Origin of the sequence: Paraburkholderia sp. BR14312, from assembly GCF_040948675.1 — a bacterium.
In the GTDB taxonomy this organism is placed as follows: Bacteria; Pseudomonadota; Gammaproteobacteria; order Burkholderiales; family Burkholderiaceae; genus Paraburkholderia; species Paraburkholderia nodosa_A.
This window is the reverse complement of the sequence record NZ_JBFPKI010000012.1, coordinates 285,188-342,858: the sequence shown is the minus strand read 5'-3', so window position 1 is coordinate 342,858 and position 57,671 is coordinate 285,188. Positions and strand designations below refer to the sequence as shown.

Sequence of the window (57,671 nt, the reverse complement as noted above, 5' to 3'; positions counted from 1 at the left end):
AGATCGGCTCCTTCGCGATCTTCATGATCTTGCGGATCTTGTCCTCCGGCATTTCCATCTTCTCGGCGAGCGTTGCCGGATCCGGCTCGAGACCGGTTTCCTGCAGGATCTGCCGCGAAATGCGGTTCATCTTGTTGATCGTTTCGATCATGTGAACCGGAATGCGGATCGTGCGCGCCTGGTCCGCGATCGAGCGCGTGATGGCCTGACGGATCCACCACGTCGCGTAGGTCGAGAACTTGTAGCCGCGCCGATATTCGAACTTGTCCACCGCCTTCATCAGGCCGATGTTGCCTTCCTGGATCAGGTCGAGGAACTGCAGGCCACGGTTCGTGTACTTCTTCGCAATCGAGATCACGAGACGCAGGTTCGCCTCGGTCATTTCGCGCTTCGCCTGGCGCGCCTTGAGTTCGCCGGCCGCCATCTGGCGGTTGGTTTCCTTCAGGTCCTTGAGCGGCAGCACCACGCGCGCCTGCAGATCGAGCAGGCGCTGCTGCTGTTCGCGGATGGCCGGAATGTTGCGCGAAAGGATGCCGCTATACGCATGGCTCTCGCCGACGATCTTCTCCGACCACTCGAGGTCGGTTTCATTGCCCGGGAAACGCGCGATGAACTCCGAGCGCGGCATGCCGCACTTGTCCACGACCGTGTGAAGAATCTGGCGTTCGACCTGGCGCACTTCGTCCACCTGCGCACGCAGCGTGTCGCACAGACGCTCGACGGTACGCGCCGTGAAGCGGATCGACATCAGCTCGTTCTGGATGGTTTCCTGCGCCTTGAGGTAGGACTTCGACTTGTAGCCTTCCTTCTCGAACGCACGGCGCATCTTGTCGAACCATTCGCTGATGAGGGCGAACTTTTCGAGCGAGGCACGCTTGAGGGCTTCGAGCTGCGCCGCGTTGGCCGTCGCCTGCGCCGCGCCGTCGTCCTCTTCCTCCTCCTCTTCTTCTTCCTCTTCGGCCTCTTCCTCTTCGTCCTCGTTTTCGATCTCTTCCGCTTCCTTCGCGTTGAAGCCGTCGGTGTCTTCGGCGTTCGGATCGATCAGGCCGTCGACGAGCTCGTCCACGCGAATCTCGTCGTTCGCCACGCGCTCGGCCATGGCGAGGATGTCGGCAATGGTGGTCGGGCAGGCGGAGATCGCCATGACCATGTGCTTGAGGCCGTCTTCAATGCGCTTGGCGATCTCGATTTCGCCCTCGCGCGTGAGGAGCTCGACCGTGCCCATTTCGCGCATGTACATACGCACCGGGTCGGTCGTGCGGCCAAATTCGGAGTCGACGGTGGAAAGCGCGACTTCCGCTTCCTCTTCCACTTCGTCGTCCGAAGAAGCGTTGGGCGCGTTGTCGTTGAGCAGCAGCGTTTCGGCGTCGGGGGCCTGCTCGTAGACGGCCACGCCCATGTCGTTGAACGTGCTGATGATGCCTTCGATCGCCTCGGTTTCCGTGAAGTTGTCCGGGAGGTGATCGTTGATTTCCGCATAGGTGAGGAAGCCGCGCTCCTTGCCGAGCTTGATGAGCGCACGCAGCTTCGTGCGGCGCTCCTCGAGCTCCTCGACGGTGCCGGGCTGCGACGACGCGAACGCGTCTTTCAGCAGCGCCTTCTCCTTCGCTCGCCGGTCGCGCGCACGGGTGGTCTTTTCGACCTTGCCCGCGGCGGGGGTGCTGTCTTCGCTCTGGTTTGCGTCGTCATCGACGGGTACTTCATTCAGCTTTTTCGTCATGGAGTTCGCCGTACCGGCTAGTGTCTCGACTCGCGGCTGCTGGACAACAGCCTCTTGAACCGTGGATGCTTGAGCCTCGCGCTCTGCCGCATCGTCCTCGACGGCAGGCACTTCCCTTGCACTTCTCGAACCGGACCGCTTCGTTGCCGGCTGCGTAGCGGCTTTCGCCGCACGGACAGGCGCTGCTCGCGCAGCCGAAACAGTCATCGACCTCTTCCGGGTAGCCGGTTCAGAACGGTTGGTGGACCCACTGCCCGACGACCGGGCGGAAGAACTGGCAACTGTGGCCGTTGTGACCTTGCTGGTCGGCTCCGTCGAGCCCTTGCCTGTTGCCTTTTTTCCGCCTGTAGTCTTTGCCATTGCCATTCCGCCCCTTGCTGGAAAACTGGACATTCACGGATTACCCCAACCCATTATGCCCACCCGGAAAAAACAAAAACAAACCGCTGAAAACCTGTTATTTTAGCACGCAGGGCAATAATCCCCCTGCGCGGTCCTTCCCTTACAAACCGAGCTGACGTTTCATGTCAGCCCGCGTCTGATTCAGTGACATCAATTCGGCAAGTTCCTCAGGCGTATGTCGCGACTGCCGCGAAAGCGCGTCCAGGCGATCGCAACAGGCGTCGTACCGCATTTTCAGGATTGCCGCCGTCAATTCTTCGCTCACGAGCCGCTCCTGCTCGCGGCGCTCCTCCACTGCAGCGCCATCTTCCGGATTTTTCATCAGCAAATCCCGAACGTTTTCATCATAGTCCAGAATTTCGCGAAAAATCTCCTCGAAGGTTGGAGCATTGGCCCCATTTCTCAGCAGGTCCGAAAGGAGCTGAAATTCCGCCGACTCGCCCAGCGCCCGCGCGTGAGTGGTTACTTCCTCGAACAGCTCGCCGTGGCGCGTCAGTCCGATCAACGCCTTTTCGGCCTCTTCCTCCAGTTGCAGCACGATGCGCGGGTGCATCACGAGGTTGCGCAGCGCCTTGCGCTCGATCCCGGTCACGAGGTGCCGGTCCTTGCGTGCGGGCGCCTGGCGCGCCGCCTGGGCAATGCGCGCGTCGACTTCGCACAGCGCCGCCACTTCTTCGAACGGCACGTCGAGGCGGTCCGCGAACATGTGCATGATCTGCGCCCGCAGGGCGTTCGCCGGCAGCTGCTGCAGCAGCGGCTTCGCGTCGAACAGCGCCCGGGCGCGCCCTTCCGGCTGGTCCAGTTCCTTGTCCGCCAGCACCTCGTTGAGCATGAACTGGGACAGCGGCATGGCCCGCTCGACCTGCTCCGAGAACGCCTCGGTGCTGAATTCGCGTACGTAGCTGTCCGGGTCATGCTCCTGGGGCAGGAACAGGAAGCGGATCGTGCGGTTGTCGGCCGCGTGCGGCAGGCATGCATCGAGCGCACGGCGCGCCGCGCGGCGGCCCGCCGAGTCGCCGTCGAAGCTGAAAATCACCGTGTCGGTCTGACGCATGAGCTTCTGCACGTGGATCGGCGTGCACGCGGTGCCAAGCGTCGCCACGGCATTCTGGAAACCCAGCTGAGCGAGCGCGACGACATCCATATACCCCTCGACCACCAGAACGTAGCGCTGTTCCCGGATCGCGAGGCGGGCCTCGAACAACCCGTACAGTTCGCTGCCCTTGTTAAATAGCGGCGTTTCCGGGGAATTCAAATATTTGGGCTCGCCGCCATCCAGCACACGGCCGCCAAAGCCGATGACCTGACCCTTCACGTTGCGGATCGGGAACATCACGCGGTCGCGGAAACGGTCGTAGCGGCGCGACTGGCCTTGCGCGTCCTGCTTTTCGCTGACGATGACGAGACCCGCCTCGACCAGCGCATCGTCGCGATAGTTGGTAAACGCAGATTCAAGGTTCTGCCATCCATCGGGCGCGTAGCCGAGGCCGAAGCGCGCGGCGATTTCGCCGGTGAGGCCGCGCTTCTTGAGGTACTGGATGGCGTTGGTCGCGCTGCGCAGCTGCTTGCGGTAGTAGTCACAGGCAGTCTGCATGACGTCGGAAAGCGCGGTGGTGACGGCCTTCGAGGCTGCCGGAGCATAGCCGCCCGCCGCGCCAGCCCCACCGCCACGCATGGGCGAAGGCTCTTGCGGCACGGTCAGGCCGACCGACTGGGCGAGTTGCTCGACGGCTTCAGGGAACGTCAGTCCCGCGTGCTCCATGAGGAAGCCGATGGCGGTGCCGTGCGCGCCACAGCCGAAGCAGTGATAAAACTGCTTGGTTGGACTAACCGTGAACGAAGGGCTCTTCTCGTTGTGGAACGGACACAAGCCCATGAAGTTCGCGCCGCCCTTCTTGAGCTGCACGTAGCGACCCACCACGTCGACGATATCGACGCGGTTCAGCAGGTCTTGCAGGAACGAATGCGGAATCATCGAAGCGAGCGCGCTTGGGCAGCCGGGGCTCGCGCGGCCCTATACGTGACATACGCGCGGCATACGCGTGACGTACGGGCCTCGCGGCGTCCGCCCTTGGGCCGGGCCGGCGCCGCGTGCGAGCCGGTTGCGCTTACTTCGAGAGCGCGGCTTTGACGAGCCCGGAAACGGCCGTCATGTCGGCGCGCCCGGCCAGCTTCGGCTTGAGCACACCCATCACCTTGCCCATGTCCTGCGGGCCGGCTGCGCCCACCTGGGCGACGGCGGCCTGCACTTCGGCGGCGATCTCGGCGTCAGAGAGCTGCGCGGGCATGTAGGCGGTCAGGACGACCAGCTCGGCGGCTTCCTTCTCGACGAGATCGGTGCGGCCCGCGGCCTCGAACTGGCTGATCGAGTCCTTGCGCTGCTTGATCATCTTGTCGATGACGGCCGTGATGCCCGCGTCGTCGAGCGTCACGCGATCGTCGACTTCACGTTGCTTGATAGCGGCGAGCAGCAGACGAATCGTGGCGAGGCGCTCGCTTTCGCGCGCGCGCATCGCGGTTTTCATGTCGTCGTTGATCTGGTCTTTGAGACTCATCACTCACCTGAAATACGTTGGGGTTGCTGGAATGCAAAAACCCGCCTGGAAACGCTTCCAGGCGGGTTGGCGCAAATTCGACATGGTTGCGACCACACCAGAGGACAGCGGCGGCCGCGTTGCGCGATGAAACCAGAGACCGCGGACCGGCTGTCCACGTCGCCGTGACATTGATGCGAGGCCCACGCTGGAACTGCGCGGGCACGCGTCACGGCTACGCCGGAATCAGTACAGCTTCTTCGGCAACATCTGGCTGCGCAGACGCTTGAAGTGGCGCTTCACCGCCGCCGCCTTCTTGCGCTTGCGTTCAGCCGTAGGCTTCTCGTAGAACTCGCGCGCGCGAAGCTCGGTCAAGAGACCGTTCTTCTCGATCGTGCGCTTGAAGCGGCGCATGGCAACTTCAAAGGGTTCGTTTTCTTTTACGCGGATGGTCGTCATTTTCCAATAACGGATCGGGGGTAAAGAAAATTGAGTATAGCAGTTCCGGGTTGGGGCATCGCGTGCCGGTTCGGGGGGAAACCCCAATTCCGGCAGCCGCCCCGATCGCCCCCGGAGCCTTTCCCGGCGGGGCTGCGCAGCATCATCAGGCAGCGCCCGGCCCGACCAGCAGCAACGGCACATGCGTGATCTCGATGGCGCGCTGGGCGACGCTGCCGAGCAGCCAGCGCGCGACGCCACGCCGGCCCTGCGTGCCGAGCGCGACGAGATCGGCTTGCCAATCCTGCGCGTCGCGCAAAACGGTGTGGGCGATGTCATCGCGCATGCGCCCGGTGGCGACCAGCGCCGTTTCATAAGCACGTCCTGACACGTCGAGCTGCGTGTGTGCGCTGGCCAGCGCCTTGCGCCCGAGGTCGGCAAGCGCATCTTCCAGCACCGAGCCCGGCACCGGGTCGCCGGCCACGCTGCTGCGGTCCACGACATAAACCGCGCGCAAGGTGGTTTGCGGTTCGGCCAGCCGCAGCGCCGCGTCGATCGCCTGCGCCGAGGCCGGACTGCCGTCCGTCGCCAGCAGGATGCGGGCGAGTGGCGCGTGACCTTTCGCTTCCTCGTACTCCACGGGCACGACCAGCAGCGGACAGGGCGCGCAAACCGCGAGCGCGCCCGAAACCGAACCGTCGACCCAGCGCTTCATGCGCCCCTGGTGCCGCGTGCCGACCACCAGCATGTCGGCCTCCCAGTCACGCGCCGCGTCGGCGAGCGCAGGCACGACAGTGCCTGCTTCGCCGGAAAGACCGACCACCTGCCCTTCGACCAGCGCGACCTGGCCGTTGAACGCCGACATCGCGTGCTCGAGCGTACGCTCGGCGGCGTGGAGAGAATCGCCGCGCGCCGCGTTGAGCGCGCCCGTCATCCACGCATCGCCCGCGCTGTACGCGCCGCCCGCGTTCCACGCGCCCGGCTGTTCGGCTGCGCAGACGATACGCACCTGGACGTCGCGCGGCGCCACGCGCGACGCGAAACGCAGTGCCTGCGTCGATGCCTTCGAATCGTCCACGGCAATCATGATTCGCCGCAGTGGCCCGCGCATTTGCCCGCTGTGCTGCTGTTCCTCTCGATTCACGTTTCGTACCTTTTCCTCGTGGTCAGGCATTCAAGCGTGAACCTCGGGCGCCCAGCCAACAATGACAGGGGTCAACCGCGAGAGATTCGGCAGTGCGTATCGGTCAGGAAATCAGCCCGCGCCCAGTGAATATTCGGCGGCAGCCTCGCCGGCCGCGACGCCCGAGGCCCACGCCCACTGGAAGTTGTAGCCGCCAAGCCAGCCCGTCACGTCCACGGCTTCGCCTATGAAATAGAGGCCAGGCACGCGCTGGCTCATCATCGTCGCCGAGGAAAGCTCGCGTGTGTCCACGCCGCCGCGCGTGACTTCGGCCTTCTTGTAGCCTTCGGTGCCCGTGGGAGTAAGCGTCCACTGGGCCAGCCCCTCGCCGATCTTGCGCAGCGTTTTATCGGGCAGATCGGCAATACGCGCGTCGGCCTTCACCTGATGCGCCTCCAGCCATACATGCGCGAGGCGTGCCGGCACCCACTCGGCGAGCAGGTTGCCGATCTGACGTTTCGTCGCGCCCTTGGCGTCGATCAGCGCCGCCGCCGGATCGTGCTCGGGCAGCAGGTTCACGCGGATCGGCTGGCCGGGCTGCCAGAAGCTCGAAATCTGCAGGACGCCGGGGCCGGAAAGGCCGCGATGCGTGAAGAGCAGGTCTTCGTCGAACGCGCCCCCGGTCCTGCGCTCGCCCGTCGCCACGTGGACTTCGAGCGATACGCCCGCGAGCGGCACATAGGGCGCCCACTCGTCCTGCGCGAACGTGAGCGGCACGAGCGCCGGACGCGTGTCGATGAGCTTGTGGCCGAACTGCTTCGCGACGCGATACGCGAAGTCGGTTGCGCCGATCTTCGGGATCGACAGGCCGCCCGTCGCGATCACGAGCGCTTTCGCGCGTATCTCGCCCTGCGGCGTGCCGAGCGTGAAGCCTGCGCCGTCGGCGTGGCTCACCGCTTCGACGGGCAGCGGCCGGCGCCACGCCACGTGGCCCGCGTCGCACTCGGCGCGCAGGACGTCGATGATCGCGTCGCTCGACTGGTCGCAAAAAAGCTGGCCCTTGTGCTTTTCGTGCCAGGTCACGCGATGCTGGCGCAGCAGCGCGAGGAAGTCGCGCGGCGTGTAACGCGCCAGCGCCGAACGGCAGAAATGCGGGTTGTGCGAGAGATAGTTGGCCGGGCTCGCGTGCAGGTTCGTGAAGTTGCAGCGCCCCCCGCCCGAGATGCGGATCTTTTCCGCGAGGCGCGGCGCGTGGTCGATCAGCGCCACGCGGCGGCCCTGCTGGCCCGCCACCGCCGCGCACATCATGCCGGCCGCCCCTGCGCCGATCACGGCGATGTCGAAAGATTCCATGGCGCGCATTCTACCTGCGCGGCGGCGGGGCTTGTCCGGGAGGGACACCGCTTGCCGCGCTCAACCGGCTTCGACGCGCGCTGCTATACTTTTATGTTCTGTTAATTCTTGATTTAGCGGCGGTTTTTGGCGGCTCGTGCCGCGCAATGCCGTCGCCCTGCCTCCCACCATGCTCGTTCTCGGCATCGAAAGCTCCTGCGACGAAACCGGCCTCGCGCTCTACGACAGCGAGCGCGGCCTGCTCGCGCACGCGCTGCATTCACAGATCGCCATGCACCGCGAGTACGGCGGCGTCGTGCCGGAGCTTGCCTCGCGCGACCATATCCGCCGTGCGCTGCCGCTGCTCGAAGAAGTGCTCGCGAAGAGCGGCGCCGCGAAAAGCGACATCGACGCCATCGCCTTCACGCAGGGCCCCGGCCTCGCGGGCGCGCTGCTCGTGGGCGCGAGCATCGCCAATGCGCTCGCCATGGCCTGGAATCGGCCGACCGTGGGGATTCACCACCTCGAAGGGCACCTGCTTTCGCCGCTGCTGGTTGATGCGCCGCCGCCGTTTCCGTTCGTCGCGCTGCTCGTGTCGGGCGGCCATACGCAACTCATGCGCGTGACCGACGTGGGCGTCTACGAAACCCTCGGCGAGACGCTCGACGACGCCGCCGGCGAAGCCTTCGACAAAACGGCCAAGCTGCTCGGCCTCGGCTATCCGGGCGGCTCGGAAGTCTCGCGCCTCGCGGAGTTCGGCACGCCAGGCGCGGTCGAACTGCCGCGTCCGATGCTTCATTCGGGCGATCTCGACTTCAGCTTCAGCGGCCTCAAGACGGCCGTGCTCACGCAGGTGAAGAAGCTCGGCACGAACATCTGCGAGCAGGGCAAGGCCGACATCGCACGCGGTTTCGTCGACGCAGCCGTCGAGGTGCTGGCCGCGAAATCGCTCGCCGCGCTCAAGCGCACGAAGATGAAGCGCCTTGTGGTGGCTGGCGGCGTGGGGGCCAACAAGCAGTTGCGCGAGACGCTTTCGGCGGCGGCGCAAAAGCGCGGCTTCGAGGTGCATTACCCGGACCTGTCGCTGTGCACCGACAACGGCGCGATGATCGCGCTCGCGGGGGCGCTGCGCCTCGCGCGCTGGCCCGAGCAGGCCACGCGCGATTATGCGTTCACGGTAAAGCCGCGCTGGGATCTGACGTCGCTCGCGCAGCACTAATCCGTTCGCCACTGCAGAAGCCGCCCAAGGGCCACGCCCTTCGGCGGCTTTTTATTGACGGTGCAACCAGGCGGCCGGCGTTACGCCGCGCGCTTGTCGTGCTCGATCACGGCGTAGGCGCTGTGATTGTGGATCGACTCGAAGTTTTCGGCTTCGAGCGTATAGGCGATCACGCGCGCATCGGCATTCAGTCGCACGGCCACGTCGCGCACGAGGTCTTCGACGAACTTGGGGTTCTCATACGCGCGCTCGGTCACGAACTTCTCATCCGGACGCTTGAGCAGGCCCCACAGCTCGCACGACGCCTCTTCTTCTGCGATGCGAACGAGGTCTTCCACCGGCAGATCGCCTTCGAACTCGACATTCATCGTCACGTGCGAGCGCTGGTTGTGCGCGCCGTATTGCGAGATCTTCTTCGAGCACGGGCACAGGCTCGTCACGGGCACGAGCACCTTGAGGAACAGGCGCGTTTGCCCGTTGCGCACGTCGCCCGTGAGCGTCACTTCGTAGTCCAGCAGACTTTCCACGCCCGACACCGGCGCCACTTTCTTCACGAAGTACGGGAACGTCACTTCGATACGGCCCGCCTGCGATTCGAGCTTCGCGAGCATCGCGGCCAGCATCGCGCGGAACGTGGCGGGTTCGAGCGGCGCCTTGTTCTCTTCGAGCAGCGCGACGAAGCGCGACATGTGCGTGCCCTTCTGGTCGGCCGGCAGATGAACGTCGAGATTCCACGTGCCGACGCTCGGCTGGACGTCGCCCGCGCCCGTCTTCACCGTGAGCGGATGGCGCACGGCCTTCACGCCGACGCGCTGGATCACGATCTGACGGGTATCGACGGAGCTTTGGACGTCCGGCATCACGAAGGCCGGGTTCATCTGATTCATGTTCTTATCCTCAAGCCGCGCCATACGCGGCGCGCAAATAACAAACGCCGGCATGAGCCGGCGTTTGCTGGCGGAAAGCCGGGTAGGAACCCGCCCGCCAGTTCAAATGTGAATTGGGCTGCCGCGAGGGCGACGCACCAATCAAACTATCGCGATCTCAATCGACCTCAGGCAACGCGCATCACCGACTTGCCGGACACTGCCTTGTCGAGAAAGCGCTCGCGAATCGACTTCGCGATCCCTGCTGCGTCGAGCCCGCAGCCCGCCAGCAGCTTCGCCGGGTCGCCGTGGTCGATGAAGCGGTCGGGGAGGCCCAATTGTAGTACGGGCTTGATAACCCCACTTTCAAGGAGGGCTTCCACGCAGGCCGAACCGGCGCCGCCCATGATGCAGCCTTCCTCGACGGTCACGAGGTAGTCGTGCGTTTCGGCGAGCTGCTTCACGAGGTCCGCGTCGAGCGGCTTCACGAAGCGCATGTTCGCCACGGTGGCGTCCAGTTCCTCGGCGGCCTTGAGCGACGGCGCAACCATCGTGCCGAACGCGAGGATCGCGATGCGGCTGCCGGCCGGCGCGTTGCTCTCGCGGCGGACTTCGCCCTTGCCCACCGGCAGCGCGGCCATCTGCTTGACGGTCGCCACGCCCGTGCCCGCACCGCGCGGGTAGCGCACGGCCGTCGGGCAGTCCTGCTGAAGCGCCGTGTAAAGCATCTGGCGACATTCGTTTTCGTCCGACGCCGCCATGATCATCATGTTCGGAATGCAGCGCATGAACGCGAGATCGTACGCGCCGGCGTGCGTTGCGCCGTCCGCGCCGACGAGGCCCGCGCGGTCGATCGCGAACACGACGGGCAGGTTCTGCAGGGCCACGTCGTGGATCAGCTGGTCGTACGCGCGCTGCAGGAAGGTCGAGTAGATCGCGACCACGGGCTTCAGGCCTTCTGCCGCGATGCCGCCCGCGAACGTGACTGCGTGCTGCTCGGCGATGCCGACGTCGTAGTAGCGGTCCGGGAAGCGCTTTTCGAACTCGACGAGGCCCGAGCCTTCGCGCATGGCCGGCGTGATGCCGATCACGCGCGAATCGAGTTCAGCCGCGTCGCACAGCCATTCGCCGAACACCTGCGTGTAGGTCTTCTTGGCGGGCGTTGTCGACGGCTTGATGCCTTCGGCCGGGTTGAACTTGCCGGGACCGTGGTACAGGACCGGGTCGGCTTCGGCGAGCTTGTAGCCCTGGCCTTTCTTCGTCACGACGTGCAGGAATTGCGGGCCGCGCAGTTCCTTGATGTTCTGCAGCGTCGGGATCAGCGAATCCAGATCGTGGCCGTCGATCGGCCCGATGTAGTTGAAGCCGAATTCCTCGAACAGCGTAGCCGGCACGATCATGCCCTTCGCGTGCTCTTCGAGCTTGCGCGCGAGGTCGAGCACCGGCGGCGCATGGCGCAGCACGCGCTCCACGCCCGCGCGTGCGGCGGCGTAGAAGCGGCCCGACATGAGGCGCGCGAGATGGCGATTGAGCGCACCAACCGGCGGCGAAATCGACATGTCGTTGTCGTTGAGGATGACGAGCAGCGGCACGTCGTCTTCCACGCCGCCGTTGTTCAGTGCCTCGAAGGCCATGCCGGCCGTCATCGCGCCATCGCCGATCACGGCGATGCCCATGGCATTGTCGCCCTTGAGCTTGCTCGCCACGGCCATGCCGAGCGCCGCCGAAATCGACGTGCTCGAGTGCGCGGTGCCGAACGTGTCGTACGGCGACTCGTCGCGTTTCGGGAAACCCGAAATGCCGCCGAGTTGACGCAGCGTCGACATCTGATCGCGGCGGCCCGTCAGGATCTTGTGCGGATAGGTCTGATGGCCCACGTCCCAGACGATGCGGTCGCGCGGCGTGTCGAACACGTAGTGCAGCGCGATCGTCAGTTCGACCGTACCGAGGTTGGACGACAGGTGGCCGCCCGTCTGCGAGACGCTCTCGAGAACGAAGGCACGCAGTTCGTCGGCAAGCGGTTGCAACTGGCGGCGATCAAGGCGGCGCAAATCCGCCGGGTCGTCAATGGTTTTCAGCAAGTCGTACATCGTCGTTCCATTGTAGGAAAACTGGCGCTCCCGCACTTTTTCTGCGCATTACTTCCATTTCATGCGCGTGGGCGGGTTGCGCGGTCAGCTCACCCGGTTCACCACCAGGTCAGCGAGTTCGGCGAGGCGCTGAGCGCGCGCGCCGAACGGTTCGAGCGCCGCGTGTGCGTCGGCGCGCAACTGCTGCGCGAGCGCACGCGATGCATCAAGACCGATAATCGACACGTAGGTCGGCTTGCCGTCCTTCGCGTCCTTGCCAGCGGTCTTGCCGAGCGTTGCGGAGTCGGCGGTGACGTCGAGAATGTCGTCCACCACCTGGAACGCGAGGCCCACGGCCGCCGCGTATTTGTCGAGTGCGGCGAGGTTTTCCGCCGAAGGCGTCTCGCCCGCCAGCGCGCCCATGCGGACCGCGGCGCGCAAGAGCGCGCCGGTCTTCAGGCGGTGCATCGTTTCGAGCTGCTCGCGGGTGAGCGAATGGCCCACGCTCGCGAGGTCGATGGCCTGGCCGCCGGCCATGCCGATCGAGCCGCTGGCCAGCGCGAGTTCGCGCACGAGCGATGCCTGGTGCTGGGCACCGAGCACATCGGAGGTCAGCGTGACGAAGGCTTGCGACTGCAGCGCATCGCCCACCAGCAGCGCCGTCGGTTCGTCATATTTGACGTGTACGGTGGGTTTGCCGCGACGCATGTCGTCGTCGTCCATGCACGGCATGTCGTCGTGCACGAGCGAGTAGACGTGGATCATTTCGAGCGCGCAGGCCGCCGCGTCGAGCGCTTGCGGCGTGGCGTTGGTGAGTTCGCCCGCCGCGTGGCACAGGAGCGGACGCACCCGCTTGCCGCCGCCCATTACGGCATAACGCATGGCGTCATGCAGCGGCGCCGGCAATACGTCGGCAGCCGGCAAATAGTGATCGAGCGCGCTTTCGACCCGGTCGAGTACGTGCCGGGTCCATTGGTCAAATGTCATAGATCGTCGTCTCCGCCCGCTGCGGAGTCTGTCGTATTGAGGGGCACGGGCCGCAGCGTCTCGCCGTCGAGCACGCGCACCTGTTGTTCAACCTTTTCGAGCTGCTGCTGGCAGAAGCGCACGAGCGCCGCGCCACGGCGGTAGGCTGCAAGCGATTCTTCCAGACTCAGGCTGCCGCCTTCCATGCGTGCAACGAGCCCGTCGAGCTCCGCAAGCGCCACCTCGTAGCTCTCGGGCAGGGCTTCGCCCTCGGCCAGCCCGGCTTCGCTTTCGCCCGCGCCAGCGCGGTCTTTCGTTGCGGATTTCGCCATGAGTCGTCGCCAGAATGAAACAAGGCGGACATTCTACGGCAAAAGGTCCCGTTCGACCCGCTCCCCGGCTTGTGTACCCTCTCGACCACATGTTCGGGGCCAGTACAAATCGGTTCCAGAAGGCCCGATTACCCGTGCATTTGTCTCATACTTCCTGAATTCCTGCCGTCTTTCCGGTGTAATTTTGGCAAAAATCAGTCACTTAGCTACCCCACGAGGGGGTAACCGGGTATAATCGCCGGCTCCCTAAATCGAATCTTCGATGGTTGGGTTGTTCACTGCTTTCACGTCTTCATCGGGAGTGGGAATGTCCAATCTGAGCAATGCATTGCAGCTGAAGTCTATCCACAGCCAGCTGCCAGTCACCGCTTATTTTGACGAAGCGCTACTCAAGCGCGAAATCGACACGCTTTTCCAGAAGGGTCCTCGCTACGTCGGGCACGAACTCATGGTGCCCGAGGCGGGAAACTATTTTGCGCTGCCCGGCGAAAAAGAAGGCCGCGTGCTCGTTCGCAACAAGAGCAACGAAATCGAGCTGCTCTCGAACGTGTGCCGGCATCGCCAGGCCATCATGCTAAACGGTCGCGGCACGGCAGACAACATTGTATGTCCGCTGCATCGCTGGACCTATGACCTCAAGGGCGAATTGCTCGGCGCGCCGCACTTCGCGGACAAGCCGTGTCTGAACCTGAACAGCTCGCCGCTCCAGAAGTGGAACGGGCTGCTGTTCGAATCCGCGGGCCGCGACGTCGCGCGCGATCTCGCACGCCTTGGGCCGGCGAAACACCTCGACTTTACGGACTACATGTTCGATCACGTCGAGGTTCACGAGTGCAACTACAACTGGAAGACCTTCATCGAGGTCTATCTGGAAGACTATCACGTCGTGCCGTTCCACCCGGGACTCGGCAACTTCGTCTCGTGCGACGATCTCCAGTGGGAGTTCGGCGAGTGGTATAGCGTGCAGACCGTCGGCGTGCACAAGCACCTCGGCAAGCCGGGCAGCCCGACGTACCGCAAGTGGCACGACGAAGTCCTGCGCTTCCGTAACGGTGAGCCGCCGGAGTTCGGCGCGATCTGGATGGTGTACTACCCGAATCTCATGATCGAGTGGTATCCGCACGTGCTCGTGGTCTCGTGGCTGATCCCCGAAGGCACGCAGAAGACGAAGAACATCGTCGAGTTCTATTACCCCGAGGAAATCACGCTCTTCGAGCGCGAGTTCGTCGAGGCCGAGCGCGCCGCCTATATGGAAACCGCCGTCGAAGACGACGAGATTGCCGAGCGCATGGACGCCGGCCGCAGGGCGCTGTTCGAGCGTGGCGTTTCCGAGGTCGGCCCGTACCAGAGCCCGATGGAAGACGGCATGCAGCACTTCCACGAGTTTCTGCGCCGCGAGTTGGGACCGATCTGACGCGCGGCCTGGCGCGGGCGTCGGGCAACTCGAACGCATCACGGAAAGACGGGCTTCGCCCCGTCTTTTTGTTTAGACTGACGGCACCGGGCCGTCGCATCGCGAGAGAGGGCGGCCTTGCACGATTCAAGGAGCCGTCATGCCCCACACGCACTACACCACGCTGATCTCGGCCGCCAATCTGCACGAACGCCTGACCGCCGCGCCGGGCAGCGTGCTGGTTTTCGACTGCCGCTTCGATCTCGCCAATCCCGCCGCGGGTGAGAACGCCTATGCGCTCGGCCATCTGCCCGGCGCCCAATACCTGCATCTGGACCGCGACCTCTCGGGCCCGAAAACCGGCAAGAACGGCCGCCATCCGCTGCCCGACCGCTCGGCGCTCGTCGCCACGCTCCTGCTGCGCGGGCTCAACGAAGGCCAGCAGGTCGTGGCCTACGACGCGCAAGGCGGCGCCTACGCCGCCCGCCTGTGGTGGCTCCTGCGCTGGCTCGGCCACGACTCGGTGGCCGTGCTCGACGGCGGCCTCAAGGCGTGGGAAGCCGCGGGCTTCCCACTCGTGCGCGACGTGCCGACACCCGCGCGCGGCACCTTCAAGGCCGGCGCGCCGCTGCAGGTGACGGTGGACGCGCAGGCCATCGTCCGCAATCTCGCCACGCACGAACTCACGGTCGTCGACGCGCGCGCCGCCGACCGCTATCGCGGCGAGAACGAAACGATCGACCCGGTGGGCGGCCATATTCCTGGCGCGCGCAATCGGTTTTATCAGGACAATCTCACGCCGGACGGCCGCTTCAAGTCGGCGCATGCGCTGCGCGAAGATTTTACGGCGGTGCTGCCTGGCATCACGCCCGAACACGTGGTCCTGCAATGCGGCTCGGGCGTGACCGCCTGCCACAATGCGCTCGCGATGGAGATTGCCGGCCTGCACGGCGCGGCGCTCTATCCCGGTTCGTGGAGCGAATGGAGCGCCGACGCGTCGCGGCCGGTCGCGACTGGCCCCAACCCCTAAGCCGGGTATCCGGAGCCGGGCACGGCGTCACACCACGCCGTGCTCCTTGAACCAGGCAATCGCGCGCTTCCAGCCATCCTCCGCATCGGCCTTGCGATAGCTCGGCCGGTAGTCCGCGAAGAACGCGTGGCCCGCATCGTTGTACACGACGATTTGCGAGCCGCGCCCATCCTGCGGACCCTGCGCGATGGCGGCCTTCATCTGCTCGAGCGTGTTCTGCGGAATGCTGTTGTCCTGCAAGCCATACATGCCGAGTACCGGCACCTGCAGATTGCCCGCGAGATCGAGCGGATTCTGCGGCGAATTTTCCGTGTGTGCGCCCGCTACGCGGCCATACCAGGAAACCGCCGCCTTGATGCGCGGATTGTGCTCGGCATAGAGCCACGTGTAGACCCCGCCCCAACAGAAGCCATTGACGCCCACGCGCTTCAGATCGCCACCGTTCTCGCCAGCCCACACAAGCGCCGCATCGATGTCGCCGAGCACCTGTGCATCGGGCACCTTGCTCGCGATGTTCTCGCTGATTTGCTGCACTGTCGGGTACGCCGAGGCATCCCCCTGACGCACGAAGAAGTCCGGCGCGATGGCCAGATAGCCGAGCTTCGCAAAGCGGCGGCACACATCGGCGATATGCTCGTGCACGCCGAAGATCTCGTGGATCACGATGATCACCGGCAAGTGCGTCTTGCCGCGCGGCTGCGCGCGATACGCCGGGATGAGCGTGCCGCCGGACTGGAAGCCGATCTCGCCGGCTTCGAGGCCTTCGCTGTCGGTGTGGATGGTTTGCGCCGAGACGGGCAGCACGGCAGCGGCGAATCCGCTGCCGAGCGCCGCCTTGATGAAGGTGCGCCGATCGAACGGCACGTGCGGGACGAGGCTATCGACTTCAGGTTTCAGCACGCAGCGCTCCTTGAAGATAGATCAAACAGCGGAAACAGGCAGAATAGCGCCGCGCCCCGGACACAAGCGCCGCCCGGTGCAGCCGCTCAGTGCAGCTTCACGCGCGGCAACGTCGTGCGGCGCAGCCAGTGCGCGAAGGTGTCGAGCACCATGCGCGCGTAGCCGTGCAGCGCCGCGATGTGCAGCCGGTACAGCGACATGTACATGAAACGGGCAAACAACCCTTCGATCAACATATTCCCGCCGATCAGCCCGCCCATCAGGTTGCCGACCGCGCTGAAGTGCCCGAGCGACACCAGCGAGCCGAAGTCGCGATAGGTGAACTCCTCGAGCGGCTTGCCGGCGAGCAGATTGCCCAGCGACTTGAACAGGAAAGTGGCCTGCTGGTGTGCGGCTTGCGCACGCGGCGGCACACCGCGCTCGTGGCCCGGCCATTCGCAGGCCGCGCAGTCGCCGAGCGCGAAGATGTTGTCGTCGAGTTCCGTTTGCAGCGTACGGCGCACGATCAGTTGGCCGAGCTTGTTGACGGTGAGACCGTCAAGCCGCGAGAGCACAGCCGGCGCGGTAATGCCAGCGGCCCAGACCGTGAGGTCCGCGCGCAGGTTCTTGCCGCTCGCGGTGCGCACGACGCCAGGCGCCACTTCGATCACGCGTTCGCTCGTCAGCAGCTTCACGCCGAGCTTGTTCAGCAGCTCGCCTGTCGCCGAAGAAACGCGCTCCGGCAGCGCGGGCAGGATGCGCGGGCCGGCCTCGATCAGCACGATGCCCACGTCGTTGCGCGGATCGAGCTTGTGCAGTCCATAGGCCGACAGCACCTGCGCGGTGTTGCGCAGCTCGGCTGAAAGCTCGACGCCCGTCGCGCCCGCGCCGATGATCGCCACCTGCACGCGCGGCTCGGCGCCGGCGTCCATGGCCGGCGCGAGGTCGTCCGCCGTCACCTCCACCGCGACTTTTTCGGGCGCTTGATGTTCGGCGCGCATGCACGCGGCGATCAAACGCTTGCGAAACCGCTCGGCCTGCTCGACGGTGTCGAGCGCGATGGAATTCTCGGCCGCGCCCGGCACGCCGAAAAAATGCGTCGTGCTGCCGATTGCGAGCACGAGCGTGTCGTATTCGAGCACGCGCTCGGGCAGCATTTCCGCGCCGTCTTCGTCGAGCACGCGCCCGAGCGTGATGCGCTTTGCCGCGCGGTCGAGCCCGGTCAGCTCGCCCTGCTGGAACTCGAAGCCATGCCAGCGCGCCTGCGCCGGATATTCGAGCTGATGCGTGAATGGGTCCATGCTGCCCGCCGCGACTTCGTGCAGGAGCGGTTTCCAGATATGCGTTGGATTGCGGTCGACCAGCGTGATCGATGCCGCTTGCGGCTTGCCCCGCTTCGCGCGCGCCTCGCCATAACGATCGCCGAGCCGTGTTGCCAGCTCCAGCCCGCCTGCGCCTCCTCCCACAACGATAAAGCGATGCATAGACTCTCCGTGCATGTCGAAAGGCGATAGAAAGGCCGATGCGTCGACAACGTGACGTGCGAGGCACCGGCCTTCAATCAAATCATTGTCGGCCGACGGAGCGCGCGGCGGCAACCCTTGCGGCGCGCATTCGCGACATCACGCACGCGAGGCTTGCCTTATCGCGCGCGGGCAGTTACGTCCTGGTTACGGCTTTTGCGGCAGCACTTCGCATTCAGTATGTACTTAGTAGAGCTTCACTAAGCACTACAACGCCTTCAGTGCGCCTCTTCCCAGTTCTCGCCCACGCCCACTTCGGCGACGAGCGGCACCTTGAGCTGCGCCACCGAGCACATCAGCTCGGGCAAGCGCTTGCGCACTTCGGCGAGTTCGTCGCCCGGCACTTCGAGCACGAGTTCATCGTGCACCTGCATGATCATCTTCGTGCCGATCTTGCGTTCGTCGAGCCACTTCTGCACCGCGACCATGGAAAGCTTGATGAGGTCTGCGGCCGTGCCTTGCATGGGCGCGTTGATGGCGGCGCGCTCGGCGGCCTGGCGGCGCGGGCCGTTGCCGCCGTTGATCTCGGGCAGCCACAGGCGGCGCCCGAAGACGGTCTCGACATAGCCGCGCGACTTCGCGTCCATGCGCGTTTCGTCCATATAGCGCGCCACGCCCGGATAGCGCGCGAAATAACGGTCGATATAAAGCTTCGCCGCGTCGCGCGTAATGCCGAGATTCGATGCGAGGCCGAACGCGCTCATGCCGTAAATCAGGCCGAAATTGATGACCTTGGCGATGCGCCGCTGGTCCGCGCTCACTTCGAGCGGCGTGACGCTGAACACCTCGGAAGCCGTGGCGCGGTGAATGTCGTCGCCGCGTGCGAACGCCGCGAGCAGCGACTCGTCGCCCGAGATATGCGCCATGATGCGCAGTTCGATCTGCGAATAGTCGGCGGAAACGATCTTGTGCCCCGGCGGCGCGATGAACGCCTCGCGAATGCGCCGGCCTTCGCCCGTGCGCACGGGAATGTTCTGCAGATTCGGATCGTTCGACGCAAGACGGCCCGTGACCGCCACGGCCTGCGCGTAGTTCGTGTGCACGCGGCCCGTTTGCGCGTTCACCATGCGCGGCAGCTTGTCGGTGTACGTGGACTTGAGCTTCGCAAGCCCGCGATGCTCGAGCAGGATCTTGGGCAGCGGGTAATCTTCGGCGAGCTTTTGCAGCACTTCTTCGTCGGTGGAAGGCGCGCCGCTCGGCGTTTTCTTCACGACCGGCAGCTGCAGCTTCTCGAAGAAGATCTGGCCGATCTGCTTGGGCGAGCCCAGATTGAATTCGCCGCCCGCGAGCGCATACGCTTCCTCTTCGAGCGCGATGAGCCGCACGGCAATTTCCGCGCTCTGCTTTTCGAGCCTCTCGGAGTCGATCAGCACACCGTTGCGCTCGATCTTGCGCAGCACGCGCGATGTGGGCAGTTCGATGTTGCGATACACGTGATCGAGGCCCTTCTCGGGCGCGATCTGCGGATAGAGCGCGCGATGCAGTTGCAGCGTGACATCGGCGTCTTCGGCAGCGTATTCGGCGGCCTTTTCGAGCGAGACGTCGTCGAAGCCGATCTGCTGCGCGCCCTTGCCCGCTACCTCTTCGTACTTGATCGTCTTGATGCCCAGATGGCGCAGCGCGAGGCTGTCCATGTCGTGGCTGCGATGCGATTCGAGCACATACGATTCGAGCAGCGTGTCATGCTCCACGCCATTGAGCTCGATACCGTAGTTCGCGAGCACCTGCTCGTCGTACTTCATGTGCTGGCCGACTTTCTTGTGCTTCCCGCTTTCGAGCCAGGGCTTCAGGCGCGCAAGCACTTCGCCCTGCGGCAGTTGATCGGGCGCGTCCGGGCCGCGATGTGCGAGCGGCAAATAGGCGGCCACACCGGGTTCCGTCGAGAACGAGATGCCGACGAGCTTCGCGACCATCGGATCGAGCGCCGTGGTCTCGGTGTCGAACGCGGTGAGTTCGGCGTCTTCGATGCGCCTGAGCCACGTGTCGAACTGCGGCCACGTCTGGATCGTTTCGTAATGGCGCGGGGCGTCGACGAACAGCGCGGGCTGCACGATCGCATCTTTTTCGGGCACGTCGCCCTGGGTCGCGGCGGGCACCGTCTCGCTCTGCTGACTCGCTTCGGTGACTTCGCGCAGCCAGGTCTTGAAGCCGTGGCGCGCGAAAATATCGCGCAGCTCTTCGCGCGCTTCGGCTCGCGTGGCGAGCGACGCTTCGATCGACTCGAGATGCGGCGTGAGATCGCAAGCCGTTTCCACCGTGACGAGCTTTCTCGCCATCGGCAGGAAGTCGAGCGCGTCGCGCAGATAGCCGCCCACTGCACCCTTGATTTCATCCGCATGCGCGATCACGCCGTCGAGCGAGTCGTATTGCGTGAGCCACTTTACCGCCGTTTTCGGGCCGCACTTGTTCACGCCCGGCACGTTGTCGACGGTGTCGCCGATGAGCGAGAGATAATCGATGATGCGCTCCGGCGGCACGCCGAACTTGGCGATCACGCCTTCGCGATCGAGCGTTTCATTCGTCATCGTGTTGATGAGCGTGACGTGGTCTGTCACGAGCTGCGCGAGGTCCTTGTCGCCGGTAGAAACGATGACCTTCATGCCGAGCTTCTCGGCCTCGCGCGCGAGCGTGCCGATCACGTCGTCGGCCTCCACGCCTTCGATCATCAGCAGCGGCCAGCCGAGCGCGCGCACGGCCGTGTGAATGGGCTCGATTTGTGCAGCGAGCGGCTCGGGCATGGAAGGCCGGTTGGCCTTGTACTCGGGGTACCAGTCGTCGCGGAACGTCTTGCCCTTTGCATCGAACACGCACGCGCTATACTCTGCCGTAACGTCCTTGCGCATGCGACGCAGCATGTTGATGATGCCGTATAGCGCGCCCGTGGGTTCGCCGTCAGGACCGCGCAGATCCGGCATCGCATGGAAGGCCCGATAGAGGTAGCTAGAACCGTCGACCAGCAGCAGGGTCTTACCTTCCAGCCCGTTTTGTAGCTTCAGCTTTGTATCCACGCGTAGTTCTTCAGGCATTATGGACAAGAGAAAAGTGATTCCGAGTCTGCGTTCACTCGCAGATCAAGAGCGCGCGACGGCCAAGAAGGCGCGCGCATCGTGGCAGATGTTCACGATTATGGCAGAGTTTATCGAGGCGACCGAGTACCTGTCCGAGATCCGGCCGGCGGTCAGCATCTACGGCTCCGCCCGCCTGAAACCGGAGTCGGAGTACTTTCAGCTCGCCACCACCATCGCGCGCAAGGTGTCCGATGCGGGCTTCGCCGTGATCTCCGGCGGCGGCCCCGGCATCATGGAAGCCGCGAACCAGGGCGCGCATGCGGGCAAGTCGCCTTCCGTCGGCCTGAACATCGAATTGCCGCACGAGCAGTCGGGCAACCAGTGGCAGGACATCTCGCTGCGCTTCCGCCATTTCTTCACGCGCAAGGTCACGTTCGTGAAGAACTCGGACGCCGTGATCGTCATGCCTGGCGGCTTCGGCACGCTCGACGAACTGGCCGAAGTGCTCACGCTCATCCAGACGAAAAAGTCGCGCCACGTGCCCATCATTCTGGTGGGCGCCGACTTCTGGAAGGGCCTGCTCGACTGGTTCCGCTCGGCGCTCGTGCCCATGGGTCTCATCAATCCCGAAGACATGGACCTGATGCAGGTGATCGACGACCCGGACCAGGTGCTCGAAGCCGTTCTCAAGTTCTACGAAGATGCGGACACCGCCGAAGATACCGGCAAGGAGCATCCGGCGCGCAGCGACCGCGACTCCGACGAAGACCGGATGTTCTATCTCTGATGCACCGCTTGCGGATGGCCTGCGGTTAATGTTTTCGCAGGCCTTCGCACCGCTCGCGCTTCAGCGCATCACTCCCCTCATGCTTTCTCCGCGCTTGCGGGCACGCCGGACGCACCGAGCGGCGCCCGCGCGCTCGCCTGCTCCTCCAGCCAGCGGCAAAACTGCACGACGAGCGGCGCTTGCGCCACCTCGCGGCGCGCCACCCACCAGTAGCCGCGCGCGTCGAGATGCGGCCCCGCGAGCGGCGTGACGAGACGTCCCGACGCGAGTTCGTCGTCGAGCAGCGGCAGCGGGCCGAGTGCAACGCCCAGACCATCCACGGCAGCCTGCAAAGCCAGATAGAAGTGATCGAACGACTGCTTCTTGCGGCATTTGGCTTTCACGCCTGCGGCCGCAAGCCAGGTGCGCCACGCATCGGGCCGCGTGTCCGAATGTAGCAGCACGTGACGCGCAAGATCGCTCGCCTGATGAATCGGCGCGCGCTTGAGCAGCGCTGGACTGCATACCGGCAATTCCATCTCGTCGAGAAAATGACCGGCCTCGCAGTCGGGCCAGTGGGCCGGACCGCGCCGCACGGCCACGTCGAAGCCTTCGAGCGTCTCGACCGGCGCGTTCGAAGTCGACAGGCGCAACTCGACGTTCGGCGCGAGGCGCTGAAACTGCGAGAGCCGCGGCAGCAGCCATTTCATCGCGAAGGTAGGCAGCGCGCTCACGCGCAGCACGTGCACCACGCCCGTGTCGCGCAACTGGCTCGTTGCGCGCGCGATGTCGTCGAATGCCGACTGCACGGCGGCGAGGTAGCGCCGCCCGTCCTCGGTCAGCGCGACCCGCTTGCCGTGCCGGTGAAACACCTGCACGCCGACCCACGCTTCGAGTGCGGCCACCTGCCGGCTAATGGCACCGTGAGTCACATTGAGCTCGCCCGCCGCAGCGGAGAAGCTGTTGTGCCGTGCAGCGGCTTCGAACGCGCGCAGCGCGGGAAAGGGAGGAAGGGAGCGTGCCATGCTTGTGAGTGTAGATCACAAGAGCGCGCCATAGAAATCGTTTTGCCGCGCGCGCGATTGGGCTTAATCTCCGAACTTGCCTCAGAGGTCCCTTCCATTCATGAAACAACCCATTTCATCGCCCGCCGCAGCCGGACATGGCGCGGACGACGGCCTGCACACGCCGTCGGTACGCGATCTGTTCCTCGGCTTTCTCGGGCTCGGCTTCACGTCGTTTGGCGGTGCGCTGCCGTTGGCGCGCCGCACCATCGTCGAGCAGCGCCGCTGGCTCACCGCCGGCGAGTTCACCGATCTGCTCGGCTTCTGCCAGTTTTTGCCGGGCGGCAACGTCATCAATCTCTCGGTCGCGCTCGGCATGCGTTTTCAGGGATGGCGCGGCGCGCTCGCCGGCATCCTCGGCCTGATCGCGGGTCCGTCGCTCGTCGTGATCGGGCTCGGCGTGCTCTACGAGCGCACGCAAGACGACCCGCACGTGCGGCATCTGTTCGTGGGGCTCGCCGCGGCCGCCGCCGGGCTGCTCGTTTCGATGGCCCTGAAAATCGTGCTGCCGCTGCGGCGCGATCCGGCCGCGGCCGTCGTCGCTACGTTCGGCTTCGTAGCCATTGCCGTGCTGCGCACGCCGCTCTTGCCCACCATGCTCGTGCTCACGCCAATCGGCATCGCGCTCGCGGCACGCGCGGCACGCAAGGAAGGAGGCTCGCGATGAGCGCCACACTCGTTGCGCTCGCCGCGATCTTCGGCCAGCTCTCGCTGCTCGCTTTCGGCGGCGGCAACACGATCCTGCCCGAGATGCAGCGTCAGGTCGTCGAGGTCCACCACTGGATGCCGGCGAGCGAGTTCAGCGCGCTATTCGCGCTCGCCCAGGCCGCCCCGGGCCCGAACATGATGGTCGTGACGCTGGTGGGCTGGCACGTGGCCGGCTGGGCAGGCATGCTGGTCACGTCGATCGCGAAGTTCGGGCCGTCGTCGCTCGTCACGATCGCCGCGCTGCATGCATGGGATCGCTTCAAGGACCGCCCGTGGCGGCGCATCGCGCAAAAGGGCCTCGTGCCGGTGACGGCGGGTCTCGTGGCCGCGAGCGCCGTGCTGATCGCGCGGGCCTCCGATCCATCGTGGATCGCTTGGGCGATTACCGGCGTGTGCGCCGTGCTCGCGTTTCGCACGAAGATTCATCCGCTGTGGCTGCTTGGCGCGGGAAGTTTGATTGGGCTGACGGGGTTCGGGCAGTAAGCGACGCCGGCGAATGATTCGGCATCCGAATTGATAAAAGGCAACAGCGCAATTCGACAGACTGGCCGGCGCTCACCGCGCGCCGGCCAGCCATCAAGCGGCTACTGGAACGCCACTTCGGCGAAGCTGCGCAATTTCCGGCTATGGAGCTTGTGCAAGCCGTTCGTGCGCAGGATCTCCATCGCCTTCACGCCGATCTGCAGATGCTGATCGACTTGCGCGCGATAGAACGAATCGGCCATGCCCGGCAGCTTGAGTTCGCCGTGCAGCGGCTTGTCGGACACGCACAGCAAGGTGCCATACGGCACGCGAAAGCGGAATCCGTTCGCGGCAATGGTTGCGCTTTCCATGTCGAGCGCGATCGCGCGGCTTTGCGAGAGGCGTTGCACCGGCTCGCGATGATCGCGCAGCTCCCAGTTGCGGTTGTCGACGCTCGCCACCGTCCCCGTGCGCATCACGCGCTTGAGTTCCACACCGTCGAGCTTCGTGACCTCCGCGACCGCGCGCTCGAGCGCGAGTTGCACTTCGGCGAGCGCCGGAATCGGCACCCACAGCGGCAAGTCGGCGTCGAGCACGTGATCCTCGCGCACATAGCCGTGCGCAAGCACGTAGTCGCCCAGACGCTGCGTGTTGCGCAAGCCCGCGCAGTGGCCGAGCATGATCCACGCATGCGGACGCAGCACGGCAATGTGGTCGGTGATCGTCTTCGCGTTCGAAGGTCCCACACCGATGTTGATCATCGTGATACCGCTGCCGTCCGCACGCTTGAGGTGGTAGGCCGGCATTTGCGGCAGGCGCGCGGGCGCCGTGCCTTCGTCGTCCTGTTCGCCCAGGTTCGCGTTGTAGGTGACCACGTCGCCGGGCTCGACGAACGAGGTGTATTCGCTGCGATAGTTGCGCAGGTCCGCGTCGTCGGTATGCGCCATCATCGCGCGGCCGAGCTTCACGAACTCGTCGATATAGAACTGGTAGTTCGTGTAGAGCACGTAGTTCTGCACGTGCGTGGGCGACGTGGCCGTGTAGTGCCGGAGCCGATGCAGCGAAAAGTCCACGCGCGGCGCGGTGAAGAGCGCAAGCGGATGCGGCTCGCCGGGCTCCGGCTCGAAGGTGCCGTTCACGATGCGGTCGTCGAGCTGCGCGAGATCGGGCGTATCGAACACGTCGCGCATGGCGAAGAGGCGCTCGCGGTCGAGATCGCCTTCGAGGTGGATGCCTTCGGCGAACGCGAAGTGCACGGGAATCGGCTGATCCGACACGCCCACTTCGATGCCCACATGATGGTTCTTCGCCAGCAGACGCAACTGCTCGCGATAGTAATTGCCGAAAAGATCGGGCCGCGTCACCGTGGTCTCGAACACGCCGGGGCCCGCCACGAAACCGTACGAGCGGCGCGAGTCGATATGCGTGTTGACGTTGGTGCGGATGCGCACGAACGGGTAGCACGCGCGCACACGGCGCTCGAATGCCTCGCCGCGGCGATAGCGCGCAAACGCATCGCGCAGGAACGACGTATTCGCTTCGTAGATGCTCGAGAGGCGCGCCACAGCGTCGGCGGCGTCTTCGAAAAACTCGTCCGGGAAGTCGTGCGCCGGCGTCATGAGGGGCCGCAGGTAGCTATCGTTGTTCATCTTCGTTCGCCTCTCCGTTTGATGGGTCCACATTACCACGGAAGGTGCGACTTTCTGGCGACGGACCTGGCCGCGCCGAGGGCTTTTGGAGCACCCGCCGCGAGAGCGCTGCGAGCGCCGCGCACCGCCCGCCGGGCGCGGGCCGCAGCGCTTGAGCGACATGGGGCAAAGCGCCCGGATTTGCTAGAATTGGGGCATCCCATCGGAGAATGACCATGAAGTCGCACCTTCTTGCCGCCGTCGCGGTGACGCTCGCTTTCAGCGGGGTCGCCATGGCCGCGCCGGCCGACGACGCAAAGACCGCCGTCGAGGCACAATCCGCGCAATCGGAGAACGAACGCGCGGGCCTGCCCGATCTGGCTGCGATCAACAACAAGCCGGCCGCACGCGTCACCTCGAAGGTCGACATCAACGACGTGCCGCGCGTGCCCAGCTATCACGAAGTGAGCCCGAACGGCACCGAAATCACCGAGTTCCGCGACAAGGGCAAGCCCGTCGAGATCAACGTGCATTCGAACTTCGGCACGCGCTACACGATGAGCGCGAACCCCGACACCTCGCCGCAAGTGCGCAACAACGGCCAGGCCAGCACACGCCTGCCGTCGATCAACCTGCATTACTGAGCCATCCGGGCGCGCGCATGCCTTTGTTGGGCATGCCCGCGCCAACGCCATGTGCGCCGCCCCTTGAGCCGGGCTGCGGCCATCGCGCCTGAGCCGGACACGCCTGCAAGCCCCTCGGGCAGCACCTCGCAGCGTTCGCCGACCCGCCATTACCAATCAACCGACCTTCTTGCATGGCCGTCTTCACCGCTGTCACCGACCAAGAGCTTGCCCAATGGCTGCGCGACTACGATCTCGGCGATGTCGTCGAATTTCGCGGCATCCAGTCCGGCATTGAGAACAGCAACTTCTTCCTGACGACGACGCGCGGCGAATACGTCCTGACGATCTTCGAAAAGCTGACGGCCGAACAACTGCCGTTCTACCTCGACTTGATGCGGCACCTCGCCTCGCATCGGGTGCCGGTACCCGACCCCATGCCGCGCAAGGACGGCGCGCTCTTCGGCCTGCTGCACGGCAAGCCCGCGGCCATCGTCTCGAAGCTCGAAGGCAAGCCCGAACTCGCGCCCGGCGTGGAGCACTGCGCGGAAGTGGGCCAGATGCTCGCGCGTATGCACCTGGCGGGCCGCGACTACCGCGGCGACCAGCCGAATCTGCGCAGCCTTTCATGGTGGGAAGAAACGGTGCCGACGGTGCTGCCGTTTCTGGACGACGCCCAGCGCACCCTCCTCACGAGCGAACTCGACCATCAGCGCGCATTCTTCGGCTCGGCCGACTACGCGGCGCTGCCGGGCGGTCCGTGCCACTGCGACCTGTTCCGCGACAACGCGATGTTCGCGCACTCGCACCCGGCGCCGGGCCACGAAGTTCGGCTGGGCGGCTTCTTCGACTTCTATTTCGCCGGCTGCGACAAGTGGCTCTTCGACGTGGCCGTGACCGTGAACGACTGGTGCGTCGACCTCGCCACCGGCAAGCTCGACACGGCGCGCGCCGACGCGCTCCTGCGCGCCTACCAGACCGTGCGCCCATTCACGCCCGAGGAAACGCGGCACTGGATGGACATGCTGCGCGCAGGCGCGTACCGCTTTTGGGTCTCGCGCCTGTATGATTTCCACCTGCCGCGCTCGGCCGAACTGCTCAAGCCGCACGATCCCGGCCACTTCGAGCGCATCCTGCGCGAGCGCCTCGCCGGCAGCGAGGCGGGTTCCCATCACGCCTTGCCCCATCGCCCATGCAACTAATTGAAGTCCCCGCGAAGACGGGCTACGTCTGGTTCCGCCAGGGTATCTGGCTGTTCCGCCGCAATCCGCTCGCGTTTCTCACGCTGTTTTTCGCCTATTTGCTGGCGATGACGCTGATTTCCGCCATTCCCGTGATCGGCGGCGTGCTGCCACTGCTGTTCGTGCCCGGCGTGGCCGTCGGCTTCATGGCGGCGTGCCGCAACACGATCGCGGGCAAACCGGTGTTCCCGACCATTCTGATCGACGGCTTTCGTTCGTACGGCAGCAACGTGGCGAAGCAACTGCTGGTGCTCGGGGCGATTTACGTGGGGGCGATGTTGCTGGTGCTGGCCGCGTCTGCGTTCGTGGACGGCGGCGCGCTATTGCGGCTGATGACGATCGGCGGCGACCTCGACGCGCAAGCGCTCGCCAACAGCGACGTGCCGCTCGCGGTGCTTGCTTCGCTGCTCTGCTACGTGCCGGTGTCGATGCTGTTCTGGTTTGCGCCCGTGCTCACGGCGTGGCACGACGTGCCGCCCGTGAAGGCCCTGTTCTTCAGCATCGTGAGCTGCTGGCGCAACAAGGGCGCGTTCATGGTGTATGGGGCGCTGTGGTTCGCCGTCTCGACGGTCGTATCGATCGGCCTGTCGACGCTGCTGCGCGCGCTCGGCGCCGGCGACTTCACGGTGGCGATCCTGATGCCCGCGCTCATCATCGTGACGACGATGCTCTATTGCTCGTTCTACGCGACCTATCGCGGCTGCTTTGGCGTGCAGGAAAAGCAGGCCGCGGAAATGCCGGACTCGGGACACTGACCGGCGGCGCGGTAGTCCTTCAAGTTCAAAACGCAAAAACGGCGCCTTTTGGCGCCGTTTTCATTTTGCCCCGTTAGCGGGGGCTGCATTCCTGCTTAGCCGTAATGGTTCATCCACGACGGGTGGCGCGTGGCCTTCTCGCGATCCATCTTGCGCATGCGGAACTCGAGATCGTAGATATCGACGGACTGCGCGAGGTACGCTTCCTCGCGCTGCTGGCGGCGAGCTTCTGCAGTTTCGGAGAGGAAAAGGAAAAGACGGCTGAGCAGGTACATGATTTGGCCCTTCTTTGACGGGCACGTGCCCGCGAATCGAATGAAGCCATTATAGGGTAAACCCTGTTAAGGGTAAACACCTAAATTGCCCGTAGTCGCTTTTAACCAACGTCCTGTGTCAATTCGGCGTCGTAGGCCTCGTCGGAGGCCTCGCGGCGATGAGCCTCGAAAAAGTCCCAGATCAACGTGCTCGCGTCCGGTCCCGTCGAGGAGTGGAACGGTACGGTGTCGTCGCCGCCGCTCCAGGCGTGGTCGAGGTCCGCCACGCGACACAGTCGCACGACACTCGCGCCGTCTAGCTCGTAATCCTGCTCGCGATAACCGTCCTTGAAGGTCTCGCGCGACACGACGCCTTGACGCACGCCGCGCGTATCCGCAAGACCGTTCAGACGCAGCAGTTGCAGCGCGAGCTGTTCCGCGTTGACGGGCGCGACGACGGCATCCGCCTCGCCCTGCACGACGATCGCGGGCATGCCCGGATGGATGCGCTCGCCCAGTTGGGTATCGACGAGCGCCACTGGATCGTGGTGCACGCCGCGCCGCATCACATCGAGCGCCGTCACGCCCGAGCGCGCCTCACCGAAAGCGGGGCCGGAATGCAGCGCGATGGCGGCAAAACGGCTGGGCGAGCGCACCGCGAGCAGCATCGCGAGCCCTGCTCCCGCTGACAAACCGGACAGATAGACGCGCGAGCGGTCGAAGCCATGCTCCTCGACGAGCGCATCGACCAGCGAAACGACGGATGCCGCCTCGCCGCCGCCCGCCGCGTCGCGCGAGTCGTACCAATGCCAGCATTTATGCGGATGCGCGCGTTCCGACTGCTCGGGATACACCACCGCGAAGCCATGACGGTCGGCGAGCAGATTCATGCGGGTGCCTTCGGCGAAGGAATCCATCGACTGCTTGCAGCCGTGCAGCATCACGACGAGCGGCATGCCCCGCGTCTTGCGCGCCGTCGGCAGGTACAGCCCGTAAGGCAGGGAACGTCCCGCATGCAGGTCGTTCGCCGGTACAAGGTGATCCGCGCGGCGCCATTCGCCCGCGGCCCAAGCGGCCGCACGCGGACCCACGCGCGACTCGCGCACCGGCGCGCCGCTGCGCGCCTGCCCCGGCGAGACGCGCCTGGCCGCCTGCTCGGCTGCGGCCTGAGCGGCTCGCCAGATTGCCTGCGGCTTGGGTGCATCGATCCCCGCGCCTTTCAGGGCGTCGCGGGTCGCCCCGGTCTGGATGGCGAGCAGACGTCGCATGCCACCTGCCCATAGCTTCGTCAGATTTTTCGTCATCTATGGCCTCGTAAAAGGGTCTGTCACATCGTGGCGTTTTGCCGCGATCCGTCGTTGTGCAACGCACAATAACACCATTTGGATGACGCTGCAGATCGAACAGGCTGGGTTCTGTCCGCGCGTTCGTTCGTCGAGGCACGCCTTCGTCTATGCGAGGCAGCTATACTGGATGCGTGTCTCACGCGCGTGTCGGCCAGCCAGGCGGCTCGCGCGTTAAGTCGCTATGAAGTAGCGGTTAAGCACCTGCAACCCCAGGATCCTCTTCAGCCAGCCGGCAGCGCGGACCATGCCAGATTTGCCCCTTCACCTTTGGTACTCGATTACCAACCTCGGCGGCGCCGGCCTCACCCTGCCGCTGGCGTTGGCTATCGCGCTGTGGCTGATAGTCGGCTACTCGTGGCGCATGGCGGCGAGCTGGGTGTTTGTGCTCGGTCTGGCAATCGGCCTGGTGACGCTCACCAAGATCGCGTTTCTCGGCTGGGGCGTGGGGGTAAGAGAACTGGATTTCACGGGGATCAGCGGCCATGCCATGTTGTCCACGGCCGTCTATCCCGTCGCGTTTTTCCTGATGCTGCAAGGCGCGCCGTCCTTCGTGCGCGCCACGGGCGTGACCATAGGCCTCGCGGTGGGACTCGCAGTCGCGCTCTCGCGCGTCGTGCTCGACGCTCACTCGCCTTCCGAGGCTGTCACGGGCTGCGTGGTCGGGGCACTCACCGCGCTCGTGTTCGCGCGCTACTGGTGGCAGGCGCAAGCCCGGCGAATTTCGGCGGCGGCCGTCGCGCTGAGCCTCGCGGCGCTGACTGTCGCCTTGCACAACGTGCATGTGCCCACGCATCGCTGGGTCACGCACATCGCGCTCACGGTTTCGGGTCACGACCGGCCCTACGTGCGTGCCAAATGGAAGGCCAACCGCGCCAACCGCGCGCCGGTCGCGCCCGTCTCGCAAACCCGCAACGGCCTCACGCCGCCCGCCCAGCGCCACGCCTGAAGCCGCCTGATGGGCGGCGCCCCGTTCGACGCCGCTCAACCGGCCACGCCTAGCAGCACGCTCGAAGCCTTGAACACGGCCGTCGCCGCTTGCCCTGCGACGAATCCCAGCGCGTCCACGCTCGCTTCGGTCACGATCGCGGCGATCACGGTGCCGCCCGGCAGGGCGAGCGTCACTTCGGCGTTCACGGCGCCACGTTGCACAACCTCGATCGTCCCGCTGAGCCGGTTGCGCGCCGAAAGCCGCTCCGCGTCTGCCGCGCTCGCGACCAGCACGACCGACGTCGCCTTCACGAGCGCCACCACGGGCGCGCCTGCGGCAAGGCCGAGCGCTTCGGCGCTCTCGTGGGTGATCGTGGCGACGATGCCCTCGCCGCCGGGCAGCGCGATCGACACCTCGTCGTTCACCGCACCACGCACGATCCCCGAGACGGTGCCAAAGAGCTGATTGCGCGCGCTCGTGCGCATGGCGAAGCGGCCGAGCACGGCGAGGTCGCGCGCGAACCCGCCAGCGTGCGCGTCGCCGCCTTCGCCCGAAACGGCCCCAAGCGCGTGCGCCGCACGCTCGATAAAGCGCTGGTGCTCCCGCTCGATAGCGCGAAACGTCTCGACGAGCCGCAGCGCCCGCGGCGTGAGCGTCGTCCCGCCGCCGCCCTTGCCGCCCGTCGCGCGCACCACGAGCGCCTCGCCCGCGAGATTGTTCATGACGTCGACGGCGTCCCAGGCGCCCTTGTAGCTCATGCCGACCGCTTTCGCGGCGCCTGTGATCGAACCGGTTGCATGGATGGCTTCCAGCAGCGCAATGCGCGCCGCGCCGCCAAGCATCTGCTGGCCGGACTGAAACCAGACCGAGCCGCCCAGACCCAGTTCCGGCGCCTCGGTGGGTGTCGATGTATCAGTGGAGCCGGCGTCGGCTTGGCCGGCTCCGGCGGATGGGGAGTTCAGTTCAGTGGGATTCATCATGCGCAACACAAGCCAAAACGAGACGAACGAACGATGGTTCGGCGCGGCTCGCCAAACCGCGAATCCGCGCCAGCGATTATAGAGACGCACGTCAGGCGCCGCGCACCACCTTCGGCGCGCCCAGTTCGCGTAACAGGCGTTCGCCCTCCTTCGCGGTATAGCGCTTGACGGCCTCGCACCAGCCGCGTGCGAACCCAAGCTGATACGGCTCGGCGTCCATGCGCTCGAGATAGCGCAGGGCCACCGCGGCGTCGTTGCCGTCGCCGAGCACGCTCTGCAGCCGTGCTAGCGCGCGCGCCACCTCCATACGCGTGCGGCGCGACGTGAGCGTGGCGAAGAATTCGATCGTGTAGCGCAAATACTTCGCATTGATGCGCGCGCGATGACGGCTCGCCTCGTCGATGGCCGTGAGCTTTTGCGTGCTCGCGAGCTGGTCGTAGTAGCGCCGCACGCGCTTCTTCGCCTGGCGATGCAGCGAAAACCCGGCGCTGCCGGCGTCGTGCGCGCGTCGCGCGCGCAAGTCGAGCCACTGGAGCCACGCCAGCGCCGCGAGCGCATAGCGCTGCGAGGCCAGCGCCTCGCGCAGCCGCGCGCGCGCGGCGAGCCGCTGCGCGTTGGCCGCGTCGCGAATCGCGTCCCAGCGCCCCGGCTCGACGTCGGCGGCAGCGAGCGCAGGCAGCGTCGATTCGACGAAGACATCGCGGTCGCGCGCATCGCCGAGCAGGCCGCCGAGCCATTTGAGCTCCGGCTCGATGCGCGTCTCCCACGCCTCGTCGCACCAGCGCGAGAAAATGCGCATGGCGGTGCGCAGCCGCCGCTGCGAGACGCGCATCTGATGGATGAACTCGCCGTTCGTGCTGTCGCGCACGCCCGCGTCATTGCCGAACCACTGCACGCTGATGTTGCGCCCGATCGCCACGAGCGCGGCCTCGGCGGTGGCCGCGCCGGCCAGATCCACGGCTTCGGCCTTGATGGCTTCGGCGTCGCCGGTCACGCTGCCGGCGCTGGCGCGCTCAAGCGCGTCGGTCAGCCGCACGAATGCGGGGAGCGCCCCGATCAGGTCGCCGGCACAGGCAAACAGCGCATCGACGATAGGCCGCTCGTCCTCGCCTTCGGGCCAGGGCGCGCTCACGCGCAACTCGTGCAAGGCGGACAAGTCGGGCGGGGGCGCCGCATCCGCGCCGTGAGTGTCCCGAGCCACCATTTCTTGCTGCGCTGCCGACGGCTCGTGCAAGTCTTCGTCGAGCGTAAGCAATACGTCGATGCCATCGCGCGGCCACTGCCAGCGGCTGCGCATCGCCACGAGGGTGGCCGATGGAGCGAGATCGTCCGCGCTGCCCAGCGCCTCGCGAAACGGCTCGGGCGCGGCGTCGAAGAGCGCATGCGCGATGCCGTTCGCATCGAGCGCCGCCTCGAAGATCGGTGCGACCACGGTAACCCCAGGCGTATGAACGCGTCGGCTCGACACGACAACGCGCTGCGTGTCGCCGCGCGATTCGACCGCCACGCGCCAGCCGAGCCGCCGAAGGACCCCGCCGCGGTCGAAGGCGACCGTCGTCACGCGCTCGCGCGCGTCGGGCAGCGCCACGAGCATCGGCAATGCCGCGCCGAGGCTGGCGGCCCGCTCCGAAGGTTTCGGGCTGGCGTGCGCCCTGGACGCCGCTCCCGTGGCGGCGACGGCTTTTGCGTTTTTTCTATCCGGCGCTGCCGGGATCACGACATCCAGCACGATTTCCAGAACGCGATCCATGAACGCTCCAGGGTTCTGTCGGGCGACGGCTTGGAACAGTGCAAGCGGATGGAGAACCAGGAACTGCGACGACGCGATTGATGGTACACGCGAGCGCGCCCCGATGCCCCAGGTAACGTCCCTGACCCTTCGGGCAATCGGAGTCTGATGATGGTCAAGACTGCCACGACCAGACGGTGGAAAAATAACGACCTGCCAATTTCTCCCATTTGCCTGTCTGTAAGGAGTGTTGAGTGTTCCCTGAGTACAGAGATTTGATTTCGCGCCTCAAGATCCAGGACGACCATTTCGCCCGGATTTTTCATCGTCACAACGAACTCGACCAGCAGATCAAGAACATGGAAGCGGGTGTCGTGGCTTCGCACGGCATGGAAGTCGAGCAGCTAAAAAAGGAAAAGCTTCAACTGAAGGACTCGCTCTACCTCATCCTCAAAAAGGCGGCAAACGCCTGAGCCGGCCGGCGTCCAGCACTGGCCGTTAGCTGGACAAGCGGGCCGGCGCTGGCCAGCGGCGCGCAGGCTTTTGCCTCGGCGCCGCCCTGCCAATCAAGCCCCGACGACTTCCCTGCGTGCCATTGCCGCGCGCGCCTTCGATGCATCCGCGTTGAATGCGAGTCACTCCGCATGCACTCCCATCCCCGCATCCGCCGACACCATGCCCAAATCCATTCCCTACCCCGCTTCCGACGCCGCCAGCCCCGCCGCACGACTGCCGCTCGTCACGCCCCACAGTGCCGAATTGCGCACCGTCGACAGTGGCGTCGAATCCGCGAGCGAGACGATCGCAGGCGCTGTCCATGATCTCGTCGCGCGCACTCGCGCCGGGCACAATCCGCCCGCCATGCTGCTCGAGTCGATCGCAGCATTGATGCAAGGCATGTCGCCCGACGAAGCCGCCCAGTTGCGCAGTCTGATCCTCGAAGGCAACCCCGCCGACTGGCGCAACTCGCGCTCGCGCCACCCCGACGAGGAACTCGCCTCCGGCTGGCGCGAAGGCGGCTATCCGTATCGCAACCTGATGTCGCGCCGCGCCTACGAGCGCCAGAAGTACCGGCTGCAGGTCGAACTGCTCAAGCTCCAGGCGTGGGTGCGCGAAACCGGTCAGCGCGTCGTGATCCTGTTCGAGGGCCGCGACGCGGCCGGCAAGGGCGGGACGATCAAGCGCTTCATGGAGCATATGAACCCGCGCGGCGCGCGCGTCGTCGCGCTTGAAAAGCCCACCGAAGTCGAGCGCGGCCAATGGTATTTCCAGCGCTATGTGCAGCATCTGCCTTCAGCCGGAGAAATCGTGCTGTTCGATCGGTCCTGGTACAACCGCGCGGGCGTCGAGCATGTCATGGGCTTCTGCTCGCCGGAGGAATATGCCGATTTCATGCAGCAGGTGCCGGAGTTCGAACGGCAGTTGATCCGGAGCGGCATCCACCTGATCAAGTTCTGGTTTTCCGTGAGCCGTGCCGAGCAGCGGCGACGCTTCAAGGAACGCAAGGTGCATCCGCTCAAGCAATGGAAGCTGAGTCCCGTCGATCTCGCTTCGCTCGACAAGTGGGAGGCGTACACCCTGGCGAAAGAGGCCATGTTCTCGCAGACGGACACCGCCGATGCGCCGTGGACGGTCGTTCGCTCCGATTGCAAGAAGCGCGCGCGGCTCAATGCCATGCGATTCGTGCTGCACAAGCTGCCTTATGCGAGCCGGGACGCAGAGGCGATCGGGGTGGTCGATCCGTTGCTGGTGAGTCGGGCGCCGTAGGCGGCCTTGCCGATTCACGGGTCTGCGCGCTTCCCCCAGATCAATGCCTCGGGGTGGCGTTCGAGGTAATCGGATAAGGCGTTCAGGCTGGCCAGCGTACGCCGCAACGCGGCCAACGCCTGATGAGCGTCGCTCTGCAACGGCGAATCCTGGTCGAGCATCGCTTGCGCGGAACGAAACGCCCGTTGCGCCGATTCGAGCGTCGAACGCGCACGCGGTACGAGCTCCGTATCGAGCCGCGCAAAGAGGACATTCGACTGCTGCAACGACGCGTCCAGGTTGCGCCCGATCGCCTGAAGCGGCATGCGGTCGAGCCGGCGCACGATATTCGACACCTGGTCCTGAAGCTCCTCGAGTGAATTGGGCACCGTCGGCAATTCGACCGGCGAGCGCTCCGTGTCGACGCGCGCCGCGGGTGCGTGTGGGAAGATGTCGAGTGCGACGTACTTCTGCCCCGTCAATAGACTTCCCGTGCGTAGCTGGCCGCGCAGTCCCTGAACGACGAGCTGGTGCAGCAGGCTCTTGCCCGCCGTTCCCGCACCGTCGCCGAGCGCGTCGCGGTAGTTGCGGCCGAGCCGCGAGGGATACAGGCTCAGCGTGACCAGCATGTCGAAACGTCCGCTTTCGGGTTGGAGGTCGATAGCGACTGCCGTGACCGTGCCCAATCCAACGCCGCGGAATTCGACTGGCGCGCCAACGGACAGCCCTCGCACCGACTGCGCGAAGCGCATGCGCACCACGGCAGGCGGACCTTCGTTGGCGCGCATCGCGTCCGTGCGGCTTTCCGCGAGCCGGAAATCCTCGACGCTCGTCGCGGACACTGGGCGCACGCTCCCACGCGGCGTATCGAATGCGAGGCCGCCCGCGAGCAGCGCCGCGGCCGGCGGCGTTTCCAGCCGCATGCCGCTGGAATCGAGCTTGAGTTCGACGCCGCTCGATTGCCACCAGCGCGTATCGGACGTGACCAGACGATCGAACGGTCTCATGACGAAAACGCCGATACGGACGTTGTCGCCACTGGTCACCAGCGAATAGCCGAGCACCTCCCCGACCTGCACACCGCGAAAATAAACGGGCGAGCCGGCATTCAGCGAGCCGAGCGTTGGGGCGCGAATCACGAAACGCGTGCCCTCTGCGTCGCTGGTGATGGCCGGCGGCGTGTCGAAGCCCGTGAATGTGTAGCACGCCCTGGGCGAATGAATGTCGATATCGACGTCGATCCAGGTTCCCGATACGGCGGTCAGGAGCCCGGAGATGTTCTTCACGTCGATGCGCGGACGCACGACCCAGAATTTCGTGCCGCACATGGCGATGTGTGGTCCGGCCGCATCGAGCCTCAGTTCGGCATCCACGCGCTGACCATCCGCGGACAAACGCAGATGCTCGAGCCGGCCAACGACCACGCCGCGATATCGCACCGGCGTTTTGCCGGCGACGAGCCCGGCGCCCGACACGAAGCTCACGGTTACACGGGTGCTGCGTTGCGACAGCGCTTGAGCGAGCATCAGGCCGCCAGCCAGGTTCGCCAAAACCCACGCGGCCCAGACTGCGGCATGCAACCACCGCCGGTCACTCACAACTTCCCCACGACGACATGCCACACGCGCCTCGCAAATCGGGATGCGAAGGCGAGCGCATGGCCAACCGCGCATGCAAAGAAGCTGAAGAGACTCACGGTGCGTTGAAGATCTGGCGAGAAAGTCGATGGGGTTCGGACCGGCGGCGCCCTTTGCGCTCAGGCGGCTTCGCCGTTAGCGCAACTGCTCGACGAGCGCATCGGCGCCCTTGTCGATGCCGGTTTCGGCCGCGCTCAGGGAGCCGAAGGCAGCGGGCAGATTCATCGCGTTCGGGTATTGCTTTGTCACGTAGGCGCGAAGCAGACGCCCCGACGCACTGTCGTACACCTCCACGGCATACGACACCGAGCCGCTAAACGCTCCTTTGCCGCCCCGGATCGCCTGAACGCCGTTGTAGAGATTGCCCGCGATGTCGAAATGCATCGCCTGGCCGATCAGGGCAGTCGTTTTCTCCGCGCCGGTCAACGTGAGTTTCACGCGCAGCGTCGCGGGCGACGGCTGGGTCGCCAGGTCGAAACGCTTCGATAGCGTGTCGGCAAACGTCTTGTGCATGTAGGCGGCGAGCACGTCCTTGTCCGAGTCCGACAGGTCGCCGAACTGATTGTCGGCGCCTTGATACACCGCGACCGGATCGACGATGACCTGTGAGTAGCGCGACCAGAGCACCGGCGCCGCATAGCGGAATGGCGTCTGCGCGGCGTCGTGATCCCGGTTCTCCTTGAGCTGGGAGGACGAGGCGAGGCTGTTATAGGCCACGGGCTGCACGCCCGCACACGCCGACAACATCAGGAGTACTACGCAAGCCGACGACATGTGAAGAAAACGGTTGTTGAGCACGAAGGCATCCTTTTAAAAGTTGCCGGATACCGCCTGGCATCCGGCCGAGTCCACGACGAGACGAAGCGTAGCATCGGTCTCGGAGGATGTAAACCGTCTATCCGGTTTGTTTGTGGAATGATGCAGGGGTACAATCGCGCCCATGGATAACCAGACACGTTCCGAGATTTCCCGCAGAAAGGCGATTGACGCGGCGCTTGCGATCCTGACCCGCGACGGGGTCGGCGGACTGACATTCGATGCGCTCGCGCGCGAAAGCGGCATCAGCAAAGGCGGATTGCTACACCAGTTCCGTAACAAACTGGGCGTGCTGCGCGCGCTGCTGGATCGTCAGCGGGAACAATTCGAGCAGATCGCGCAAGATCACCTGGCAGCGGGCGGCCAGGCCCGGGCAGAACCGGTCCTTTCGGCGCAGATCGCGATTTTCAGGGAGTCGATCAACCAGCCGGACTCCGTCGCGCGCGCCGTGCTCGCGGCCCTGGTCGAAAGCCCGGCGCTGCTCGAAGACCTGAAGGCCCAGGACGCGGCCAAGATGGAACAGTTGCAGGCCGAGGCCCGCGACCTCGAACTCTCGCTGCTACGCTACTTCGCCGCGAGCGGCATCGCGTTCAGCACGCTGCTCGGCCTGTCGGCCGTGCCCGACGCGCTGCGGGAACGGCTGTTCGACCGCCTGCTCGACGAGAAGAAGTGGTGACGTGGCTGCCGCGCGGGAGCAATCGCGCGGCAGGCTGACGGCCGCGACAGGCGGCACGCTCCGCGCTCAAGTCGCGTACTGCGCCACCCCATTCCCGAACGACCAGTTCTCCCGCGCGACATCCACGAGATTCACGAACACGTCCTCGCGCCTCACCCCCGGATCGCGCGCGAGGTTTTCGGCAATCTGCGCGAACAGCGCCTTCTTCTGCTCCTGCCCGCGCGTGTTGTTCACGGCGATCTGAATCATGACGAGATCGTCGCTGCGCTCGATCCCGAGATAGTGCCGGCCGAACACGAAGTTATCGGCATCGTGCTCGGTGATGATCATGAAGATGTCGTCTTCGGGCGCCTTGAACACCTCCATCAGCGCTTGGTGAATGCCCTGCGTGAGCGCCTTGCGATACGTGGCGGGCTTGCCTGCGCGAACCGCGATACGAGTGAACGGCATGTCGATCTCCTGCTTCGGTGGGTTTGACATGACATCAGCTTAGGTGCGATCTATCATAATAAACAGGCATAGATAGATATTTCATCCATTTTCATCTGAAATGAAACCACTGGATCTCGACGCCGTGCGCGCCTTCGTGCTCGTCGCCGAGCTGCGCAGCTTCACGCGTGCCGCCGACGCCCTCGACACCACGCAATCGGCGGTGAGCCTCAAGCTCAAGCGCCTCGAGGCGCATCTGGGCAAGCAGTTGCTCGAACGCACGCCGCGCGTCGTGCGGCTTTCGGCGGATGGCCTCACGTTCCTCGCCGCCGCGCGCGACCTGCTGGGCGCGCATGAGCGCGCTCTCGGGGCGCTTGCGGGCGACGAGCGGCGGCTCGCGCTCGGCCTGAGCGAGCATGTTGCGGACGCCAACCTGGCCCGCCAGCTCGCCCAGCTTCGCGTCCATGATCCGGGGCTCGTGATCGAGCTGCATCTGGGGCTCTCGGCGCATCTGCTCGCGCAGTTCGACGAGCGGCGGCTCGATGCCGTCATCGTCCGTCAGGAGGAAGAGGAGGCGCCGCGCGGCGATGCCCGTCGGCTCTTCGCGGAGCCGCTCGTCTGGCTCGCCGCACCGCAATGGCAGTGGCAGTCCGGCACGGCGCTGCCGCTCGCGCTGCTCGCCGCGCCATGCGCGGTGCGGGCCGCAGCGATTCGCGCGCTCGACGCCGCGGGCGTGGCGTGGACCGAAGTGTTCGTGGGCGGCGGTGTCGCCGCGGTGGGCGCGGCGCTGGCCGCTGGTCTCGCGGTTTCGCCGCTGGCGCGCCGGGTCGCGCCGCGCGAACTGATCGACGTCGGCGCGCGGCTCGGTTTGCCCGCGCTGCCGGTTTCGCAGGTCCTGCTTCACTCGCGGGTGCGCGAGCCGCGAACCGCGGCGACGCTGCAATTGTTCGCGTCGGGGCTCGGCACGGGCTAGATAGCGTTCAGCTCAGGATGGGCGGCAGCGCGTGCGGCATGGGAATCGCACTTTTGGACGCGGGCGCCGCGCCGGAAGCGGGATGATGCACACGGGCTGCCGCGTGGGCCTCGCCGGGCGTGAGCCATCAATACACCTGCCCGCACCTCGCCTCTCCCCAAAGCCGTCCCAATGTCCGGCGAGGATTATACCGAGTCAAAACTTGCAATAATCCATATATGGACTAATATCTACTAAAAGTTCAATTCAGGACTCGACCACCATGTCACCCGCCACTGCTTCCGTCACACCGTCGCGACGCCCCCGCGCCGAACCCTCGCTCACCGAAATGTCGGCGGCGGGGCTCAGGGCGTTCTTCAACATTGCGCGCGACTGGGACCTGAGCGCCGAAGAGCAGATTATTCTGCTCGGCTCGCCGGGCCGATCCACGTTCTTCAAGTGGAAGCAGTCCCCGCAAACCGCCCGGCTGGGCCGCGACACACTCGAACGCCTTTCGCTGCTGCTCGGCATCTACAAGGCGTTGCAGATTCTCCTGCCCCAACCCACCTCCGCCGACACCTGGATCAAGCGCCCCAACAGCGCACCGCCCTTTGGCGGACGGCGCGCGCTCGACCGCATGCTGGCCGGCAACGTGAGCGACCTCGTGGCGGTGCGCCAGTATCTCGACGCAATGCGAGGCGGCTGGGCGTGACGCAAACGAACTGGCAAGACCGCTGGCGCAGCGCGCATCTCACCTGGTCACCCGCGTTCAGAGTGATCCCCACCCGGTTTCCAGCCGTGAACCTGTTCGACCGCGTGGCTTCCGCGGACGACTTCGAGGCGCTTTACGCGCTCGAAGCGCTCACCAACGACCGGCTGCGCACCGAAACCGGCGACCTCGACCTCGTGCCGCGCGAGGAGCGCCGCTTCGGCCCCGGCTACGGGCCGATCATGGCGGCTTTCACGCATCTGAGTCCGCAGGGCAGCCGTTTTTCCGACGGCACCTACGGCGTGTTCTACTGCGCGCGCTCGCGCGCGACCGCCGTGGCGGAAACGCGCTATCACTCGGGGCTTTTTCTCGCGGCCACGAACGAGCCGCCCATCCGTCAGCAAATGCGGCTCTATACGGTGATCGCACACGGCGAGGTAATCGATCTGCGCGATGACCCCGCGCTCGACCCGGGCGTGCTCTCGCCCGACGACTACACGGCCGGCCAGGCGCTAGGCCGCGCCGCCCGCGAGGCGCGTGCGCCGGGTATTGCGTATCCCTCGGTGCGCGACGAGGACGGCGAATGTCTCGCCGCCTTCAGCACGACGCTGCTGCGCGCATGCCATCACGCGGCGTATCTGGAATACAACTGGAATGGGCACACCATCGACATGGTGTTCGAGTTGAACCGCATCGTATGAGCCGAGCGGCCAACGGGAGACCGGCAGGCGCGAGGCCTCAGGGAAGCACGATCGCGGCCGCGCCGTGCGCGAGCGCCTCGACCTGCGAGACCGACAAGATGCGCGATGTGAGCGCCTCGACCATGGTGAGGCGTCCTTCGGTGATGAACGCTCCGGTGTCGATGAACACCTGCGAGCCGATCTGCCGCACTTCACGCACCGGCGTATGCCCGCAGAACGTGAGCGAGAGCGCATGGCGCGCCGGATCGCCCGTGCCGAGCACGAGATCGCGGCCCCAAAGCATGCGTTCGCGCACGTCGGAATCGAACTGGCCGCTGTCGAGCGCGGCGTCGTCGCCGAAAAATTCCGCGTGAATGATATTGAATCGCTTTTCGCCCTCGCCCACCACGCGCGCAAGCGGCAATTGGCGCAGCCGTTGCGCGTAGTGCACGAGTTCGGCGTCGGGCACGCTCTGCGCCCAGCCGCCGCCGATGCCATACCAGCGGTTGCGCGGCATCTTCCCTTCGGCTACGGCGCACAGTGCGTCTTCGTGATTGCCGAGCACGGCGTAGAACCACGGTTTGTCGAGCAGCGCGAGCGCCTGTTCGCACTGCTCGCGCTCGCCGCGGTCAACGAGATCGCCCACAGAAAACAGCCGGTCGCGCGCGGTGTCGAACTCGACTTCGCGCAAAAGATAGCGCAACGCCTCCACGCAACCATGCAAATCGCCTACTACGAAGTCGCGACCTGCAAGATTGGCGGCATGGTGCTGCACGAGAGCGTCGGGTGTATGCGTCATCACTTCATCATAGCGCTGTGTGAGTGGGCCATATGAGCGCCAAATATCGTACCGAATACGATTGCGACGGGCGCGTCACTAAGCAGACTACACGCAAGCGGCGTGCCTGCGTTCACAGCATACGCGTTTGCGGTTATCAGTGCCGCCGCGAGCGCGGCGCAAAGCCCCGGCGTTACGGTGAGTTACTGGGGCTGGGCACGCAGCGCCGCGACCTCGCCGGCCGTGAGCGTGGCCCGCAGATCGCCGAACTGCGTCGTCACGTAGTTGGAAATGGCTGCCACCTGTTCGTTGCTCAATGCATCGCCGAATGCCGGCATCAGCACGTCGCTGTCCTTCGTCTGGCGCCGCACACCGTGCAGGATCACCATCGCGAGGTTGTCCGGGCTCGGCGCGCCTGCAACGCTGTTATGAATGAGCGATGGATACGCGCCCGGCGCGCTTCCCCCCACGCCGCCGCCTGTCCAGTGGTGGCAACTCGCGCAGTTCGCCACGAAAAGCTGCAAGCCGCTCACGGTCGTGATCGTCGTGCCGCGCAGCGCGGTGATGTCGTTCACAGCGGGCTTGCCCCAGGCATCGCGCGGCCGCGTCACGCCGCCCGAAACCGGCGGCAGCGCGCGCAGATACGCCACGATCGAGCGCAGGTCCTCATGCGTCAGATATTGCGTCGAGTGCTGGACCACGTCGGCCATCGGACCGGCTGCGCTCGCATGACCCCCGGCAATGCCCGTGGAGAGATAGGCGATCAGCGCGTCGTCGCTCCAGTTGCCAATGCCGCTCGTGCGGTCGGGCGTGATGTTGTAGGCCTGCCAGCCTGCTTGCGTCGCGCCCGAGAAACGCTCCGTCGTCTTGAGACCCTGCATGAAGTTGCGCGGCGTGTGGCATTCCTCGCAATGCGCGAGGCCTTCGACGAGATAGGCGCCACGGTTGAATTCGGCGCTTTGCTTCGGGTCCGGCACGAAGCGGCCTTCGTTGAAGTTGAAGAGATTCCACAAGATCATCAGCCAGCGCTGGTTGAATGGAAAGCGCAACTCGTTCGCGGGCGGCGTGTAATGCACCGGCGCGATCGTATTCAGATAGGCGCGGATCGCAAGCATGTCCTGCTCAGTCATCCGCGTGAATTCGACGTAGGGAAACGCGGGGTACAGCCGTTCGCCGCCCTTGCCGATGCCTTCATGCAACGCGCGTATGAAGTCGGTATCGCTCCACTGGCCGATGCCGGTATCGGGGTCCGGCGTGATGTTCGGCGTGTAGATTTTTCCAAGCGGCGTGCTGATGGGCAGGCCGCCCGCAAACGGCCGGCCTGGATCGGCGGTATGGCACGCAACGCAGTCGCCAATGCGCGCTAGATAGGCGCCGCGCTTGATGAGCTCGGGCTTGTCGGCGTCCGCAATGGGCGTCGACGTGTCGTCGCCGCGCGCCGTGGACATCGGCAGTTCGTCGACGGGACGCGAGTTCGACTCGTGCGAGGCGTGCCACGCGATATAGAGCGCCAAGGCACAGAAAAGCGCGGCCGCGAGAGCGGCACGCGCGCGTCGCTCTCGCTCGTGATTCGTGGTGGCCGCTGTGGAGGACTTCGCTGTTTTCATCGTCTGGCTCGTATCAAAGCTCGTGGCGCAGCTTGTCGGCCAGCTTCAGCGACAGCGCGGCAATCGTCAGCGTGCAGTTCACCGAGGCGGCCGAGGGCATCACCGCGCTGCTGGCGACGAACAGATTCGCATGATCGTGCGTGCGGCAATCGGCATCGACGACCGAATCGGCGGCGTTCGCGCCCATGATCGTCGTGCCCATGATGTGATTGTTGGGCGCGAAGGTATCGTCGAATGCGATGTCCGTGCCGCCGAAAAGCTGCGCGATCTGCGCATAGAGTTCATGCGTGTTCGCCGCGCTCTTCTTGACGTAATCGTTGATCGAGTAATAGATCTCGGGCTGTGGAATGCCGAGCCCGTCCTTGTGTTCGCTCGAGGGCAGCACGCGGTTCTGCGGCTCGGGCAAATGCTCGTGGAAACTGTTGATGGTGAGCGTGCGCGACGTGCGCTCGCGTATCTCCCGGTCCAGTTCCGCGCCGGTCAAGCCGTTCGCGATGAGCGCGGCCGTCACGGCCATGGTGGGCACCCCGTTCGACAGATGCAGTTTCTTCGCGGCATACGCGGAGCGGAACGCACCGTCGCGGAAGTTCACGACCGAGGTCATTTCCATGGGCCCGCGCCCCGGCCACAGCGGTTCGTTGGCCATGAACGTGATGCCCGTGCCCGGATGATCCATGAGATTGCGGCCCACCTGCCCGGAGCTATTGCCAATGCCGTGGGCAAACGCGTCGCTCTTCGACATCAGCATGAGCTTGGGCGTCTCGATGCCGTTCGCGGCGAGCACGAAGAGCTTGCCGGTCACACGCGTGCTTCTGCCGCCTGGATCCTTGTAGTGGACGGCGGTAATGAGCCCTTTGTTGTCGGCCTCGATGCGATAGACCACGGCCTGCGGCACGAGCTTCGCGCCCGCGCGCTCGGCCTTGTCCGCGTGAACCACGCCGTTGTACATCGCACCGATCGGGCAAATCGGCATGCAGTTGTTGTTGCCGCAGCAGGTGGGACGCGCATCGAACGGGCGGCTATTGCGCGCGACCGGCTCGGGCACCACGTGAAAGCCATTCGCATTCAGTACTTGCGAGAACCGCTGATCCATCCAGGAAAGCGGCAGCATGCTCATTGGATACGGCTTTGCCCGCGGCGAGCCGAGATCGTACGTCGCGTCCGGACCGGACACGCCCAGTGCCTCTTCCGCGAGCTGATACCACGGCTCCAGCGTCTCGTAGGGATAGGGCCAGTCGCGACCCACGCCGTACTGGGTTTTCAAACGAAAGTCCGCCGGCAGCAAGCGCCACGCGGCGGCGGCCCAGTGCCACGTGGTTCCGCCCACGAGACGCAAATATTGTGAGTTGTACGGATAATCGCCCTTCTGCACGAGATACTCGTTAGGCGGCGCGTATTCGGGATGCGGCGCGTAGCTCGCAGACGGATACGGCGTGGCGAAATCGGCCTTGGCGGGCGAATTGCGGAAGTTCTCCACGATCTGCCAGCGCGCAACGCGCGGCCCCGCTTCGAGCAGCACCACGCAAGCGCCGGCCCGGGCGAGCTGGTGCGCCACCAGACTGCCCGCCACGCCGGAACCGACGACGACCACGTCGGCGCAACGTCCTGTCGCCATTGTCGACCTCATCCTTTGGCTTTCGTTGTGGTGGCCTGGCGCGGCCGTGATGTATGTGCCGGCTGCTCCACTATTCGCCTGCGGGTTTGTGCTTCCAGTAGAACGGCACGTCGCGGCAATACGAGGGAATCGTGAGCACGTCGTTGACGGGGTCGAACATCAACGCCTTTTCGAAGGCCACCACCTGCACCTTCGGCATCTCGCCCACGAGACCGAGATACCACGCGCGCATGATGTCGCCCACCATCGATGCGAGTTCCGGCTGATCGGGCTTGAGCGCGGCGGTCACGGTATCGGAGGGCACGCCGCCATGACCTTGAATCCAGGTGTTGAGCGTGGCGACATTCGCGTCGAACTGACTGCTCGCGTGGCCGAGCGCGGCATAGACGCGCTTGCCGAGCACGGCGTCGAAGCTCGTGCGGCCAGTGAGGCGCTGCGATAGCTCGATGAAGGCGTCATAGCCGGTACCGGATGCGCTCGCCGAGGTGGCCGCGAAAGCGCGGCCCACGCCGAAAGGCGCGCGCGAGCGCCCGGCAGCCGCGAAGGCGAGCAGCGCCGCTGCGCACGTTCCCGAGACGAAACGCCTGCGGCCAGGACGGCCGAGGCGCTCAAATACAGCAGGAAGATCGTGCGGCGCCTGAGACATCCCGTGTTGTGTCACCTCTGTCATGGGCACTCCAGATGAGGTCGATCCCCCCAGGTTCCCCTGGCGGGGGGCGAAACACGCTTGCCGCCGGCGCGGGCGGCGCCTGAAAACAGGCCATGCGAAAAACGTTTGCTATCGTCATTCAACGCGGATCAATGCATATGCACCGTCGTTGCGCTGACTGCGAGAGCGCACTTCCGCGTTGCGCAAGCAATATAGCCCCTTATGGCCCGATAAGACAAACCGAAAGCTTGCATGCCCGGCATAACAGTGAACAGCGCGTCACTCCGGCGGACCGCGCACGGTAGAATCGCCGCAATTGATTGCTAACCCGCGCGACCCCGGGCCACGCCATGAACTTCATACCGCTGGTACTGCGCAACCGGCCGCACTTGATGATCGCCATCGCCGTGGGCGTCGTGCTCGGCTTGCTCTCGCCCGCCTCGATCCATACTTCCGCGCGCGTCCTGCTCGGCTGGGACGCCACGGTATGGACCTACCTCGTGCTGATCTGGCTACACATGGTGTTAGCAAACGAAGAGAGCGTGCGCGCGAACGCCCGCCGCGAAGACGAAAACGCGGGGACCGTGCTGTTTCTCATCTGCATCGCAACGGTGGCGAGCATCGTCGCCATCGTCATCGAGCTGGGTACGACGAAGGATCTCGGCACGGCCTCGAAAGTGCTGCATTCGCTGCTCACGGGGCTCACGCTCATCGGGGCGTGGTTCCTCATTCCCACCATCTTCACGCTGCATTACGCGCGCCTCTACTACGGTTCCGATCCCAACGAGCCCGCCCTCGCGTTTCCCGACAAAAAGCTCACGCCGAATTACTGGGACTTTCTGTACTTCTCGTTCACCATCGCCTGCGCGTCGCAAACCGCCGATATCGGCCTGCGCGGGCGCAGCGCGCGGCGCGGCGTGCTCGCGCAATCGATTTTGTCGTTCTATTTCAACGTTTCTGTGCTAGGCCTGTGCGTGAACATCGCCGCGAGCATGGTCGGTAGCTGATCCGTTTTTCTCCGCTGCACCCGATACCGGCAATCGCCGCCGGTTCTCCGCTCGATTCGGCCGCCTTTGCGCCCGGGCTTTGCGAACATGCGCCTTGCACGCGGCGTCGCGCGCCTGTGTCGCTCATGGGCATGTGCCTTGCTCGACTCCCCCGCAAGTCGCCACGCGGCGCAAGCGGTTTGGTTCCGGCCTGCTCTTGCACTACTCTGAACAGGTGCCTGTCCACCACGCGCAGCGCGGCACGCTCCGGCAGCCCCCGGGCGGCGCGATCGCATTTCGGCTAACCCCGACTTGCATCCCCTTCGCCTGACGTACCTGGAATACGACCGATGGAACCCCCCCACGCCTATGCGCCGCGGATCTACTTCGTCCATTCCGTCCTGGCAGGACCACTCGACGCGTGGCCGGCGCACGTCGCCCGCGCGGCGTCGCTTGGCTTCGATCACGTCCTGATCGGCGCGCTGTTCGCCTCGGGCGCGTCGGGCGACGACCGCATTGTCGCCGATCACGCGCGCCTGAACGCAGCCTTCGGCAGCCAGCTCTCCGCCGACGACGCCGTGCGCGAACTCGCGCTCGCGGCGCAATCGCGCGGCGTCACGCTGCTCGCCGATCTCGTGCTCGACCGCAGCGCCGCTGACGGCGCGCTCTACACTGCCCATCCCGAATGGTTCCATCCCTTCGAGCCCGAAGACGCGCGCCTCGACCCACGCCACGGCCACAGCGAAGCCAACGTGGCCTATGCCGATTTCGAGCGCGCGAGCGCGCCGCTCATCGCATGGTGGACGGCGCGCGCCATCGCGCTCGTCGAAGCGGGCATCGGCGGCTTTCGCGTGGACTCGCCGCACCGCACGCCGCCCCACGTGCTACGCGCGATCTTCGATGCCGTACGCGCACGCTTTCCGCAAGCGCGCTGGCTCGCCGCGACACCAGGCCTGCCGCGCGAAGCGATCACGCACCTCGAAGGTGCGGGCTTCGACGCCGCCTTCTCCTCGCTGCGCTGGTGGGACTTCTCGTCGAGCTGGATGGTCGAGGAGCACGCCGCATTGCGCCGCGTGGGCTCACCGATAACGTTTCCAGAAGCGCCCTATGGTGCGCGCTACGCGCACGATCAGGAAGGCGCCGCCGATGCGCGCGCGGTCGAGCGCGCCTATCGCCGCATGCTGCGCGCGGCAGCGGCGCTCGGCACCGGCTGGCTCATGCCGATGGGTTTCGAATATGGCGTGGACGAAGCAACCTCGCACAGCGGCAACAGCACGCAGACGTGGGAAGCAGCGAAAGCCCGCGCGCCCTTCGATCTGAGCGCCGATGTCGCGCATGCCAACGCGCTGCAACGCGAAACGTGGGCGCTGCAGACCAACGGTGAACTGCGCGCACTCAGTGGCCCTGGCGCCAGCGTCGCGGCGCTCTTGCGCGGCGACCGCGCGGACCTGCGCGACGCGCAAGACGCCATCCTCACGCTCATCAATCCCGCGCTCGCCGCGCCTGTGCGCGTGGATCTCGCGCGCCTGCTCGACGGCGTGCCCGGCGGCTTCACGCGCTTCGCGCCGCTCGACGCCGAAACGCTGCGCGGCGCGCGCCTGCCCGCGCCGCGCGACGCGAGCGCTATTCCCGATGCGTTCACGCTGCCCGCGGGCGCATGCTGGATGTTCCGCGCGCTCGCGAGTCCGCTCGTAGTGCTCGCGCCGCCCGAAGATCGCGGCAAGACCGACACGAGTGGACACAAGAGCGTGCTCGAAGCGATCGCCGCGCCGCGTATTGCCATCGAGAGCGCGCAGCCCTCGGTCGATCACGGCCGCTTCGCCGCGAAGCGCACCGTCGGCGAGCGCTGCGAAGTGCGCGCGGCCATCTTCGCCGAGGGCCACGACCGCATCGACGCCGCCGTGCTCTGGCGCGCCGCCGACGAAACCGCCTGGCACGAGTCGCCGATGACGCCCGTGCCGCCCGCGGGCACCGACCTGTGGGCGGGCCACATTCCGCTCGATCGCATCGGACGTTACGAATACGTCGTGATTGCCTGGCGCGACGACTTCGCCTCGCTTGCGGAACATCTGCACAAGAAGCGCGCGGCGAACCAGCCCGTCGATCTCGAACTGGAAGAAGCGAGCCGCCTGTTCGCGCTCGTGCTCGCCACTGCGGAAACGTCGGGCTCGGGCGACGACGACCAGAAGCGCAACAACGAAACGCTCGACGCCATCGTCAAGCGCTTCATTGCTGCGGACACCGAAACACGCTGCGCGATCATCGCCGCGCCTGCGACCGCAGCGGCCGTGCGCGCCGCGCGCCACCGCCCGTTTCTCTCGCGCGACACAATCGTCAATCGCGTGGATGCGGAGCGCGGCGCCGCACGCTTCGCGAGCTGGTACGAGATCTTCCCGCGCTCGATGAGCGACGACGAATCGCGCCACGGCACCTTCGACGACGTGATCGCGAAGATGCCGCGCATCCGCGAAATGGGCTTCGACGTGCTGTACTTCCCGCCGATCCACCCCATCGGCCTCGCCAACCGCAAGGGGCGCAACAACACGCTCAATGCGCAGCCCGGCGACGTGGGCAGCCCCTACGCGATCGGCGCGGCCGAAGGCGGCCATACCGCGGTGCATCCGCAACTGGGCACGCTCGAGGACTTCTGCCGCATGCTCGCCGCGGCGCGCGAACAAGGCCTCGAAATCGCGCTCGACTTCGCGATTCAATGCTCGCCCGACCACCCGTGGCTGAAGGCGCATCCCACCTGGTTCGCATGGCGGCCCGACGGCACGCTGCGCTACGCCGAAAATCCGCCGAAGAAGTACCAGGACATCGTGAACCCCGAGTTCTACGCGCACGACGCGAAGCCTGGTTTGTGGCTCGCGCTGCGCGACGCGATCCTGTTCTGGGTGGACACGGGCGTGCGCATTTTCCGCGTGGACAATCCGCACACGAAGCCGTTGCCGTTCTGGGAATGGATGATCGCCGACGTGCGCGCGCGCCACCCCGACGTGATCTTCCTCTCCGAAGCCTTCACGCGGCCGCGCCTCATGTACCGGCTCGCCAAGCTCGGCTTCTCGCAGTCATACACGTATTTCACGTGGCGCGAATCGAAACGCGATTTCACCGAGTACCTCACGGAACTCACACAAACCGAGGTGCGCGACTTCTATCGGCCTAACTTCTTCGTCAACACGCCCGACATCAATCCGCGCCATCTGCAGACTGGCGCGCGTTCGAGCTTCCTGATCCGCGCCGCGCTGGCTGCGACGCTTTCCGGGCTGTGGGGCGTTTACTGCGGCTTCGAGCTGTGCGAAGGGCGCGCCATGCCCAATTCGGAGGAATATCTGGACTCCGAAAAATATCAACTGCGCGCATGGGACTGGCATCGCCCCGGCAACATCGTCGCGGAGATCGCCACGCTCAACCGCATCCGGCGCGCCAACCCGGCGCTGCACACGCATCTCGGCATCACGTTCCTCGACGCGCGCAACGACTCGCTGCTCTGCTTCGAGAAGGCCACGCCCGCGCGCGACAACGTGCTCGTCGTGGCCATCAACCTCGATGCCTTCAACGAGCAGGGCGCCGACTTCGAACTTTCGTGGACGACGTTCCAGCGCTGGCACCTCGACGACCACGCCCCCCTCAATGTGATCGACGAAATGACGGGCGAGCGCTTCGAGTGGCGTGGGCGCTGGCAGCACGTGCGGCTCGACCCGCATGCGCGCCCGTTCGCGATCTGGCGCATCGAGCCCGCGACGGGCCTGCCGCGCGAAGAGCCGCTGCCTGAACACGCCGATGAGCACATCGAGGGCCATCCCGAACTGGACGCGGACTTCCCGCCCGGAGGAGCGACATGAAACGCGACCCCGCTACCCACGAGCCTGTCGCAACGAACGTGCAGACCGTCACGCGAGACTCGACCGCACACGATCCACACCATGAGGAACGCGGCACGCAACGGCGCGGCAAGGCGTCGATGCTGTCCGACGACCCGCTCTGGTACAAGGACGCGATCATCTATCAGGTGCACGTGAAATCGTTCTTCGATGCGAACAATGACGGCGTGGGCGACTTCCCTGGCCTGCTCGCGAAACTCGACTACATTGCCAGCCTCGGCGTCACGGCGATCTGGCTGCTGCCGTTCTACCCCTCGCCGCGCCGCGACGACGGCTACGACATCGCCGACTATCGCAACGTGCACCCCGACTACGGCCAGCTCGCCGACGTGCGCCGCTTCATTCAGGAAGCGCATGCGCGCGGCATGCGCGTGATCACCGAACTGGTCATCAACCATACCTCGGACCAGCACCCGTGGTTCCAGCGCGCGCGGCGCGCCAAGCCCGGATCGAATCATCGCAACTACTACGTGTGGTCCGACACCGACCAGAAGTACCTGGGCACGCGCATCATCTTCATCGACACGGAGCCGTCCAACTGGACGCACGACCCCGTGGCCGGCGCGTACTACTGGCACCGCTTCTATTCGCACCAGCCCGACCTGAACTTCGACAATCCGGCCGTGCTGCGCGAAGTGCTGCAGGTCATGCGCTTCTGGCTCGACATGGGCATCGACGGGCTGCGTCTGGACGCCGTGCCCTATCTCGTGGAGCGCGAAGGCACGAACAACGAGAACCTGCCCGAAACGCACGGCATTCTCAAACGGATCCGCGCGGCCATCGACGAGCACTACCCGAACCGCATGCTGCTGGCCGAAGCGAACCAGTGGCCGGAGGATGTGCAAGAGTACTTCGGCAACGAAGACGAATGCCACATGGCGTTCCACTTCCCCCTCATGCCGCGCCTCTACATGGCGATTGCGAGCGAGGACCGCTTCCCGATTCTCGACATCATGAAGCAGACGCCTGACTTGCTGCCAAGCTGCCAGTGGGCGATCTTCCTGCGCAATCACGACGAACTCACGCTCGAAATGGTGACGGACTCCGAGCGCGATTACCTCTGGAACACCTACGCGAGCGACCGGCGCGCGCGCCTGAACCTCGGCATTCGCCGGCGTCTCGCGCCGCTCATGGAGCGCGACCGCCGCCGCATCGAACTCATCAACTCGCTGCTGCTCTCCATGCCCGGCACGCCCGTGATCTATTACGGCGACGAACTCGGCATGGGCGACAACATCCACCTGGGCGACCGCGACGGCGTGCGCACGCCGATGCAGTGGTCGTCGGACCGCAATGGCGGCTTCTCGCGCGCCGACCCCGAACAGCTCGTGTTGCCGCCGCTCATGGGCTCGCTCTATGGGTACGACGCCATCAACGTCGAAGCGCAAAGCCGCGATCCGCATTCGCTGCTCAACTGGACGCGTCGCATGCTCGCCACGCGCCGCGCAAAGCAGGCGTTCGGGCGCGGCACGATCCGCTTCCTGCGGCCCGCGAACCGCAAGATTCTCGCGTACCTGCGCGAGATGCCCGGCGAAGCGCCGATCCTCTGTGTGGCGAACCTCTCACGCGCGCCACAGGCGGTGGAACTCGATCTTTCCGAATTCGCGGGCATGTCCCCCGTCGAAATGACGGCCGACTCCGTGTTTCCGGCCATCGGGCAACTGCCTTATCTGCTGACTTTCCCGCCCTACGGCTTCCTGTGGTTCCTCCTGAGCGCCGGCGATCAGCGGCCTTCGTGGAGCCAGCCGACTTCGGAGCAATTGCCCGAGTTCGTGACCGTGGTGATCCGCGAAGGGCAAACCGGTGCGACGCCCGAAAACGTGCGGCTGCTCGAGTCGGAAGTGCTGCCTTCGTGGCTCTCGCGTCGCCGCTGGTTCGCCTCCAAGGACAAGCCGCTGCGCTCCGTGCGCCTCGCGGCGCTCACGACGATTTACGGCGCGGGCTTCGCGTTCACAGAAATCGAGGCCGAGCTGGCGGACGGCACGAGCGAGCGCTACGTCCTGCCGATCGCGATTACCTGGGGCACCGAAATCACCACGCCGCTGCATATTCAGCTCGCGCTCTCGCGCGTGCGGCGCGGCCGCACGGTGGGCTATCTCACGGATGCGTTCTCGCTGCCGTGGTTCGCCTATGGCGTGCTGCGCAAGCTGCGCGAGCGCGCCACGGTACCCACCGTGCAGCAGAGCACGATCCGCTTCGAGCCGACCGAGCGACTCGACGAACTCGACCTCGGCGAGACGCCGGAGGTGCGCTGGCTCGCCGCTGAGCAGAGCAACAGTTCGCTCGTGATCGCGGAAACCCTCGTGCTCAAGATCGTGCGCCGGCTGATGGCGGGCGTGCACCCCGAAGCGGAAATGAGCCGCTACCTCACGAAGCTCGGCTACGCGAACACGGCGCCGCTCTATGGCGAAGTGGTGCGTGTCGATCCCGCGGGCGTACCGCATACGCTCATCATCGTGCAGGGTTTCATCGACAATCAGGGCAATGCGTGGGACTGGGCGCTCGACTATCTGCGCCGCACGATCGACGAACTCGCGCTCGCCGTGGACGACGACACGAGCGTCGACCAGGCGCACGAGGAGGAAGCCGTGCACGGCTATTGCGCGGTGATCGGCGCCATCGGCAAGCGCCTGGGCGAGTTGCACGCGATGCTCTCCCAACCCAGCGACGACGAAGCCTTCGCGCCCGTTGCCGCCACCCCCGACGACGTGCGCAACTGGATTGCCGACACCAAGACCATGCTCAACGAAGCACTCGACATCGTCGCGCAGCATACGGGCGAAGACGAGCAAACGCTCGACGAAGACGCGCGCGACCTCGCGCGCAGCCTGATCGATCGCCGCAAGGCGCTCGTCGCGAAGATCGACGAACTCGTGCCCGACGACACCAAGGCCGCGCGCATCCGCATCCACGGCGATTTCCACCTGGGCCAGGTCCTGCTTTCCCAGGGCGACGCGTATTTGATCGACTTCGAAGGCGAGCCCGCGCGAGCGCTCGACTACCGGCGCGCCAAGACCTCGCCGCTGCGCGACGTGGCGGGCCTGTTGCGCTCGCTCTCGTATGCGGGCGCCGCCGCGCAATCGACGCTCGAAAACGCGCCGCAGCAAGTCGTCGATCGCAAGCGCGCCCTGTTCGAGCGCTTCCGCGGCTATGCGGCCGAAGCATTCCTGAGCCAGTACCGCGCGGCCGTGGCAGAAGGACCGCTCACGCTCGTCAGCGCTTCGCACGAGCAGGCGCTGCTCGACCTGTTCCTGATCGAGAAAGCGGCTTACGAGATCCGCTACGAGGCGGCCAACCGCCCCACCTGGCTCGCGTTGCCGGTACGCGGTCTCGCGGCGCTGGCGGCACGCGTGCTCGGACTCACCCCTACGCAGTCCACGCAATCGCATTCCGGCGGAGGTGGCCATGGTTGAGCGCGCGGCCCAAGCCGGGCTGAATCTCCACGACGCCGACGCACTCGCCGGCGCGTACCACTCCGATCCTTTCTCCGTGCTCGGGCTGCACTGGGTGGACGGCGCCCCTTACGTGCGCGCATGGCTGCCGAACGCCTCAGGCGCAAGCGTGGTGGCGCGCGACCGCGCCCACACGCTCGGCGAACTCTCGCTCGTGCATCCGGCAGGCCTCTATGCGGGACCACTCGCGGAAGCGGTGCCCTACCGGCTCGTGGTCGACTGGCATGGCGTGAGCCAGGAAATCGAAGATACCTATTCATTCGGCCCGCAGCTATCGCACGAAGCGCTGGTGCGTCTCGCAGACGGGGACCCCTACGCGGTGCTCGAATGCCTTGGCGCGCGGCCCTTGACCTGCGACGGCATCCCCGGCGTGCGCTTCGCGGTCTGGGCGCCGAATGCGAAGCGCGTCTCCGTGGTGGGCGACTTCAACGCGTGGGACGGGCGGCGTCACCCCATGCGGCTGCGCCACGAAGCCGGCGTATGGGAGCTGTTCATTCCGCGTGTGGCGGCCGGTGCGCGTTACAAGTACGAGATACTCGGCGCGCGCGGCGCGGTCCTGCCGCTCAAGGCCGATCCCTGTGCGCTGCAGACGGAGTGCCCGCCGGGCACGGCTTCGATCGTGGCGCCCGTCGAGGCGATCGACCACTACGCGTGGCGCGATCACGAGTGGCTGCAAACGCGCGCCGAACGGCAGAACGCACGCGCGGCCATGTCGGTCTACGAGGTCCATGCGCCTTCATGGCTGCCCACGCAAGGCGCCGATGCCCCCGCGCCCGACTGGGGCGCGCTCGCCGAGCGCCTGATCCCCTACGCGCAGGGCATGGGCTTCACGCACATCGAATTGCTGCCCGTGGCGGAACACCCGTTTGGCGGCTCGTGGGGCTATCAGCCGCTCTCGCAGTTCGCGCCCACCGCGCGCCTTGGCGCGCCGGTGGACTTCGCGGCGTTCGTCGACCGCGCGCACGAAGCGGGGCTGGGCGTGATTCTCGACTGGGTGCCCGCGCATTTCCCGAACGACGCGCACGGTCTAATCGATTTCGACGGCACGGCGCTCTACGAGCATGCCGACCCGCGCGAGGGCTATCACCCCGACTGGAACACGATGATCTACAACCTGGGACGCCGCGAGGTGAGCGCGTTCCTCGTCGCTTCGGGCCTTGCGTGGCTCATGCGCTATCACGTAGATGCGCTGCGCGTGGACGCGGTCGCCTCGATGCTCTACCGCGACTATTCGCGTGCGCAAGGCGAATGGGTACCCAACATCTACGGCGGTCGCGAAAATCTCGAATCGATTGCGTTTCTCAAGCGCCTCAATCACGAAACGCAATATGTTCCGCAACGCCCCGGCGTCATCACCATTGCTGAGGAATCCACAGCATGGCCGGGCGTCACGGCGCGCCCCGAGGATGGCGGCCTCGGCTTCCAGTTCAAGTGGAACATGGGCTGGATGCACGACACGCTGCACTATATGCACGAAGACCCCGTCTATCGCCGCTATCACCATCACCTGATGACGTTCGCGATGGTCTACGCGTGGTCCGAACGCTTCGTGCTACCGCTGTCGCACGACGAAGTGGTGCACGGCAAGGGGTCGCTGCTCGGCAAGATGCCGGGCGACCGCTGGCAGAAGTTCGCGAACCTGCGCGCGTATTTCGGCTTCATGTGGGCGCACCCCGGCAAGAAGCTGTTGTTCATGGGCGGCGAGTTCGGGCAGATGGCCGAATTCGATCACGACGGCACGCCGCACTGGAACCTGCTCGACGATCCGCTGCACCGCGGCGTGCAAACGCTCGTGCGCGACCTGAACCACCTCTACGCGAGCGAGCCCGCGCTCTACACGCTCGACTCGGAACCCGGCGGCTTCGAATGGCTGGTGTCCGACGACAGCGAAAACAGCGTGCTCGCGTGGCGCCGCGTGGACGGATCGGGCCGCGAGATCGTGGTGATCTGCAACTTCACGCCGGTGCCGCGCCACGGCTACCGCATCGGCATGCCGCAGCCGGGACAGTGGGAAGAGGCGCTCAACACCGACGCCGAAGTGTACGGCGGCTCGAACATGGGCAACGGGGGCCTCGTCAGCACGGAGAGCGTGGTGAGCCACGGCAAGCCGCAGTCGGCAGCACTCGTCCTGCCGCCGCTCGGCACGCTGATCCTGCGCCTGCGCCGCTAAGGCGGCGCAGCGGCGGGATTTGATCAGGAACCCGATGCAAAACGAAGAACAACAGATGGAGCATCGTCATGGCAAACGGTCCGCCTGAGCGCCTGCTGCCCGGCTCCCCCTGGCCGCTCGGGGCGACGTGGGACGGACTCGGCACCAACTTCGCCGTGTTCTCGGCCCACGCGTGGCGCATCGAGCTGTGCCTCTTCGACCCCACCGGCCGCAAGGAGCGCATTCGCTACACCTTGCCCGAATGCACCGATGAGGTGTGGCACGGCTATCTGCCGGGCGCGCATCCCGGCACCGTCTATGGCCTGCGCGCGCATGGCCCCTATCAGCCACATCTGGGGCACCGCTTCAATCCGCACAAGCTGCTGCTGGACCCTTACGCGAAGCAGCTCATCGGGCAGTTCCGCTGGTCGGACACGCTCTATGGCTACCGCGCGCATTCGAACCGCGTGGACCTCTCGATCGACCGGCGCGATTCCGCGCCGGCCATGCCCAAGTGCGTGGTCGTGAACGACAACTTCGACTGGTCGCGCGACCGGCGGCCCAACACACCGTGGGGCGACACCATCATCTACGAGGCGCATCTGCGCGGTCTGTCGATGCAGCGTTACGATTTGCGCACGCACATGCGGGGCACCTTTGCCGGGCTGGCCGCGCCGCGTTTCATCGACCATCTGCACAACCTCGGCGTGACGGCCATCGAGATCCTGCCGGTACACGCGTTTCTCTCCGAGCGCTTTCTGATCGACCGCGGATTGCGCAACTACTGGGGATACAACTCGGCCGCGTTCTTCGCGCCCGAGCCCAGCTACCTCGTGGGCTATGACACCGACGAAATGCGCATTGCCGTGCGGCAGCTTCATGCGGCGGGTATCGAAGTCATTCTCGACGTGGTCTACAACCACACCTGCGAAGGCGGCGAAATGGGCCCCACCGTCTCGTGGCGCGGCCTCGACAACGCCAGCTATTACCGCTGCGTGCCTGGCGACGAGCGCCACTTCATCAACGACACGGGCTGCGGCAACACGCTCGACTTTTCGCATCCGCGCGTGCTGCAGATGGTCGCCGATTCGCTGCGCCACTGGGTCACGTCATATGGCATCGACGGCTTTCGCTTCGACCTGGGCGTCACGCTCGGGCGCGAGCCCGCGGGCTTCGACCCGAACGGCGGCTTTTTCGACGTGCTGCGCCAGGACCCCGTGCTTTCGCAATGCAAGCTGATTTCCGAGCCGTGGGACGTGGGCCCGGGCGGCTATCAGCTTGGCAACCACCCGCCCGGCTTTTCCGAATGGAACGATCGCTTTCGCGACAGCGTGCGGCGCTACTGGCGCGGCGCGCCGGGCCAGCGCGCCGACCTCGCGGCGCGCCTGACCGGCAGCGCGGATCTGTTCGACAAACGCAAGCGCCGGCCCTGGGCGTCGATCAATTTCGTCACCTCGCACGACGGCTTCACGCTCGCCGATCTCGTTTCGTACGAGCGCAAGCACAACGAAGCGAACGGCGAAGAGAACCGCGACGGCCACAATGAAAACTGGAGCGCGAACTGGGGTGTGGAAGGCCCGACCGACGA

48 protein-coding genes (2 of these 48 running past the window's edge) are annotated in these 57,671 nt (G+C 65.6%); 22 read left to right on the top strand and 26 right to left on the bottom strand.

Annotated features, from left to right (window positions below):
- On the bottom strand, positions 1-1,927 hold the 5' portion of the coding sequence (rpoD, locus tag AB3X98_RS31165; protein WP_256094438.1) for an RNA polymerase sigma factor RpoD. It extends 329 nt beyond the left edge of the window; only the first 1,927 of its 2,256 coding nucleotides appear in the window; the start codon lies at positions 1,925-1,927; its stop codon lies off the left edge, out of view.
- A gap of 34 nt (positions 1,928-1,961) precedes the next feature.
- On the opposite strand from rpoD, the gene AB3X98_RS31160 reads away from it, so the two are divergent.
- Positions 1,962-2,186: a hypothetical protein gene (locus AB3X98_RS31160; RefSeq protein WP_256094439.1), complete on the top strand. Its 225-nt coding sequence runs from the start codon at positions 1,962-1,964 to the stop codon at positions 2,184-2,186.
- A 36-nt stretch (positions 2,187-2,222) separates the two neighbouring features.
- On the opposite strand, the gene dnaG is transcribed toward AB3X98_RS31160, so the two are convergent.
- The 5 genes from dnaG to AB3X98_RS31135 form a co-directional block, all read right to left on the bottom strand.
- On the bottom strand, positions 2,223-4,097 hold the full coding sequence (gene dnaG, locus AB3X98_RS31155) for a DNA primase (protein WP_368605198.1): 1,875 nt from the start codon (positions 4,095-4,097) through the stop codon (positions 2,223-2,225).
- 133 nt (positions 4,098-4,230) lie between these two features.
- Positions 4,231-4,677: a GatB/YqeY domain-containing protein gene (locus tag AB3X98_RS31150; protein ID WP_069261329.1), complete on the bottom strand. Its 447-nt coding sequence runs from the start codon at positions 4,675-4,677 to the stop codon at positions 4,231-4,233.
- A 225-nt stretch (positions 4,678-4,902) separates the two neighbouring features.
- Complete coding sequence (gene rpsU / locus AB3X98_RS31145; RefSeq protein ID WP_013434742.1) at positions 4,903-5,115, bottom strand: 30S ribosomal protein S21; 213 nt, start codon at positions 5,113-5,115, stop codon at positions 4,903-4,905.
- Positions 5,116-5,260: 145 nt separating this feature from the next.
- Complete coding sequence (locus tag AB3X98_RS31140) at positions 5,261-6,181, bottom strand: universal stress protein (protein ID WP_368605197.1); 921 nt, start codon at positions 6,179-6,181, stop codon at positions 5,261-5,263.
- A 168-nt stretch (positions 6,182-6,349) separates the two neighbouring features.
- The gene (locus AB3X98_RS31135) at positions 6,350-7,570 is read right to left on the bottom strand and encodes an NAD(P)/FAD-dependent oxidoreductase (protein ID WP_069261331.1); all 1,221 of its coding nucleotides are present in this window, start codon (positions 7,568-7,570) and stop codon (positions 6,350-6,352) included.
- A 169-nt stretch (positions 7,571-7,739) separates the two neighbouring features.
- On the opposite strand from AB3X98_RS31135, the gene tsaD reads away from it, so the two are divergent.
- On the top strand, positions 7,740-8,768 hold the full coding sequence (gene tsaD / locus AB3X98_RS31130; RefSeq protein WP_368605210.1) for a tRNA (adenosine(37)-N6)-threonylcarbamoyltransferase complex transferase subunit TsaD: 1,029 nt from the start codon (positions 7,740-7,742) through the stop codon (positions 8,766-8,768).
- An 80-nt stretch (positions 8,769-8,848) separates the two neighbouring features.
- Here the strand turns inward: tsaD and folE2 are convergent, their stop codons facing one another.
- The 4 genes from folE2 to AB3X98_RS31110 all read right to left on the bottom strand — a co-directional run bounded on the left by folE2 (position 8,849) and on the right by AB3X98_RS31110 (position 13,001).
- Positions 8,849-9,655 (bottom strand): GTP cyclohydrolase FolE2, encoded by an 807-nt coding sequence (gene folE2 / locus AB3X98_RS31125; protein WP_368605196.1) that lies wholly within the window; start codon positions 9,653-9,655, stop codon positions 8,849-8,851.
- Positions 9,656-9,822: 167 nt separating this feature from the next.
- Positions 9,823-11,724 (bottom strand): 1-deoxy-D-xylulose-5-phosphate synthase, encoded by a 1,902-nt coding sequence (dxs, locus tag AB3X98_RS31120; RefSeq protein ID WP_069261333.1) that lies wholly within the window; start codon positions 11,722-11,724, stop codon positions 9,823-9,825.
- 84 nt (positions 11,725-11,808) lie between these two features.
- Positions 11,809-12,690, bottom strand: a complete 882-nt coding sequence (locus tag AB3X98_RS31115) for a polyprenyl synthetase family protein (protein ID WP_069261334.1) — start codon at positions 12,688-12,690, stop codon at positions 11,809-11,811.
- The gene (locus tag AB3X98_RS31110) at positions 12,687-13,001 is read right to left on the bottom strand and encodes an exodeoxyribonuclease VII small subunit (RefSeq protein ID WP_342946998.1); all 315 of its coding nucleotides are present in this window, start codon (positions 12,999-13,001) and stop codon (positions 12,687-12,689) included. Before AB3X98_RS31110 ends, AB3X98_RS31115 begins: the two co-directional genes overlap by 4 nt.
- Positions 13,002-13,308: 307 nt before the next feature.
- Between AB3X98_RS31110 and AB3X98_RS31105 the strand changes: the two genes are divergently transcribed.
- Both AB3X98_RS31105 and AB3X98_RS31100 read left to right on the top strand, forming a co-directional pair.
- A complete protein-coding gene (locus AB3X98_RS31105) occupies positions 13,309-14,415 on the top strand; it encodes an aromatic ring-hydroxylating dioxygenase subunit alpha (protein WP_069261336.1) in 1,107 nt (368 codons plus the stop codon).
- Positions 14,416-14,554: 139 nt separating this feature from the next.
- Positions 14,555-15,424, top strand: coding sequence for a sulfurtransferase (locus AB3X98_RS31100; protein ID WP_069261337.1), 870 nt, complete (start codon positions 14,555-14,557; stop codon positions 15,422-15,424).
- A gap of 27 nt (positions 15,425-15,451) precedes the next feature.
- Here AB3X98_RS31100 and AB3X98_RS31095 read toward each other — a convergent pair whose 3' ends face one another.
- The 3 genes from AB3X98_RS31095 to polA form a co-directional block, all read right to left on the bottom strand.
- Complete coding sequence (locus AB3X98_RS31095) at positions 15,452-16,324, bottom strand: dienelactone hydrolase family protein (RefSeq protein WP_069261338.1); 873 nt, start codon at positions 16,322-16,324, stop codon at positions 15,452-15,454.
- Between the two features lie 86 nt (positions 16,325-16,410).
- On the bottom strand, positions 16,411-17,787 hold the full coding sequence (locus AB3X98_RS31090; protein WP_069261339.1) for an NAD(P)/FAD-dependent oxidoreductase: 1,377 nt from the start codon (positions 17,785-17,787) through the stop codon (positions 16,411-16,413).
- Between the two features lie 257 nt (positions 17,788-18,044).
- Positions 18,045-20,852, bottom strand: a complete 2,808-nt coding sequence (gene polA, locus AB3X98_RS31085) for a DNA polymerase I (protein ID WP_368605209.1) — start codon at positions 20,850-20,852, stop codon at positions 18,045-18,047.
- Between the two features lies 1 nt (position 20,853).
- Here polA and AB3X98_RS31080 point away from each other — a divergent pair, with 1 nt between their 5' ends.
- On the top strand, positions 20,854-21,621 hold the full coding sequence (locus AB3X98_RS31080; protein WP_342946997.1) for a TIGR00730 family Rossman fold protein: 768 nt from the start codon (positions 20,854-20,856) through the stop codon (positions 21,619-21,621).
- A 77-nt stretch (positions 21,622-21,698) separates the two neighbouring features.
- Here AB3X98_RS31080 and AB3X98_RS31075 read toward each other — a convergent pair whose 3' ends face one another.
- Positions 21,699-22,625, bottom strand: coding sequence for a transcriptional regulator GcvA (locus AB3X98_RS31075; protein ID WP_368605195.1), 927 nt, complete (start codon positions 22,623-22,625; stop codon positions 21,699-21,701).
- Between the two features lie 100 nt (positions 22,626-22,725).
- Here AB3X98_RS31075 and AB3X98_RS31070 point away from each other — a divergent pair, with 100 nt between their 5' ends.
- Positions 22,726-23,331, top strand: a complete 606-nt coding sequence (locus AB3X98_RS31070) for a chromate transporter (RefSeq protein ID WP_368605194.1) — start codon at positions 22,726-22,728, stop codon at positions 23,329-23,331.
- Entirely contained in the window at positions 23,328-23,855 is a 528-nt protein-coding gene (locus AB3X98_RS31065; protein WP_069261343.1) for a chromate transporter, read from the top strand. The genes AB3X98_RS31070 and AB3X98_RS31065 overlap by 4 nt, the downstream gene beginning before the upstream one ends.
- Before the next feature lie 101 nt (positions 23,856-23,956).
- On the opposite strand, the gene AB3X98_RS31060 is transcribed toward AB3X98_RS31065, so the two are convergent.
- Complete coding sequence (locus tag AB3X98_RS31060) at positions 23,957-25,483, bottom strand: AMP nucleosidase (protein ID WP_069261344.1); 1,527 nt, start codon at positions 25,481-25,483, stop codon at positions 23,957-23,959.
- A 215-nt stretch (positions 25,484-25,698) separates the two neighbouring features.
- On the opposite strand from AB3X98_RS31060, the gene AB3X98_RS31055 reads away from it, so the two are divergent.
- The 3 genes from AB3X98_RS31055 (at position 25,699) to AB3X98_RS31045 (ending at position 28,081) form a co-directional block, all read left to right on the top strand.
- Positions 25,699-26,106 carry a hypothetical protein gene (locus tag AB3X98_RS31055; RefSeq protein WP_069261345.1) on the top strand — a complete coding sequence of 136 codons (408 nt, stop codon included), beginning with the start codon at positions 25,699-25,701 and terminating at the stop codon, positions 26,104-26,106.
- 173 nt (positions 26,107-26,279) lie between these two features.
- Positions 26,280-27,287: a homoserine kinase gene (locus AB3X98_RS31050; RefSeq protein ID WP_342946994.1), complete on the top strand. Its 1,008-nt coding sequence runs from the start codon at positions 26,280-26,282 to the stop codon at positions 27,285-27,287.
- Positions 27,278-28,081, top strand: a complete 804-nt coding sequence (locus AB3X98_RS31045; RefSeq protein ID WP_368605192.1) for a BPSS1780 family membrane protein — start codon at positions 27,278-27,280, stop codon at positions 28,079-28,081. The genes AB3X98_RS31050 and AB3X98_RS31045 overlap by 10 nt, the downstream gene beginning before the upstream one ends.
- A gap of 95 nt (positions 28,082-28,176) precedes the next feature.
- Here the strand turns inward: AB3X98_RS31045 and AB3X98_RS31040 are convergent, their stop codons facing one another.
- Positions 28,177-28,356 carry a DUF3563 family protein gene (locus AB3X98_RS31040; RefSeq protein ID WP_042269847.1) on the bottom strand — a complete coding sequence of 60 codons (180 nt, stop codon included), beginning with the start codon at positions 28,354-28,356 and terminating at the stop codon, positions 28,177-28,179.
- Positions 28,357-28,457: 101 nt separating this feature from the next.
- Positions 28,458-29,639, bottom strand: a complete 1,182-nt coding sequence (locus AB3X98_RS31035; protein WP_368605191.1) for a PHB depolymerase family esterase — start codon at positions 29,637-29,639, stop codon at positions 28,458-28,460.
- Positions 29,640-29,925: 286 nt separating this feature from the next.
- Here AB3X98_RS31035 and AB3X98_RS31030 point away from each other — a divergent pair, with 286 nt between their 5' ends.
- Positions 29,926-30,627 carry a phosphatase PAP2 family protein gene (locus AB3X98_RS31030; RefSeq protein WP_069261349.1) on the top strand — a complete coding sequence of 234 codons (702 nt, stop codon included), beginning with the start codon at positions 29,926-29,928 and terminating at the stop codon, positions 30,625-30,627.
- Positions 30,628-30,662: 35 nt separating this feature from the next.
- On the opposite strand, the gene AB3X98_RS31025 is transcribed toward AB3X98_RS31030, so the two are convergent.
- A complete protein-coding gene (locus tag AB3X98_RS31025) occupies positions 30,663-31,589 on the bottom strand; it encodes a TOBE domain-containing protein (RefSeq protein ID WP_368605190.1) in 927 nt (308 codons plus the stop codon).
- A 91-nt stretch (positions 31,590-31,680) separates the two neighbouring features.
- Complete coding sequence (locus AB3X98_RS31020; protein ID WP_368610365.1) at positions 31,681-33,339, bottom strand: CHAD domain-containing protein; 1,659 nt, start codon at positions 33,337-33,339, stop codon at positions 31,681-31,683.
- A gap of 233 nt (positions 33,340-33,572) precedes the next feature.
- Between AB3X98_RS31020 and AB3X98_RS31015 the strand changes: the two genes are divergently transcribed.
- The gene (locus tag AB3X98_RS31015; protein ID WP_028202952.1) at positions 33,573-33,791 is read left to right on the top strand and encodes a YdcH family protein; all 219 of its coding nucleotides are present in this window, start codon (positions 33,573-33,575) and stop codon (positions 33,789-33,791) included.
- A gap of 256 nt (positions 33,792-34,047) precedes the next feature.
- Complete coding sequence (gene ppk2 / locus AB3X98_RS31010) at positions 34,048-35,085, top strand: polyphosphate kinase 2 (protein WP_368605208.1); 1,038 nt, start codon at positions 34,048-34,050, stop codon at positions 35,083-35,085.
- Between the two features lie 14 nt (positions 35,086-35,099).
- Here the strand turns inward: ppk2 and AB3X98_RS31005 are convergent, their stop codons facing one another.
- Positions 35,100-36,614 (bottom strand): intermembrane transport protein PqiB, encoded by a 1,515-nt coding sequence (locus tag AB3X98_RS31005; RefSeq protein WP_368610364.1) that lies wholly within the window; start codon positions 36,612-36,614, stop codon positions 35,100-35,102.
- A gap of 222 nt (positions 36,615-36,836) precedes the next feature.
- On the bottom strand, positions 36,837-37,448 hold the full coding sequence (locus AB3X98_RS31000) for a DUF3313 domain-containing protein (RefSeq protein ID WP_176732813.1): 612 nt from the start codon (positions 37,446-37,448) through the stop codon (positions 36,837-36,839).
- Positions 37,449-37,641: 193 nt separating this feature from the next.
- Between AB3X98_RS31000 and AB3X98_RS30995 the strand changes: the two genes are divergently transcribed.
- Positions 37,642-38,193: a TetR/AcrR family transcriptional regulator gene (locus AB3X98_RS30995; protein WP_368605187.1), complete on the top strand. Its 552-nt coding sequence runs from the start codon at positions 37,642-37,644 to the stop codon at positions 38,191-38,193.
- Positions 38,194-38,259: 66 nt separating this feature from the next.
- On the opposite strand, the gene AB3X98_RS30990 is transcribed toward AB3X98_RS30995, so the two are convergent.
- Positions 38,260-38,643, bottom strand: coding sequence for a tautomerase family protein (locus AB3X98_RS30990; RefSeq protein ID WP_368605186.1), 384 nt, complete (start codon positions 38,641-38,643; stop codon positions 38,260-38,262).
- Between the two features lie 100 nt (positions 38,644-38,743).
- On the opposite strand from AB3X98_RS30990, the gene AB3X98_RS30985 reads away from it, so the two are divergent.
- From AB3X98_RS30985 to AB3X98_RS30975, 3 genes are all read left to right on the top strand, one after another.
- Positions 38,744-39,595 carry a LysR family transcriptional regulator gene (locus AB3X98_RS30985; protein ID WP_368605185.1) on the top strand — a complete coding sequence of 284 codons (852 nt, stop codon included), beginning with the start codon at positions 38,744-38,746 and terminating at the stop codon, positions 39,593-39,595.
- 262 nt (positions 39,596-39,857) lie between these two features.
- Positions 39,858-40,286 carry an MbcA/ParS/Xre antitoxin family protein gene (locus AB3X98_RS30980; protein WP_028202945.1) on the top strand — a complete coding sequence of 143 codons (429 nt, stop codon included), beginning with the start codon at positions 39,858-39,860 and terminating at the stop codon, positions 40,284-40,286.
- Positions 40,283-40,984 (top strand): RES family NAD+ phosphorylase, encoded by a 702-nt coding sequence (locus tag AB3X98_RS30975; protein WP_368605184.1) that lies wholly within the window; start codon positions 40,283-40,285, stop codon positions 40,982-40,984. The genes AB3X98_RS30980 and AB3X98_RS30975 overlap by 4 nt, the downstream gene beginning before the upstream one ends.
- 37 nt (positions 40,985-41,021) lie before the next feature.
- Here AB3X98_RS30975 and AB3X98_RS30970 read toward each other — a convergent pair whose 3' ends face one another.
- From AB3X98_RS30970 to AB3X98_RS30955, 4 genes are all read right to left on the bottom strand, one after another.
- Positions 41,022-41,762 carry a metallophosphoesterase gene (locus AB3X98_RS30970; protein ID WP_069261358.1) on the bottom strand — a complete coding sequence of 247 codons (741 nt, stop codon included), beginning with the start codon at positions 41,760-41,762 and terminating at the stop codon, positions 41,022-41,024.
- Positions 41,763-41,944: 182 nt separating this feature from the next.
- The gene (locus tag AB3X98_RS30965) at positions 41,945-43,348 is read right to left on the bottom strand and encodes a c-type cytochrome (RefSeq protein ID WP_368605183.1); all 1,404 of its coding nucleotides are present in this window, start codon (positions 43,346-43,348) and stop codon (positions 41,945-41,947) included.
- 13 nt (positions 43,349-43,361) lie between these two features.
- A complete protein-coding gene (locus tag AB3X98_RS30960; RefSeq protein ID WP_368605182.1) occupies positions 43,362-44,963 on the bottom strand; it encodes a GMC family oxidoreductase in 1,602 nt (533 codons plus the stop codon).
- Between the two features lie 70 nt (positions 44,964-45,033).
- A complete protein-coding gene (locus tag AB3X98_RS30955; protein WP_368605207.1) occupies positions 45,034-45,609 on the bottom strand; it encodes a sugar dehydrogenase complex small subunit in 576 nt (191 codons plus the stop codon).
- A 353-nt stretch (positions 45,610-45,962) separates the two neighbouring features.
- Here AB3X98_RS30955 and AB3X98_RS30950 point away from each other — a divergent pair, with 353 nt between their 5' ends.
- From AB3X98_RS30950 to glgX, 5 genes are all read left to right on the top strand, one after another.
- Positions 45,963-46,619 (top strand): DUF1345 domain-containing protein, encoded by a 657-nt coding sequence (locus AB3X98_RS30950; RefSeq protein ID WP_069261362.1) that lies wholly within the window; start codon positions 45,963-45,965, stop codon positions 46,617-46,619.
- Positions 46,620-46,948: 329 nt separating this feature from the next.
- Positions 46,949-50,443 carry a maltotransferase domain-containing protein gene (locus AB3X98_RS30945; RefSeq protein ID WP_368605181.1) on the top strand — a complete coding sequence of 1,165 codons (3,495 nt, stop codon included), beginning with the start codon at positions 46,949-46,951 and terminating at the stop codon, positions 50,441-50,443.
- Between the two features lie 119 nt (positions 50,444-50,562).
- Positions 50,563-53,895, top strand: coding sequence for a maltose alpha-D-glucosyltransferase (gene treS, locus AB3X98_RS30940; protein ID WP_256094466.1), 3,333 nt, complete (start codon positions 50,563-50,565; stop codon positions 53,893-53,895).
- On the top strand, positions 53,888-56,104 hold the full coding sequence (gene glgB / locus AB3X98_RS30935) for a 1,4-alpha-glucan branching protein GlgB (RefSeq protein WP_368605180.1): 2,217 nt from the start codon (positions 53,888-53,890) through the stop codon (positions 56,102-56,104). Before treS ends, glgB begins: the two co-directional genes overlap by 8 nt.
- 68 nt (positions 56,105-56,172) lie before the next feature.
- On the top strand, positions 56,173-57,671 hold the 5' portion of the coding sequence (gene glgX / locus AB3X98_RS30930; protein WP_368605179.1) for a glycogen debranching protein GlgX. It continues 721 nt past the right edge of the window; only the first 1,499 of its 2,220 coding nucleotides appear in the window; the start codon lies at positions 56,173-56,175; its stop codon lies beyond the right edge, outside the window.

Bases quoted from the DNA above. Each gene is read 5' to 3' on its own strand.
- dnaG (WP_368605198.1), bottom strand. From the start codon at position 4,097: ATGATTCCGCATTCGTTCCTGCAAGACCTGCTGAACCGCGTCGATATC.
- AB3X98_RS31150 (WP_069261329.1), bottom strand. From the start codon at position 4,677: ATGAGTCTCAAAGACCAGATCAACGACGACATGAAAACCGCGATGCGC.
- rpsU (WP_013434742.1), bottom strand. From the start codon at position 5,115: ATGACGACCATCCGCGTAAAAGAAAACGAACCCTTTGAAGTTGCCATG.
- AB3X98_RS31140 (WP_368605197.1), bottom strand. From the start codon at position 6,181: ATGATTGCCGTGGACGATTCGAAGGCATCGACGCAGGCACTGCGTTTC.
- AB3X98_RS31135 (WP_069261331.1), bottom strand. From the start codon at position 7,570: ATGGAATCTTTCGACATCGCCGTGATCGGCGCAGGGGCGGCCGGCATG.
- tsaD (WP_368605210.1), top strand. From the start codon at position 7,740: ATGCTCGTTCTCGGCATCGAAAGCTCCTGCGACGAAACCGGCCTCGCG.
- folE2 (WP_368605196.1), bottom strand. From the start codon at position 9,655: ATGAATCAGATGAACCCGGCCTTCGTGATGCCGGACGTCCAAAGCTCC.
- dxs (WP_069261333.1), bottom strand. From the start codon at position 11,724: ATGTACGACTTGCTGAAAACCATTGACGACCCGGCGGATTTGCGCCGC.
- AB3X98_RS31115 (WP_069261334.1), bottom strand. From the start codon at position 12,690: ATGACATTTGACCAATGGACCCGGCACGTACTCGACCGGGTCGAAAGC.
- AB3X98_RS31110 (WP_342946998.1), bottom strand. From the start codon at position 13,001: ATGGCGAAATCCGCAACGAAAGACCGCGCTGGCGCGGGCGAAAGCGAA.
- AB3X98_RS31105 (WP_069261336.1), top strand. From the start codon at position 13,309: ATGTCCAATCTGAGCAATGCATTGCAGCTGAAGTCTATCCACAGCCAG.
- AB3X98_RS31100 (WP_069261337.1), top strand. From the start codon at position 14,555: ATGCCCCACACGCACTACACCACGCTGATCTCGGCCGCCAATCTGCAC.
- AB3X98_RS31090 (WP_069261339.1), bottom strand. From the start codon at position 17,787: ATGCATCGCTTTATCGTTGTGGGAGGAGGCGCAGGCGGGCTGGAGCTG.
- polA (WP_368605209.1), bottom strand. From the start codon at position 20,852: ATGCCTGAAGAACTACGCGTGGATACAAAGCTGAAGCTACAAAACGGG.
- AB3X98_RS31080 (WP_342946997.1), top strand. From the start codon at position 20,854: ATGGACAAGAGAAAAGTGATTCCGAGTCTGCGTTCACTCGCAGATCAA.
- AB3X98_RS31075 (WP_368605195.1), bottom strand. From the start codon at position 22,625: ATGGCACGCTCCCTTCCTCCCTTTCCCGCGCTGCGCGCGTTCGAAGCC.
- AB3X98_RS31070 (WP_368605194.1), top strand. From the start codon at position 22,726: ATGAAACAACCCATTTCATCGCCCGCCGCAGCCGGACATGGCGCGGAC.
- AB3X98_RS31065 (WP_069261343.1), top strand. From the start codon at position 23,328: ATGAGCGCCACACTCGTTGCGCTCGCCGCGATCTTCGGCCAGCTCTCG.
- AB3X98_RS31060 (WP_069261344.1), bottom strand. From the start codon at position 25,483: ATGAACAACGATAGCTACCTGCGGCCCCTCATGACGCCGGCGCACGAC.
- AB3X98_RS31055 (WP_069261345.1), top strand. From the start codon at position 25,699: ATGAAGTCGCACCTTCTTGCCGCCGTCGCGGTGACGCTCGCTTTCAGC.
- AB3X98_RS31050 (WP_342946994.1), top strand. From the start codon at position 26,280: ATGGCCGTCTTCACCGCTGTCACCGACCAAGAGCTTGCCCAATGGCTG.
- AB3X98_RS31045 (WP_368605192.1), top strand. From the start codon at position 27,278: ATGCAACTAATTGAAGTCCCCGCGAAGACGGGCTACGTCTGGTTCCGC.
- AB3X98_RS31040 (WP_042269847.1), bottom strand. From the start codon at position 28,356: ATGTACCTGCTCAGCCGTCTTTTCCTTTTCCTCTCCGAAACTGCAGAA.
- AB3X98_RS31035 (WP_368605191.1), bottom strand. From the start codon at position 29,639: ATGACGAAAAATCTGACGAAGCTATGGGCAGGTGGCATGCGACGTCTG.
- AB3X98_RS31030 (WP_069261349.1), top strand. From the start codon at position 29,926: ATGCCAGATTTGCCCCTTCACCTTTGGTACTCGATTACCAACCTCGGC.
- AB3X98_RS31025 (WP_368605190.1), bottom strand. From the start codon at position 31,589: ATGATGAATCCCACTGAACTGAACTCCCCATCCGCCGGAGCCGGCCAA.
- AB3X98_RS31020 (WP_368610365.1), bottom strand. From the start codon at position 33,339: ATGGATCGCGTTCTGGAAATCGTGCTGGATGTCGTGATCCCGGCAGCG.
- AB3X98_RS31000 (WP_176732813.1), bottom strand. From the start codon at position 37,448: ATGTTGTCGGCGTGTGCGGGCGTGCAGCCCGTGGCCTATAACAGCCTC.
- AB3X98_RS30995 (WP_368605187.1), top strand. From the start codon at position 37,642: ATGGATAACCAGACACGTTCCGAGATTTCCCGCAGAAAGGCGATTGAC.
- AB3X98_RS30990 (WP_368605186.1), bottom strand. From the start codon at position 38,643: ATGCCGTTCACTCGTATCGCGGTTCGCGCAGGCAAGCCCGCCACGTAT.
- AB3X98_RS30985 (WP_368605185.1), top strand. From the start codon at position 38,744: ATGAAACCACTGGATCTCGACGCCGTGCGCGCCTTCGTGCTCGTCGCC.
- AB3X98_RS30980 (WP_028202945.1), top strand. From the start codon at position 39,858: ATGTCACCCGCCACTGCTTCCGTCACACCGTCGCGACGCCCCCGCGCC.
- AB3X98_RS30970 (WP_069261358.1), bottom strand. From the start codon at position 41,762: ATGACGCATACACCCGACGCTCTCGTGCAGCACCATGCCGCCAATCTT.
- AB3X98_RS30965 (WP_368605183.1), bottom strand. From the start codon at position 43,348: ATGAAAACAGCGAAGTCCTCCACAGCGGCCACCACGAATCACGAGCGA.
- AB3X98_RS30960 (WP_368605182.1), bottom strand. From the start codon at position 44,963: ATGGCGACAGGACGTTGCGCCGACGTGGTCGTCGTCGGTTCCGGCGTG.
- AB3X98_RS30955 (WP_368605207.1), bottom strand. From the start codon at position 45,609: ATGTCTCAGGCGCCGCACGATCTTCCTGCTGTATTTGAGCGCCTCGGC.
- AB3X98_RS30950 (WP_069261362.1), top strand. From the start codon at position 45,963: ATGAACTTCATACCGCTGGTACTGCGCAACCGGCCGCACTTGATGATC.
- AB3X98_RS30945 (WP_368605181.1), top strand. From the start codon at position 46,949: ATGGAACCCCCCCACGCCTATGCGCCGCGGATCTACTTCGTCCATTCC.
- treS (WP_256094466.1), top strand. From the start codon at position 50,563: ATGCTGTCCGACGACCCGCTCTGGTACAAGGACGCGATCATCTATCAG.
- glgB (WP_368605180.1), top strand. From the start codon at position 53,888: ATGGTTGAGCGCGCGGCCCAAGCCGGGCTGAATCTCCACGACGCCGAC.